The organism is Acidiphilium sp. AL, from assembly GCF_025499445.1.
Classification (GTDB): domain Bacteria; phylum Pseudomonadota; class Alphaproteobacteria; order Acetobacterales; family Acetobacteraceae; genus Acidiphilium; species Acidiphilium iwatense.
In genome coordinates this window covers 1-51,987 of record NZ_JAIMBZ010000022.1, presented here as the reverse complement: position 1 = coordinate 51,987, position 51,987 = coordinate 1, and the positions used below count along the sequence as shown (strand labels likewise).

The 51,987-nt window shown below is 65.5% G+C and carries 55 protein-coding genes, 3 tRNA genes and 1 riboswitch; of the genes, 39 read left to right on the top strand and 19 right to left on the bottom strand.

Annotation, left to right across the window (positions count from 1 at the left end; all coding sequences use genetic code 11):
- Window positions 1–777, top strand: a 777-nt coding sequence (locus AiwAL_RS13070; RefSeq protein ID WP_262312826.1) for a glycosyltransferase, incomplete at its 5' end; no start/stop codon positions are given.
- 10 nt (window positions 778–787) lie between these two features.
- Here the strand turns inward: AiwAL_RS13070 and rplT are convergent.
- A complete protein-coding gene (gene rplT / locus AiwAL_RS13065) occupies window positions 788–1,144 on the bottom strand; it encodes a 50S ribosomal protein L20 (RefSeq protein ID WP_235703378.1) in 357 nt (118 codons plus the stop codon).
- A 12-nt stretch (window positions 1,145–1,156) separates the two neighbouring features.
- Window positions 1,157–1,360, bottom strand: a complete 204-nt coding sequence (gene rpmI, locus AiwAL_RS13060) for a 50S ribosomal protein L35 (RefSeq protein ID WP_235703377.1) — start codon at window positions 1,358–1,360, stop codon at window positions 1,157–1,159.
- Between the two features lie 367 nt (window positions 1,361–1,727).
- Between rpmI and AiwAL_RS13055 the strand changes: the two genes are divergently transcribed.
- Complete coding sequence (locus AiwAL_RS13055) at window positions 1,728–4,472, top strand: glycosyltransferase family 2 protein (RefSeq protein ID WP_262312825.1); 2,745 nt, start codon at window positions 1,728–1,730, stop codon at window positions 4,470–4,472.
- Window positions 4,473–4,476: 4 nt separating this feature from the next.
- Here AiwAL_RS13055 and AiwAL_RS13050 read toward each other — a convergent pair.
- Window positions 4,477–4,560 (bottom strand) — tRNA-Leu (locus tag AiwAL_RS13050).
- 122 nt (window positions 4,561–4,682) lie between these two features.
- Between AiwAL_RS13050 and AiwAL_RS13045 the strand changes: the two genes are divergently transcribed.
- The 12 genes from AiwAL_RS13045 (at window position 4,683) to tolB (ending at window position 14,479) form a co-directional block, all read left to right on the top strand.
- Window positions 4,683–4,758: transfer RNA gene (locus AiwAL_RS13045), tRNA-Asn, on the top strand.
- A gap of 161 nt (window positions 4,759–4,919) precedes the next feature.
- Complete coding sequence (locus AiwAL_RS13040) at window positions 4,920–6,107, top strand: MFS transporter (protein ID WP_262312824.1); 1,188 nt, start codon at window positions 4,920–4,922, stop codon at window positions 6,105–6,107.
- Between the two features lie 150 nt (window positions 6,108–6,257).
- Window positions 6,258–7,412: a glycosyltransferase gene (locus tag AiwAL_RS13035; RefSeq protein WP_262312823.1), complete on the top strand. Its 1,155-nt coding sequence runs from the start codon at window positions 6,258–6,260 to the stop codon at window positions 7,410–7,412.
- Window positions 7,413–7,481: 69 nt separating this feature from the next.
- Window positions 7,482–8,231: a YebC/PmpR family DNA-binding transcriptional regulator gene (locus tag AiwAL_RS13030; protein ID WP_235703373.1), complete on the top strand. Its 750-nt coding sequence runs from the start codon at window positions 7,482–7,484 to the stop codon at window positions 8,229–8,231.
- Window positions 8,232–8,245: 14 nt separating this feature from the next.
- Window positions 8,246–8,752, top strand: coding sequence for a crossover junction endodeoxyribonuclease RuvC (gene ruvC, locus AiwAL_RS13025; RefSeq protein ID WP_235703372.1), 507 nt, complete (start codon window positions 8,246–8,248; stop codon window positions 8,750–8,752).
- The gene (gene ruvA / locus AiwAL_RS13020) at window positions 8,749–9,360 is read left to right on the top strand and encodes a Holliday junction branch migration protein RuvA (protein WP_262312822.1); all 612 of its coding nucleotides are present in this window, start codon (window positions 8,749–8,751) and stop codon (window positions 9,358–9,360) included. Before ruvC ends, ruvA begins: the two co-directional genes overlap by 4 nt.
- Window positions 9,357–10,397 (top strand): Holliday junction branch migration DNA helicase RuvB, encoded by a 1,041-nt coding sequence (gene ruvB / locus AiwAL_RS13015; protein ID WP_235703370.1) that lies wholly within the window; start codon window positions 9,357–9,359, stop codon window positions 10,395–10,397. Before ruvA ends, ruvB begins: the two co-directional genes overlap by 4 nt.
- Before the next feature lie 5 nt (window positions 10,398–10,402).
- Window positions 10,403–10,870: a tol-pal system-associated acyl-CoA thioesterase gene (gene ybgC, locus AiwAL_RS13010; protein ID WP_262312821.1), complete on the top strand. Its 468-nt coding sequence runs from the start codon at window positions 10,403–10,405 to the stop codon at window positions 10,868–10,870.
- 2 nt (window positions 10,871–10,872) lie between these two features.
- Window positions 10,873–11,589 carry a protein TolQ gene (gene tolQ, locus AiwAL_RS13005; protein WP_235703368.1) on the top strand — a complete coding sequence of 239 codons (717 nt, stop codon included), beginning with the start codon at window positions 10,873–10,875 and terminating at the stop codon, window positions 11,587–11,589.
- Window position 11,590: 1 nt separating this feature from the next.
- The gene (tolR, locus tag AiwAL_RS13000) at window positions 11,591–12,034 is read left to right on the top strand and encodes a protein TolR (protein ID WP_235703367.1); all 444 of its coding nucleotides are present in this window, start codon (window positions 11,591–11,593) and stop codon (window positions 12,032–12,034) included.
- A gap of 35 nt (window positions 12,035–12,069) precedes the next feature.
- Window positions 12,070–13,032 carry a cell envelope integrity protein TolA gene (locus AiwAL_RS12995; RefSeq protein ID WP_262312820.1) on the top strand — a complete coding sequence of 321 codons (963 nt, stop codon included), beginning with the start codon at window positions 12,070–12,072 and terminating at the stop codon, window positions 13,030–13,032.
- A 31-nt stretch (window positions 13,033–13,063) separates the two neighbouring features.
- Window positions 13,064–14,479 carry a Tol-Pal system beta propeller repeat protein TolB gene (gene tolB, locus AiwAL_RS12990; protein WP_262312819.1) on the top strand — a complete coding sequence of 472 codons (1,416 nt, stop codon included), beginning with the start codon at window positions 13,064–13,066 and terminating at the stop codon, window positions 14,477–14,479.
- A gap of 7 nt (window positions 14,480–14,486) precedes the next feature.
- Here tolB and AiwAL_RS12985 read toward each other — a convergent pair whose 3' ends face one another.
- Window positions 14,487–15,329, bottom strand: coding sequence for a lytic transglycosylase domain-containing protein (locus tag AiwAL_RS12985; protein ID WP_235703365.1), 843 nt, complete (start codon window positions 15,327–15,329; stop codon window positions 14,487–14,489).
- A gap of 354 nt (window positions 15,330–15,683) precedes the next feature.
- On the opposite strand from AiwAL_RS12985, the gene AiwAL_RS12980 reads away from it, so the two are divergent.
- Genes AiwAL_RS12980 through AiwAL_RS12965 form a run of 4 tightly spaced genes read left to right on the top strand, consistent with a single transcriptional unit; the run spans window position 15,684 to window position 18,736 of the window.
- The gene (locus AiwAL_RS12980) at window positions 15,684–17,108 is read left to right on the top strand and encodes a lactate utilization protein B (protein WP_235703364.1); all 1,425 of its coding nucleotides are present in this window, start codon (window positions 15,684–15,686) and stop codon (window positions 17,106–17,108) included.
- Window positions 17,105–17,815, top strand: coding sequence for a lactate utilization protein (locus AiwAL_RS12975; protein WP_235703363.1), 711 nt, complete (start codon window positions 17,105–17,107; stop codon window positions 17,813–17,815). Before AiwAL_RS12980 ends, AiwAL_RS12975 begins: the two co-directional genes overlap by 4 nt.
- On the top strand, window positions 17,799–18,338 hold the full coding sequence (locus AiwAL_RS12970) for a Smr/MutS family protein (protein ID WP_235703362.1): 540 nt from the start codon (window positions 17,799–17,801) through the stop codon (window positions 18,336–18,338). The genes AiwAL_RS12975 and AiwAL_RS12970 overlap by 17 nt, the downstream gene beginning before the upstream one ends.
- Window positions 18,335–18,736 (top strand): helix-turn-helix domain-containing protein, encoded by a 402-nt coding sequence (locus tag AiwAL_RS12965; protein ID WP_235703361.1) that lies wholly within the window; start codon window positions 18,335–18,337, stop codon window positions 18,734–18,736. The genes AiwAL_RS12970 and AiwAL_RS12965 overlap by 4 nt, the downstream gene beginning before the upstream one ends.
- A 114-nt stretch (window positions 18,737–18,850) precedes the next feature.
- On the opposite strand, the gene AiwAL_RS12960 is transcribed toward AiwAL_RS12965, so the two are convergent.
- From AiwAL_RS12960 to AiwAL_RS12920, 9 genes are all read right to left on the bottom strand, one after another.
- Window positions 18,851–19,921: a low specificity L-threonine aldolase gene (locus AiwAL_RS12960; RefSeq protein ID WP_235703360.1), complete on the bottom strand. Its 1,071-nt coding sequence runs from the start codon at window positions 19,919–19,921 to the stop codon at window positions 18,851–18,853.
- Window positions 19,922–19,923: 2 nt separating this feature from the next.
- Complete coding sequence (locus AiwAL_RS12955) at window positions 19,924–20,388, bottom strand: type II toxin-antitoxin system RatA family toxin (protein WP_235703359.1); 465 nt, start codon at window positions 20,386–20,388, stop codon at window positions 19,924–19,926.
- Window positions 20,389–20,390: 2 nt separating this feature from the next.
- Complete coding sequence (gene lipA, locus AiwAL_RS12950; protein ID WP_235703358.1) at window positions 20,391–21,362, bottom strand: lipoyl synthase; 972 nt, start codon at window positions 21,360–21,362, stop codon at window positions 20,391–20,393.
- A 6-nt stretch (window positions 21,363–21,368) separates the two neighbouring features.
- Complete coding sequence (gene lpdA / locus AiwAL_RS12945) at window positions 21,369–22,766, bottom strand: dihydrolipoyl dehydrogenase (RefSeq protein WP_235703357.1); 1,398 nt, start codon at window positions 22,764–22,766, stop codon at window positions 21,369–21,371.
- A gap of 3 nt (window positions 22,767–22,769) precedes the next feature.
- A complete protein-coding gene (locus tag AiwAL_RS12940) occupies window positions 22,770–23,264 on the bottom strand; it encodes a GNAT family N-acetyltransferase (protein WP_235703356.1) in 495 nt (164 codons plus the stop codon).
- Window positions 23,264–24,565, bottom strand: a complete 1,302-nt coding sequence (locus AiwAL_RS12935; RefSeq protein ID WP_235703355.1) for a pyruvate dehydrogenase complex dihydrolipoamide acetyltransferase — start codon at window positions 24,563–24,565, stop codon at window positions 23,264–23,266. The genes AiwAL_RS12940 and AiwAL_RS12935 overlap by 1 nt, the downstream gene beginning before the upstream one ends.
- 12 nt (window positions 24,566–24,577) lie before the next feature.
- On the bottom strand, window positions 24,578–25,945 hold the full coding sequence (locus AiwAL_RS12930) for a pyruvate dehydrogenase complex E1 component subunit beta (RefSeq protein WP_235703354.1): 1,368 nt from the start codon (window positions 25,943–25,945) through the stop codon (window positions 24,578–24,580).
- Window positions 25,946–25,948: 3 nt separating this feature from the next.
- The gene (gene pdhA, locus AiwAL_RS12925) at window positions 25,949–26,908 is read right to left on the bottom strand and encodes a pyruvate dehydrogenase (acetyl-transferring) E1 component subunit alpha (RefSeq protein WP_235703417.1); all 960 of its coding nucleotides are present in this window, start codon (window positions 26,906–26,908) and stop codon (window positions 25,949–25,951) included.
- Window positions 26,909–27,196: 288 nt separating this feature from the next.
- Window positions 27,197–27,517, bottom strand: a complete 321-nt coding sequence (locus AiwAL_RS12920; protein WP_235703353.1) for a septum formation initiator family protein — start codon at window positions 27,515–27,517, stop codon at window positions 27,197–27,199.
- Window positions 27,518–27,734: 217 nt separating this feature from the next.
- Here AiwAL_RS12920 and AiwAL_RS12915 point away from each other — a divergent pair, with 217 nt between their 5' ends.
- On the top strand, window positions 27,735–28,049 hold the full coding sequence (locus AiwAL_RS12915) for a hypothetical protein (protein WP_235703352.1): 315 nt from the start codon (window positions 27,735–27,737) through the stop codon (window positions 28,047–28,049).
- A 27-nt stretch (window positions 28,050–28,076) separates the two neighbouring features.
- On the opposite strand, the gene AiwAL_RS12910 is transcribed toward AiwAL_RS12915, so the two are convergent.
- Window positions 28,077–28,565, bottom strand: coding sequence for a L,D-transpeptidase (locus AiwAL_RS12910; protein ID WP_235703351.1), 489 nt, complete (start codon window positions 28,563–28,565; stop codon window positions 28,077–28,079).
- Between the two features lie 10 nt (window positions 28,566–28,575).
- Complete coding sequence (gene ribA, locus AiwAL_RS12905; RefSeq protein ID WP_262312818.1) at window positions 28,576–29,718, bottom strand: GTP cyclohydrolase II; 1,143 nt, start codon at window positions 29,716–29,718, stop codon at window positions 28,576–28,578.
- A 243-nt stretch (window positions 29,719–29,961) separates the two neighbouring features.
- Between ribA and AiwAL_RS12900 the strand changes: the two genes are divergently transcribed.
- The 15 genes from AiwAL_RS12900 (at window position 29,962) to AiwAL_RS12835 (ending at window position 43,820) form a co-directional block, all read left to right on the top strand.
- On the top strand, window positions 29,962–30,678 hold the full coding sequence (locus tag AiwAL_RS12900) for a response regulator transcription factor (protein WP_235703349.1): 717 nt from the start codon (window positions 29,962–29,964) through the stop codon (window positions 30,676–30,678).
- A 33-nt stretch (window positions 30,679–30,711) separates the two neighbouring features.
- A tRNA-Arg gene (locus AiwAL_RS12895) sits at window positions 30,712–30,788 on the top strand.
- A gap of 87 nt (window positions 30,789–30,875) precedes the next feature.
- A complete protein-coding gene (locus tag AiwAL_RS20410; RefSeq protein ID WP_407932522.1) occupies window positions 30,876–31,055 on the top strand; it encodes a DUF6538 domain-containing protein in 180 nt (59 codons plus the stop codon).
- A 558-nt stretch (window positions 31,056–31,613) separates the two neighbouring features.
- Window positions 31,614–31,676, top strand: a riboswitch (Fluoride riboswitch).
- Window positions 31,677–31,769: 93 nt separating this feature from the next.
- Complete coding sequence (locus AiwAL_RS12890; protein WP_235703348.1) at window positions 31,770–32,717, top strand: respiratory chain complex I subunit 1 family protein; 948 nt, start codon at window positions 31,770–31,772, stop codon at window positions 32,715–32,717.
- 4 nt (window positions 32,718–32,721) lie between these two features.
- Window positions 32,722–33,402 (top strand): hydrogenase, encoded by a 681-nt coding sequence (locus AiwAL_RS12885; RefSeq protein WP_235703347.1) that lies wholly within the window; start codon window positions 32,722–32,724, stop codon window positions 33,400–33,402.
- Complete coding sequence (locus tag AiwAL_RS12880) at window positions 33,403–34,920, top strand: proton-conducting transporter membrane subunit (protein ID WP_235703346.1); 1,518 nt, start codon at window positions 33,403–33,405, stop codon at window positions 34,918–34,920.
- The gene (locus AiwAL_RS12875; RefSeq protein ID WP_235703345.1) at window positions 34,917–36,353 is read left to right on the top strand and encodes an NADH-quinone oxidoreductase subunit C; all 1,437 of its coding nucleotides are present in this window, start codon (window positions 34,917–34,919) and stop codon (window positions 36,351–36,353) included. The genes AiwAL_RS12880 and AiwAL_RS12875 overlap by 4 nt, the downstream gene beginning before the upstream one ends.
- A 10-nt stretch (window positions 36,354–36,363) precedes the next feature.
- Window positions 36,364–37,152 carry an NADH-quinone oxidoreductase subunit NuoB gene (nuoB, locus tag AiwAL_RS12870; RefSeq protein WP_235703344.1) on the top strand — a complete coding sequence of 263 codons (789 nt, stop codon included), beginning with the start codon at window positions 36,364–36,366 and terminating at the stop codon, window positions 37,150–37,152.
- Complete coding sequence (locus AiwAL_RS12865) at window positions 37,142–39,121, top strand: proton-conducting transporter membrane subunit (RefSeq protein ID WP_235703343.1); 1,980 nt, start codon at window positions 37,142–37,144, stop codon at window positions 39,119–39,121. The genes nuoB and AiwAL_RS12865 overlap by 11 nt, the downstream gene beginning before the upstream one ends.
- A 6-nt stretch (window positions 39,122–39,127) precedes the next feature.
- Window positions 39,128–39,298, top strand: coding sequence for a hypothetical protein (locus AiwAL_RS12860; protein ID WP_262312817.1), 171 nt, complete (start codon window positions 39,128–39,130; stop codon window positions 39,296–39,298).
- 11 nt (window positions 39,299–39,309) lie between these two features.
- The gene (locus tag AiwAL_RS12855) at window positions 39,310–40,857 is read left to right on the top strand and encodes a MutS-related protein (RefSeq protein WP_235703341.1); all 1,548 of its coding nucleotides are present in this window, start codon (window positions 39,310–39,312) and stop codon (window positions 40,855–40,857) included.
- Entirely contained in the window at window positions 40,854–42,389 is a 1,536-nt protein-coding gene (locus tag AiwAL_RS12850) for a MutS-related protein (RefSeq protein ID WP_235703340.1), read from the top strand. The genes AiwAL_RS12855 and AiwAL_RS12850 overlap by 4 nt, the downstream gene beginning before the upstream one ends.
- Entirely contained in the window at window positions 42,386–42,943 is a 558-nt protein-coding gene (locus AiwAL_RS12845) for a hypothetical protein (RefSeq protein ID WP_235703339.1), read from the top strand. The genes AiwAL_RS12850 and AiwAL_RS12845 overlap by 4 nt, the downstream gene beginning before the upstream one ends.
- A 79-nt stretch (window positions 42,944–43,022) precedes the next feature.
- A complete protein-coding gene (locus AiwAL_RS12840; RefSeq protein WP_235703338.1) occupies window positions 43,023–43,379 on the top strand; it encodes a DUF190 domain-containing protein in 357 nt (118 codons plus the stop codon).
- A 24-nt stretch (window positions 43,380–43,403) separates the two neighbouring features.
- The gene (locus AiwAL_RS12835) at window positions 43,404–43,820 is read left to right on the top strand and encodes a DUF190 domain-containing protein (protein WP_235703337.1); all 417 of its coding nucleotides are present in this window, start codon (window positions 43,404–43,406) and stop codon (window positions 43,818–43,820) included.
- 118 nt (window positions 43,821–43,938) lie between these two features.
- Here AiwAL_RS12835 and AiwAL_RS12830 read toward each other — a convergent pair whose 3' ends face one another.
- From AiwAL_RS12830 to AiwAL_RS12820, 3 genes are all read right to left on the bottom strand, one after another.
- The gene (locus AiwAL_RS12830; RefSeq protein ID WP_235703336.1) at window positions 43,939–44,151 is read right to left on the bottom strand and encodes a hypothetical protein; all 213 of its coding nucleotides are present in this window, start codon (window positions 44,149–44,151) and stop codon (window positions 43,939–43,941) included.
- Window positions 44,148–44,474, bottom strand: a complete 327-nt coding sequence (locus AiwAL_RS12825) for an aldo/keto reductase (protein ID WP_235703335.1) — start codon at window positions 44,472–44,474, stop codon at window positions 44,148–44,150. Before AiwAL_RS12825 ends, AiwAL_RS12830 begins: the two co-directional genes overlap by 4 nt.
- 98 nt (window positions 44,475–44,572) lie before the next feature.
- Window positions 44,573–44,950 carry a TIGR02300 family protein gene (locus AiwAL_RS12820; RefSeq protein WP_407932521.1) on the bottom strand — a complete coding sequence of 126 codons (378 nt, stop codon included), beginning with the start codon at window positions 44,948–44,950 and terminating at the stop codon, window positions 44,573–44,575.
- 53 nt (window positions 44,951–45,003) lie between these two features.
- On the opposite strand from AiwAL_RS12820, the gene aroA reads away from it, so the two are divergent.
- The 5 genes from aroA to AiwAL_RS12795 all read left to right on the top strand — a co-directional run bounded on the left by aroA (window position 45,004) and on the right by AiwAL_RS12795 (window position 51,291).
- Window positions 45,004–46,353: a 3-phosphoshikimate 1-carboxyvinyltransferase gene (aroA, locus tag AiwAL_RS12815; protein ID WP_262312816.1), complete on the top strand. Its 1,350-nt coding sequence runs from the start codon at window positions 45,004–45,006 to the stop codon at window positions 46,351–46,353.
- Window positions 46,350–46,985 carry a (d)CMP kinase gene (cmk, locus tag AiwAL_RS12810; RefSeq protein ID WP_235703333.1) on the top strand — a complete coding sequence of 212 codons (636 nt, stop codon included), beginning with the start codon at window positions 46,350–46,352 and terminating at the stop codon, window positions 46,983–46,985. The genes aroA and cmk overlap by 4 nt, the downstream gene beginning before the upstream one ends.
- A 58-nt stretch (window positions 46,986–47,043) precedes the next feature.
- The gene (gene parE, locus AiwAL_RS12805; protein WP_235703332.1) at window positions 47,044–49,005 is read left to right on the top strand and encodes a DNA topoisomerase IV subunit B; all 1,962 of its coding nucleotides are present in this window, start codon (window positions 47,044–47,046) and stop codon (window positions 49,003–49,005) included.
- 139 nt (window positions 49,006–49,144) lie between these two features.
- Window positions 49,145–50,782, top strand: coding sequence for a PQQ-binding-like beta-propeller repeat protein (locus AiwAL_RS12800; RefSeq protein WP_262312815.1), 1,638 nt, complete (start codon window positions 49,145–49,147; stop codon window positions 50,780–50,782).
- A 32-nt stretch (window positions 50,783–50,814) separates the two neighbouring features.
- Entirely contained in the window at window positions 50,815–51,291 is a 477-nt protein-coding gene (locus AiwAL_RS12795) for a c-type cytochrome (protein ID WP_235703330.1), read from the top strand.
- A gap of 45 nt (window positions 51,292–51,336) precedes the next feature.
- Here the strand turns inward: AiwAL_RS12795 and AiwAL_RS12790 are convergent, their stop codons facing one another.
- A complete protein-coding gene (locus tag AiwAL_RS12790) occupies window positions 51,337–51,906 on the bottom strand; it encodes a cysteine hydrolase family protein (protein ID WP_262312814.1) in 570 nt (189 codons plus the stop codon).
- Window positions 51,907–51,987: the final 81 nt, after the last annotated feature.

Here is a 51,987-nt window from a genome sequence, read left to right as displayed (position 1 = left end):
ATTGCCGCGGCGCGGCTGGCGCGGCGGGCGGGATGGCAGTTCACCACCGCCTATCACACAAGGTTCCCCGATTATCTGGCGGCGCGGATCGCGCTGCCGCGGCGCCTCGCCTATGCCTGGCTGCGGCGGTTTCACGGCCAGGGTTCCGGCACCATGGTGGCGACGCGCTCGCTCGCCGCCGAACTGCAAGCCCACGGATTTGGCAATACGCGCCTGTGGTCGCGCGGCGTCGATGCGGCGCTGTTCCACCCCGGCCGCGCCGGGCCCCTGCCCTATGAGCGGCCGATTTTCCTCTCGGTCGGCCGGCTGGCGGTGGAGAAGAATCTGACCGCGTTTCTCGATCTCGACCTGCCGGGAACCAGGCTGGTGGTCGGCGGCGGCCCGGAGCGCGCTCGGCTGGAACGGCGCCATTCGGGGCCGCGCACCCGCTTCCTCGGCGCGCTGCACGGCGCCGAACTCGCCGCGATCTTCGCGAGCGCGGATGCGTTCGTGTTCCCGAGCCGGACCGATACGTTCGGCCTGGTTCTGCTGGAGGCGCTCGCCGCCGGAACGCCAGTCGCGGCCTTCCCGGTTGCCGGACCGCGCGATGTCATCGGCGCTGCAGCCGAGCCGGTCGGCGTGCTCGACGACGATTTGCACAAGGCCGCACTCGGTGCACTGGCGATCGACCGGCGCGCGTGCCGGAGATTCGCCGAGCAATTCTCCTGGCAGGCTTGCGCTTCGCTGTTTCTGGACCATCTGGTGCCGATACGGTCGCCCGTATTGGCACCAGCCTGATGTCACACTTTCACCCGCGCGCGGCTTTCGCGGCCTCGACGATGGCGGCGAAGCCCGCAGCGTCGTCGAACGCCATCGCGGCGAGAACCTTGCGGTCAAGCTCGATATTCGCCTGTTTCAGCGCAGCGATGAACTGGCTGTAGGTCATGCCGTGCTCGCGCACCGCCGCGTTGATCCGCTGAATCCAGAGTGCGCGGAATTCGCGCTTCTTCACCCTGCGGTCACGATAGGCGTATTGCAGCGACTTTTCCAGGCGCTCCAGCGCGATGCGGTAGCTGGAAGAGGAGCGGCCGACGAAGCCTTTGGATTGTTTCAGAACTTTTTTGTGCCGAGCGTGGGTGGTCACACCCCGTTTGACGCGTGCCATGCTGCGCTCTCCTCAATCCAGACCGTAGGGGGCCCATTGCTTGACGGTTTTGCCGTCCTGCTCGGGCAGGGCCATCATGCCCCGATTGGTGCGCTTCATTTTCTGCGAGCGATTGATCAGCCCGTGGCGCTTGTTGCCGTGACCGGCCATGACCTTGCCGGTGGCGGTGATCTTGAACCGCTTTTTTACTGACGATTTCGTCTTCATTTTCGGCATTTCATACTCCTCGATGTCCGTGCCCGAAGCGCGGGTGCGCCCAAGGTGCGCGTTGTGCGGCCGGGCATGCCAATGGGCCCGGTCTCGCGACGCGATCGCGCTGGAAGTCGCGGCCTATACGCAGAACCGCGGGGAAAGGCAACAGGGGGGTTCCGGCACGCCGATCGGCCGAGCCCGGTACTCGCATCGAGAGAATCGCAAACAAAAACAAATTTCAAAAAAAATTCAGAGAAAAAATCCCAAAAATAAACGCATTGAATTACGATGAAATTAATTGAACCCTCGGAAATTTCAATTTATTGCATCGCGACACGCCCGCGTAATGCCGTTGCGCGGATGGGACAATCACAGATGGCAGGGCAACTCTATGGCGAAACGCGCTTTTTCGCAGCAATCCGACCGCGTTGCCAAAGCGCCTTCCGGCCCGGTCCGGCCCGGCCGGATGATTCTCGGCTTCCTGGACCGGATCGAGGATGCAACGCTGGCCGGCTGGGCCCTCGACCCGACCCGGCCGGACCGGCCGCTCGCGATGCGGGTGATCATCGACGGACAGATCGTCGAGGTGCTGACCTGCGACGTCAACCGGCCGGATGTCGCGACCCTCAACCTGCCCTCCACCCGAGTCGGCTTCGAATACATGATCCCGCTCCGGTTCCAGGACGGGCTGCGCCACGTGCTCTCGTTCGCGACGCTGGACGGCGATCCGATCCATCTGCCGGGACGCGGCGGCATCGTGCTGCCGGAGCTGCATTTCTGCCTGACCAGCCGCATGCACATCGACGGCGTGCTCGACGGTCTGGTCGACGGCATGATCCAGGGCTGGGTGCTGCGGATCGACGAGCGCAGCAGAACCAAGACCGGCGGCGTGCGGGTGCTGATCTCGACCAAAGGCCAGCCGATCGCAGAGCTGACCGCCGACGAATTCCGCGCCGACGTGGCCGAAGCGCTCGGCGCCGATCCGGCCTGCGGATTTTCCTATGCGGTGCCGCCGGAGCTGCGCCACGGCAAGAGCGTGGTGCTCGATTTCCACGCTATGCCGGAGCGCCAGAAGCTGCGCGGCAGCCCGCTGGAAATCGCGATCCCGACCGATGCGGAGCGGACCCGCATCGCCAATCTGATCGACCGCGCCGACGAATTGTTCCGCTACGCCTATCATCTGCGCCGCGAGCTGAAGGCGGCGCTGCCGGCCGAACGCCTGTCGCTCGGCGATTATCCGGCCTGGGCGCGGCAGAATGCGCCACTGGTGCTGCCCCGCGCCGAGGCGCGCTACGGCGCGATCGAGGGCGAGCCCCTGGTTTCGGTGCTGTGCCCGGTCTATCGGCCCGATCACGGCGAATTTCTCGCCGCAATCGATTCGGTGCGGGCGCAGACCTGGCAGAACTGGGAACTCATTCTGGTCGACGATGCGAGCCGCGACGACGCGCTGACCGAGACGCTGGAAAAGCTCGCCGCCCTCGACCCGCGCATCCGCGTCTTCGCCCAGGCGAAGAACGGCGGCATCGCCGAGGCGACCAACCGCGCGCTGGCCGAAGCCTGCGGCGGGTTCGTCGCCTTCTTCGATCATGACGATATGCTGGAGCCGTTCGCGCTGGAGGTGATGCTGCGCGCCCAGTCGGCGACCGGCACGAGATTGCTCTATTCCGACGAGGACAAGATCGACCGCAACGGGCATGTTTCCGAGCCGAATTTCAAGCCGGATTTCAACTACCGCTTCCTGCTCGATCTCAATTACATCTGCCATCTTGTGCTGGCCGAGACCGCGCTGGTGCGCGCGGCGGGCGGGCTCGACCCGCGCTTCGACGGCGCCCAGGATCACGACCTTCTGCTCCGCCTTTCCGAGCGGCTATTGCCACACGAAATCCACCACGTGCCGGAAATCCTGTATCACTGGCGGATCACGCCGAAATCGACGGCGGGCTCCGGCGCGAGCGCCAAGCCGCGCGCGGCGCTGGCCGGCGAGGTCGCGGTGGCCGAGCACCTCAGGCGCCGCAACCTGCCCGCGAAGGTGGAGCGGCGCGGCGCGCTGACCTGCTATCGGACCAGTTTCCGGCTGAACGACGATCCGGGCGTGTCGATCCTGATTCCGTTCCGAAACCACATCGACCTGACGCGCCAATGCGTCGAGGCGATCCGTAAGCATAGCGGGGGGATGAAAATAGAGATCATTCTGCTCGACAACTGGTCGCAGGGCGCGGATGCGGAGGCATTCTGCGCCGAACAGGGCAATCTGCCGGGCACCAAGGTCATTCGGATCGCCGAGCCGTTCAACTACTCGATGATCAACAATCGCGGCGTGGCGGCGGTGAAGCATCCGTTCCTCCTGTTCATGAACAACGACGTGATCGTGAGTGATCCGAACTGGCTGCGCACCATGCTGAACGAGGCGCTGGCCGATCCGCGGATCGGCGCGGTCGGCGCGAAGCTGCTCTACCCCAACGGCACAGTGCAGCACGCGGGCGTGGTGCTGGGTGTCGGCGGGGTTGCCGACCATGCGTTCCGCGGCCTGCCCGGCACGGCGCCCGGCTATATCGCCCATGCGATCGCGGCGCGCGAGGTCGCCGCCGTCACCGCTGCCTGCATGCTGGTGCGGCGCGCGGCGTTCGACGCGGCGGGCGGGTTCGACGCGGCGGAACTCGGTATCGCGTTCAACGATGTCGATCTTTGCGTCAAGATCAGGGAGGCGGGATACCGGATCGTCTTCACGCCTGACGTGGTCTGCGAACATCGCGAGAGCATGAGCCGGGGCGACGATCTCGACGAGGACAAATTGTCGCGTTTCATGCGCGAGAACGAGGCGATGCGCGACCGCTGGGACCATGTTCTGCCGCACGACCCGTTCTACAACCGGCATTTCGCGCGCGAGGGCGGGCTGTATCGCGATCTGCGCCGGCTCGATCCGCAGGACGAAATGCGGCTCGCGCGCCCGACGCCGACCCCCTATCCGATCGCGCCGGTCCGGCCGGGAGCGGCGGCGAAACCTTCACCGAAGGACCGGGCTGCGCGGAAGGCGAACGGCAAGAAGCCCGTGGGCATGAGCAAGAAGATCGCCGCGTCCAAGCTGCCGCCGATGCGCGAGAAGGCGCGCCCGCGCCGGATGACGATACAAGATTAGGACATGGTGCGAGAGGGGGGACTCGAACCCCCATGTCTTGCGACGCGCGATTTTGAGTCGCGTGCGTCTACCATTCCGCCACTCTCGCTTCCGATCGCGCCTTAGCATAGGCCGCGCGCCGCCCCAAGAGCGCATGGGTCGCGGATGGCCGATATCGGTTTCCCGCCTGTTGCCATCGCCGGTCCGCTTGGCTAAGACGCGGTTCACGGTTCCCGGATAGCTCAGCTGGTAGAGCAAGCGGCTGTTAACCGCTGGGTCGTAGGTTCGAGTCCTACTCCGGGAGCCAGTTTTCCGCCCGCGCCTATCGCTTCAGGCCGCCATCCGCTTCAAATAAACAATTTAGTGTGGTTTTTGGTTCTGAAGTTCCTACGTATTCGCGGTGGTGATTTTAGGAACTTCGGAACCACCACACTAGAATCATACGTTTGCTAGTGTCCCCCTGAAATCATGGGCTTCATTTTCGCGGTCCTGGTGATCGACTCGCTCGGCTTCGGTCTGATCGCGCCGATCCTGCCTGCCCTGGTCCAGAAACTCGCCGATGTGCCGCCCTCGCACGCGGCCTTGTGGGTGGGCGTGCTCAGCATGACCTTCGCGGCGGCCCAGTTTTTCGCGGCCCCGGTGCTCGGCCAGTTGAGCGACCGATTCGGCCGGCGCAAGCTGATCCTGATTTCCTTATCCGGCAGCGCGGCGAATTACCTGCTTCTTGCCGCGGCACCCACCATCGGCTGGCTGTTCATCGGCAGGATGATCGCGGGCGCCACCGCCGGGAATGTCTCGACGGCGAGCGCCTATATCGCCGACATCACCCCGCCGGAGCAGCGGGCGCAGCGGTTCGGCATGATCGGTGCGGCCTTCGGCCTCGGTTTCATGGCGGGCCCGATGCTGGGCGGATTTCTGGGCGCGATCGATCTGCGCCTGCCGTTTGTGATCGCGGCTTGTCTCGTCGCGCTGAACGTATTGTATGGCGTATTCGTCTTGCCGGAATCATTGCCGCCCGAGCGGCGACGGGAATTGCGGCTGCGCGATGCGACCCCGCTGGGCGCGATGCGCGTTCTGGCGGCGGCACCGCGGCTCTGGCGCCTCGCCGCCGCATGGAGCGTGCGCTGGTTCGGACTTGGCGCGCTGCAGGCGGTTTTCGTGCTGTACGCCGAACTCCGGTTCGGCTGGGGACCGCGCCAGAACGGCGTATTTTTCACCGCCGTGGGAATTGCCTCCTCGATCGTGCAATTCGGCCTGGTCAAGCACGCCGTGGGATGGTTCGGCGAACGCGGTACCGCGCTGATCGGCTTTTGCTGCAACGCGGCCGGCTATCTGATCTTCGGCCTGGCCGCTGCCCCAGCCTGGATGTTCGCCGGAGTGATCTTCATCGCGCTCGGCTCGATCGCGAATCCGGCGATTCGCAGCATGCTGTCGCGTGCGATTCCGGCGGATCAGCAGGGGCGGATGAATGGCGCGCTGTCCTCGATCGAGGGACTGACCGCGATCGTGGCGCCGCTGGCCGGTGCGGCAGTGTTCGACGCGTTCAGCCGCGATGTTCCCTGGCGGCTGCCCGGCGCGCCGTTCGTGATGGTCGCGGCGATGCTGGTCGCCGCCGCATGGCTGGTCGCAACATCGCAACCGGCCAAGGCGACATAGGAACGCTCAAAACGTCTCAAAACGAGGCGAAATCAATATATTTGACACATACTCGAAATATTTTCGAGCGCCTCTTGAAATCATTCGATATTCGGCTTTTGATCGGCCGCCGGGGCGGAAATTTTCGCGCCATTACCCACATGATGGATCATGTCGATAAGCGTTCATCTCGACCGGGCTGACCGAGCCGGCCCGACCCAAGTGACCGAAACGGGACGGTCACAGGTGGAGCGTGCTCCGTCCGCACCGTTGCGCGTGCTGATGGCCACGCGCTACGGGCGGCTGGGGGCGAGCAGCCGTCTGCGACTTCTGCAATATGCGCCGAGGCTGGCGGAATTCGGCATCGCCTGCACCGCGCGACCGTTCCTGTCGGATGGCTATATCCGCGCGCTGTATGAAGGCGGGTCGCGCGTGAAGCCGGTTCTCGCCGCCTATGGCCGGGCGGCGGGGCTGCGTGCCGCGATCCGAAACCATGATCTCGTCTGGATCGAGAAGGAATTGCTGCCGTTCCTGCCGGCAGTGCTGGAACGCGCCTTGCTCGGCGAGAAAAATTTCATTCTCGATTTCGACGATGCCTGGTTCCTGCGCTACGGCGGCGGGGGCAACCGGCTGGTGCGCACTTTGCTCGGCGGCAAATTCCCCGCTTTGCTGCGGCGCGCCTCGCTCACCATCGTCGCCAACGAGACGCTGCGCGACTGGGCGATCGGCGCCGGGGCACGCAACGTATTGCTGCTGCCCACCGTGGTCGATCTGGACCATTATCCGATCGCCGGGGAGCCGGGCGGGCCGTTCACCGTCGGCTGGATCGGCACGCCGGTCACCGCACCCTATCTCGCCAGCATCGCCGGGCCGCTGCGCACGCTCGCCGCCGAGGCGCCGCTGGAACTGCTGGTGATCGGGGCACCCGGTTTCGCGATCGACGGCGTGACCTGCCGGCATATGCCCTGGAGCGAGGCGACCGAAGCGCACCTGATCGGCCAGTGCCATGTCGGCATCATGCCGCTGCCCGACGATGCCTGGGCGCGCGGCAAATCCGGCTATAAGCTCGTGCAATACATGGCCGCCTGCCGCGCACCGATCGGCAGCCCGATCGGCGCCAACCGGGCCATCGTGCAGGACGGCGTCACCGGATTTCTGGCGGGGGATGCAGCCGCGTGGTGCGACCGGCTGCGCCGGCTGCGCGACGATGTTCCGCTCCGCCGCGCCATGGGCGTCGCCGCGCGCGAGCGCGCCGCCGAACATTACGCGCTCCAGGCGACCGCGCCGCGGCTTGCCGCGGCGATCCGCGCCATCGTCACCTCCTGACATCGGGCACGAGCGCTGCTATGGCTCCGGTCTTTCTGATGACCGACAACTGAAAACCGACGACTGAACATGGCCGGACATTCGCAATTCAAGAACATCATGCACCGCAAGGGCGCGCAGGATGCGCGCCGGGCGCGGCAATTCGCCAAGCTGATCCGCGAGATCACGGTTTCGGCACGGCAGGGACTGCCCGACCCCGCCGCCAATCCGCGCCTGCGCGCCGCCTGCGCCGCCGCGCGCCAGGCCAACATGCCGCGCGACACGATCGAACGGGCGATCAAGAAAGCCAGCGGCGGCGGCAGCGGCGACGATTTCGCCGAGGTGCGCTACGAGGGCTACGGGCCTTCGGGGATCGCCATCATCGTCGAGGCGCTGACCGATAACCGCAACCGCACCGCCTCCGACATCCGCGCCGCGTTCTCCAAGCATGGCGGCGCGCTGGGCGAGAGCAATTCGGTCGCCTTCCTGTTCGGTCGCCTCGGCGTGGTGCGCTATCCCGCCGATGCCGCGAGTGCCGACGATATGCTCGAAGCCGCGATCGAGGCCGGCGCCGACGATGTCGAAAGCGGCGCCGACGGCCATGAAATCACCTGCGCGGTGGATGCGTTTTTCGCGGTGCGCGACGCGCTGGAGCAGAAATTCGGCGAGCCCGAGACCGCGAAACTCGATTGGCGGCCTTCGACCAGCATCGCGCTGGGCGAGGATGCCGCGCGCGCGGTGCTCAAGCTGATCGACGCGCTCGACGACAGCGACGACGTGCAGAACGTCTACGCGAATTTCGAAATTCCCGAGCCGGTGATGCAGGCGCTCTCCGCCTGATCTATAGTGCGGAAATGCCGATTCGCCCGCTGCGCATATTGGGGCTCGATCCGGGCCTGCGGTTCACCGGCTTCGGCATCATCGAAGCCGATGGCAACCGGCTGCGCCACATCGCCGACGGAGTGATCGGCACCGACGGCGATGCCTCGGTGCCCGAGCGGCTGCGCGCGCTGGACGCGGCATTGAACCGCCTGCTTACCGACTTCATGCCCGATCACGCCGCCGTCGAGGAGACCTATGTAAACCGCAACGCGACCGCGACGCTCAAGCTCGGCTACGCGCGCGGCGTGGTGCTGCTGGCGCCGGCGCGGGCGGGCGTGCCGGTTGCCGAATATGGCGCGAAAACCGTCAAGCGTTCGGTGGTCGGCACCGGAGCTGCCGAGAAATCCCAGGTCGCGCTAATGGTGCGGCGGCTGCTGCCGGGGGCGGCGATCACCCGCGCCGATGCCGCCGATGCGCTGGCGGTGGCGATCTGTCATGCCCATCACCTCGCAACCGCGACAAGGATTCCCGCCGCATGATCGGCCGGCTCACCGGCGTCGCGGACTCGATCGAGGATGGCCGCTGTTTGATCGAGGTGAACGGCGTCGGCTATGTGGTGTTTCTCTCCGCGCGCAGCCTCGCCGCCCTGCCCGCACCGCCGGCGCGGGCGAGCGTTCTGGTCGAAACCCAGGTGCGCGAGGATGCGATCACCCTTTACGGGTTCATCGATCAGGCGGAGCGCGACTGGTTCCGGCTGCTCACCACCATCCAGGGCGTGGGATCGAAAGTGGCGCTCGCTTTGCTCTCGGCGCTGCCGCCGGACCGGCTCGCCGCGGCCATCGCCTCGGGCGACCGCGCTTCGGTCACGCGCGCGCCGGGGGTGGGACCGAAACTCGCGGCACGGCTGATCGCCGAATTGCGCGAGCGCGTGCTGGCGATGCCGGTCGGGGCGGTGGGCGGCCTCAACGCGATTCCGGTGGCGGCCGCACCGTCCGGTGCGACTGGCGATGCATTATCGGCGCTGATCAATCTCGGCTACCGGCGCGGCGAGGCCGAGCAGGCGCTCGCCGCCTCCATCGCGGCACTCGGTGCCGAGGCGGCGCTCGACGCGCTGATCCGTGACGGACTGCGCAGGCTGGCGCGATGAGCGAAATCGACGATCAGCGCCTAGTCTCCGGCGGCCGCGACGCGGAGGACGGCCCGGAAGCCTCGCTCCGGCCGCAAACTCTCGGAGAATTCACCGGCCAGCAAGCCAGCCGAGACAATCTTGCGATATTCATCGAAGCGGCACGCGGGCGCGGCGATCCGCTCGACCACGTGCTGCTGCACGGGCCACCCGGCCTCGGCAAGACGACACTGGCGCAGATCATCGCGCGCGAAATGGGTGTCGGGTTCCGCGCGACTTCGGGCCCGATCATCCAGCGCGCCGGCGACCTCGCGGCGATCCTGACCAATCTGCAACCGAGGGACGTTCTGTTCATCGACGAGATTCACCGCCTGCAACCCGCCATCGAGGAAGTGCTCTATCCCGCGATGGAGGATTTCGTGCTCGACCTGATCATCGGCGAAGGGCCGGGGGCGCGCTCGGTGCGGATCGATCTGCCGCGCTTCACCCTGATCGGGGCGACGACCCGGTCCGGCCTGCTCGCCAACCCGCTGCGCGACCGGTTCGGCATTCCGCTGCGGCTGATTTTCTATACCCCGGAAGAATTGACTCGAATTGTAACGCGGGCGGCGGCGCTGCTGGATATGGATCTCACGTCCGATGGGGCCGCCGAAATCGCCCGGCGCTCACGCGGCACGCCGCGCATCGCCGGCCGGCTGACCCGCCGGGTGCGAGACTTCGCCGCCGTCGCCGGCACGGTGACGGTGGATCGCAAGGCGGCGGATGCGGCGCTGAACCGGCTCGATGTCGATCAGCGCGGGCTCGATGCGATGGACCGGCGCTATCTGCGCCGCATCGCCGAGCATCACAATGGCGGGCCGGTCGGAGTGGAAACCCTGGCCGCGGCCCTGTCGGAGCCGCGCGACACGCTGGAGGATGTGGTCGAACCCTATCTGATCCAGGAAGGATTTCTCACCCGCACCTCGCGCGGGCGGATGCTCGGGCGCGAGGTCTGGGCACATCTCGGTCTCGCACCGCCGCCCGCGCCGGGCGGCCAGCAGGATCTGGCGTTCGAGTGACCGGCATGGACACTGGCATCGTCGCGGGCGGGGTTCATCGCTTTGGGCTGCGCATCTATTTCGAGGATACCGACGCGGGCGGCATCGTCTATCACGCCAATTATCTGCGCTATGCCGAGCGCGGCCGGTCCGAGGCGCTGCGCGCGCTAGGCGTGCCACACGCGGAAATGATCCGCACGCATGGCAGGATGTTCGTGGTGCACCGCGCCGAAATCGACTATGAGCGGCCCGCGCGACTCGACGACCGGCTGATCGTGGCGACTCACGTCAAGGGGATCGCTGCGGCGCGGGTGACGCTGGAGCAGGTGATCTGGCGCGAGGCGGCGGCGCTGGCGCGGGTCCATCTCGTGCTGGCCTGCATCGACGCCGCGACGGGACGGCCCGCGCGCCTGCCGGGGCCGGTGCGCGACGCGCTCGTGCGGATGCGGGCGGATGAAATCGCAGGCGGCGCTATCGCCGTGGAAGGGGTTTGAACGTGGATCAGGCTGTCAACGCCGCGGGGCTCGCAGCGCCCGGAGCCAATCTGTCACTGCTGGGCCTGTTTCTGCAGGCGAGTTTCGTCGTGCAACTGGTCATGGTGCTGCTGATCGCCGCCAGCGTGTGGGTCTGGGCGATCATCATCGAGAAATCCATCACCATCCGCCGGGTCAATCGCGACGCCGATGCCTTCGAGGACAAATTCTGGTCCGGCCGCAGCCTCGACGAGCTCTACGAGCAGGAAGGCTCCGAGCCCGGCCACCCGATGGCCGCCGTATTCGGCGCCGCGATGGGCGAATGGCGGCGATCCGCGCGGATCGCGGGCGCCGATGTCAGCCGGAGCAGCGTGAACGAGCGGGTCGATCGCGCCATGGGCGTGACCACCATGCGCGAGATGGAACGGCTCGAACGCTACATGGTGTTCCTCGCCTCGATCGGCGCGGTCGCCCCGTTCATCGGCCTGTTCGGCACGGTCTGGGGCATCATGCACTCGTTCTCGGCGATCGCGGCGATGCACAACACCAATCTCGCCGTGGTGGCTCCCGGCATCGCCGAGGCTCTGTTCGCCACCGCGATCGGCCTGGTCGCCGCGATTCCCGCCGTGCTCGCCTACAACAAGCTTTCGACCGACCTTTCGCGCGTCGCCGCCCGGCTCGAAGCCTTCGGCGCGGAGTTCAGCGCGATCCTGTCGCGCCAGTCCGAAGAGCGCGCCTGACATGGCCGGCGGTCTGCTCGACAACAAGCGCGGCAACCGGCGCAGCCGCTACCGTCCGATGGCGGAAATCAACGTGACCCCGCTGGTCGACGTGATGCTGGTGCTGCTGATCATTTTCATGATCACCGCGCCGCTGATCACCTCCGGCGTCAACGTCAACCTGCCGCACGCCAACGCCAAGCCGGTCAATACCGACGCGACGCCGATCACCATCACGGTGAATGCGGCGGGCGACGTCTATCTGCAGAATTCGAAAGTGGCCCTGGATAATCTGGTGGCGACCCTGCGGCAGATCGCCAAGAACAACACCGACCGGCGCGTGTTCGTGCGCGGCGATACCAGCGTCTCCTACGGCACCATGCTGAGAGTGATGGCGACCATCACCGATGGCGGGTTCGACAAGGTCGCCCTGCTCGCCCAGCAGCCCACCCCGTCGCGGCGCTGACCATGATCTCGGCGGAGCGCTGAAAGACCGTGGCCATGGAACCGCGATTGCGGCGAAGCGCAATCGTTTCGGCGGCAATGCATCTCGCGATCATTCTGCTCGCGATCCTCGCCCTGCCGACGGAAAAGCTGAACGCGCCGCCATCGGCCGCGGTCGATGTCACGATCATCGGGCCCCATGTGCCGCAGCAGGCGCTGCACAAAGGGAAAGTGCCGGCGCCGGCCAATACGCGCACGGTCCATAAGGCGCATCTGGCCAAGACCAAGCCGAAACCGCAGCCGAAGATCGCGCCACCCCCGCCGCCACCGCCGCCGCCGCCAGCGCCGCACGAGGAACCGAAACTGCCGCGCCCGCCGGCACCCGCGCCACCGCCGCCGCCGCCCACACATGCGCCGACGCCGCTGCCCACGCCGCCGCCGCCACCGCCGCATCCGCCCCAGAAGAAAACCGAGGTGAAGCCGGCGAAGAAACTGCCGCTGCCGCCCAAGAAACAGCCGCCGACGCCGGCGCAGAAAAGCCCGACCAGCCAGAAGCACGTGGTCAAGACGCCGGCGCCGATGAGCCAGTCGGTGCTGAACACCATCGCCAAGCTGCGTTCGCTGGAAAAGCAGAAAAAGGCGCCGACCGCGCGCTACAACCCGAAACAGGGCGGCGCGCCGCAAGGCGGCGGCACGCGGATGAGCACGGCGAATTCCGGCCTGTCGGCGGCGGACCGCAACGCGATCGGCAGCGAGGTGCAGCCATGCTGGGGGATCGACGCGGGCGCGCCCGGCGTTTCGCATTTCAGCGTGCTGCTGCAGGTGGTGACTGACGCTTCCGGCGTGGTACGCGAAGCGCGCGTGGCCTCGCAGGATCAGGGCAAGCTGGGCGACCCGATTTTCGCCGCCTACGCGCAGCGCGCGGTCGATGCGGTGAAGAACTATCAATGTGCCAAGCTGCCGCTGCCGCCCTATATGCTGGGCTCGGTTCACACCTTCATTTTCCGATTCACGCCATGAAATTGCCGATATCCTTGAACAGAGGTGCTCGATGACGACAAATCGCCCAACGCCTTTCCCACACCCGCGCCTGCCGGACACGCTGGTCGAGCGGCTGCCCGCCATCTCGCGCCGATTCATGATCGGCGCCGGTGCGGCCGGGCTGATCCTGCCGCGATTCGCGCGTGCGCAAACCGCGCCTTCCGGCAACGGTCCGAGCAACGCGATCAATGTCTCGGGCGCGCATAATGCGCCGATCCCGATCGCTCTGCCGGCTTTCACCAATGCGAGTGCCGGCACGTCCGAGGTCGGCGACCAGATCGCCCAGGTCATTACGTCGGATCTCGATCATTGCGGGCTGTTCCGCTCGATCGACCAGACCAGCTTCGTGCCGAATTCGCTCGCGAACGGCGTGCCGGTCTGGAACAACTGGAGCATTCTCGGCGCGCAGGCGCTGGTGACCGGCAATGTGACCGACCAGGGCGGCGGGCAAGTGCGCGTCGAATATCGGCTCTGGGGCATCGCCCAGCAGAAGCAGTTGCAGGGCACCGCCTATACCACGACGGCAAATAACTGGCGGCGCATCGCCCATATCATCGCCGACGACATCTATCAGCAACTGATCGGCGAAAAAGGCTATTTCGACACCCGTGTCGCCTATATTTCGGTATCCGGCCCGCCGACCAGCCCGACGCGGCGCATGGCGATCATGGATTACGACGGCGCGAACACAAGGTTCCTGACCTCCGGGCGCTGGATGGCCTTGTCGCCGCAGTTCAACCCGACGCGCCAGCAGCTCGCCTTCGTCAGCTTCGAGAGCAACCGGCCGCGCGTCTTCCTGTTCGACCTGCAAAGCGGCGCGCGCAGCATGGTCGGTGATTTCGGCGAAATGAGCATCGGCCCGCGCTTCAGCCCGGACGGAGCATCCCTGCTACTGTCGGTCACACGCGGCGGAGGGGCGATGATCGTGCGCTACGATCTGGGCAGCCGGCGGATAACCCAGTTGACCGACGCGAATTCGATCAACGTGACCCCGTCCTACAGCCCGGACGGTTCGAAAATCGTGTTCAATTCGGACCGCGACGGATCGGGCGATCAGCAATTGTTCGTCATGGGCGCGGATGGCTCGAACGTGCAGCGGATTTCCTACGGCAGCGGCCGCTACGCGGAACCGGACTGGTCGCCGACCGGCGATATGATCGCTTTCACAAAGCTTGGTTCGGGCGGATTCGGCATCGGCGTGATGAAGCCGGACGGGTCGGGCGAACGCATCCTGTCGCAAGGCTATCTCGAAGAAGGTGCGAGCTTCTGTCCGAACGGACGGGTGATCATGTTCTATCGCCAGACGCCGCTGCGGGTAGGCAACGTGTCCCATCTGGTGACGATCGGCACCGACGGGTTCAACGAGCGCATCACCCCCACACCGACCAACGCCACCGATCCGTCCTGGGGACCGCTGCTGTCTTGAGGGTGCTTCATTTGGCACCCGTGATCGGGATCGGCGCGGCGCGATAGGCGGCGAGACCGCGCGCCCCGATTCCGCCGATCGGGGCGGCGCGTGAGCTTGGCATCGCGATCGGGATGATCTGGCCGTGACCGTGCAATGCGGAAAACTGGAACCCGCCGGCGCCATAATGGCGCAACGCGATCGCACCGGGCGGTGGCGATTTCCCGACGGTATCGGGCACGACCACAGGCTTCGGAATGGCCGATACGGCGGGGATGAGCGAGGGCGCGGACGCGCTACCCTGCCACGCGGCGAGCACCTTCTGCTCGTAGGGCTGGCCGAGCGCGGGAGTTTCGGAGTGATAGGCGGCGATAGCCGGAGGCCAGCCGCCGAGACGGGATTTCAGCCGTCGCAGGAATTGCGCGCCGTAAAGGGCGTTCGCCGCCGGGTCGAGCGCTTGCGCCAGTGTCGCGAAGGCGCCGGGATGATGCTGCAGATTGATCTGCATGCAGCCGAGATCGATCGACGCAACGCCCTGGCGCTGGAATGCCGAGGCCGCCGCGATCGCCGCCGCCTCGGTCGGGTAGAAATGCCCGTTACCGTCGGCGTCGATGGTCCAGGGCCAGGGTTCCAGCCGGTCGGTTTCCGGGTCGCGCCGCCCGCTTTCGACCGTCGCGATGGCATTGAGCAATCCGGCCGGGGTATTCGCGATCCGCTGGGCCATGCCGATCGCGGCGGCGCAGAGCGCGGACGGATCGGTCACCGGCGCGAGAGCCGGCACGATCCCGGACGGCAGGGCCATGGCGGCGCCCCCGGACATCAGCCAGAGCACCGTGAGCAGCGCGAGGCCGCGAAAGCCCTTCCGTGACATGCGCCGAATTATCCGCTCGACAGGTTAATACTGGGTAATTTTTCGCCGAAAATCCTGCCGATGAGCGGCAAAATACGGAAATTGCAGGGAGATATGCGCGCATGGAACGCGATGCTGCACTGCAAAAAAGTTCTTGCGCCGGGCAGGGCGCGCAGCTATATAGGTCAGGCAACAGCGACTTGTTCGCTTGTTTGCTTTCTTGGACGTTTCCTCCCTAAACTTGGCGGCGCGCGAGCGTCGCCATTTTTTTTGATGGCGGAAATAATCCGCCAGCTCATCGGCCGATCCGGCCGCCGCGCATTCCCTTCGCCACCGGCCCGCATTACAGTCGGGAGATATCATCCGGAGGCGCCAATGCTCAACACCAGTCCCGCATTCAAGGAAAACGCCCGGCGCGCGATGGACGATGCGGGGCTGCAAAAGGCGCTCGACCGGGCAAAGAAACCCTTTGCCGCCGTGCGCGCCGCCGCCGTCGCGCGCCTGCCCGAGTTCGAGGCGCTGCGCGAGACCGCGAAGGGCATCAAGAACCACACTCTCGCCCATCTCGATTTCTATCTCGAACATTATGCCGCACGGGTCGAGGCGCAGGGCGGCGCGGTACATTGGTGCCGCACCCCGGAGGACGCGCGCACGGCAGTGCTCGATATCTGCCGCAAGGCGGGGGCGAAAACCGTCACCAAGGGCAAGTCGATGATCTCCGAGGAGATCGGCCTGAACGAATTCCTGGAGAAACAGGGAATCGAGCCGGTCGAGACCGATCTCGGCGAATATATCCTGCAGCTTCGCCACGAGGCTCCGAGCCATATCATCGGGCCGGCGTTTCACCTCAACCGCGAGGATTGGGAGGAAAGCTTCCGCGTCGCCCATACCCATCTGCCCGCCGACCGGGTGTTCCACGAGAAGCGCGACATTCAGGCCGAGGCGCGCGCCGTGCTGCGGGAAAAATTCACCGCCGCCGATGTCGGCATCACCGGGGCGAATTTCCTGATCGCCGAAACCGGAACCTCGGTGATCGTGACCAACGAGGGCAATGGCGACCTCACGCAAACCCTGCCGCGCGTGCATATCGTGCTAGCGAGCCTGGAAAAACTGGTCCCCACCGTCGAGGATACGCTGTCCTTGCTGCGGGTGCTCGCGCGCTCGGCCACCGGCCAGGAATTTTCGGTCTACACCACGTTTTCGACCGGGCCGAAGCGGGCCGATGACCTGGACGGACCGGGCGAATATCACGTCATCCTGCTCGACAACGGCCGCGCGAACATGGTGGGCACCGAATTCCAGGACATGCTGCGCTGCATTCGCTGCTCGGCCTGCATGAATCATTGCCCAGTCTATCTCACGGTCGGCGGCCATGCCTATGGCTCGATGTATTCCGGGCCGATGGGCAGTGTGCTCACCCCGGCGCTGTTCGGCGCCGAGCAGGCTCATCTGCTGCCCAACGCCTCGACCTTCTGCGGCAAATGCGAGAGCGTCTGCCCGATGAAAATCCCGCTTACCGGCATGATGCGCCACTGGCGGGAACGCGAGTTCGAGCGGCATCTCGCCCCGGCGACCGCGCGCACCGGGCTCGGGGTCTGGGGATTTTTCGTCCGCCGGCCGGCCCTGTATCGCGCGGCGACGCGCGCCGCCGCCTGGGGTCTCGGCCTCGCCGGGCGCCGGCGGCGCGGGCATTTCGCCAGACTTCCGCTCGCCGGCGCCTGGACCCGCGAGCGGGACATGCCGGCGCCGGAGGGCGAAACCTTCTTCGCCCGCTACGGGCGGGAGCAGCGCGGACGATGAGTGCCAGCAACAGGGAAAGGCGGGACGCGATCCTCGCCACGATCCGGTGCGGCCTTAAGCGCGGCGCCCTGCCCGAGGATCAGGCGATGATGCTCAGGGCGCGGCTCGCCGCCCATCCGCGCCAGGCCATCCCCGCGCGGGTCGATCTGGATCATGACGGCCTGATCGAGCTGTTCGTCGCCAATGCGACGCGGGAATACGCGACGATCGACCGGATCGCGGACCGGAGCGAATTGCCCGAAGCGATCGCTTCCTATCTGCGGACCCAGAACCTGCCGATGGAGCTGATCATCGCGCCCGATCCGGCATTGCAAGCGGTCGATTGGGCCGGAACCGCACTGCTGACCGCAAGGTTCGGCCGTGCCGCGCCCGCCGACATGGTGTCGGTGCAGGAGGGTTTCGCCGGCATCGCCGAAACCGGCACGCTGATGCTGCCGTCTGGCGCGCGGACGCCGACCACGCTCAACTTGCTGCCGGACACCGAGATCGTCGTGCTCGATGCGGCGCAAATCGTCGGCCCCTACGAGGACGCGTTCGACCGGCTACGCGTGGCTGGGGACATGCCGCGCAACGTGATGTTGGTCACCGGCCCGTCGCGTTCGGCGGATATCGAGCGCACGCTGGAACTGGGCGCCCATGGCCCGCGCCGGCTGCACATCGTGCTGGTCGGGCCCCACGGGAGCGGCTTGGATGGCGCGATCGCGTAAACCGATCCCGGAAGCCGAGCAGGAGCTTTGGGCGCGCTATCTGCGCGGCGTGCAGCCATTGCAGGGAATGCCCGTTCCGCCGGAGATCGAGGCGGCGGCGCCATCCGAACCGAAACCGGCCGCGCCTTCGCAGCGCACCGCGCGCCCCATTCCCAAGACGCCGCGTGCGGCGCCGATCGCCATCGGTACGGCACCGTCCGGGCTCGACCGCGCGACCTGGACGCGGTTCCGCACCGGCAGGATCGCGCCGGACCGCACGCTCGACCTGCACGGCATGACGGCGGCGAACGCCCATCTGGCGGTCACCGCGCTGATCGCTGGGGCTGCGGGGCAAGGACTGCGCTGTGTCGAGATCGTCACCGGCCATGGCCGCCGGAGCGGCGGCGAAGGCGGCGTACTGCGGCGCGAGGTGCCGCTTTGGCTGAATGCGCCGGGACTGCGGGCGATGATCCTCGCGATCTGCCACCCGCACGTCGCCAACGAAGGCGCGCTGCTGGTGCTACTGCGGCGGCAGCGGCCATGACGCCGTTCGGGGCGCGGCTGCGGGCGCTGCGCGCGGAACGCGGAATCACGCTGCGGGCGATGGCGGCGGCGATCGAGGTGTCGCCCGCCTATCTCTCGGCGCTGGAACATGGTCGGCGCGGCGCGCCCTCGGCCGGGCTGGTGCAGCAGATCTGTGGCACGTTCGGCCTGATCTGGGACGAAGCGCACGATCTTGCCGATCTCGCGCGCATTTCAAAGCCGCGCATCGGCCTGAACGCGGCGGGCCTGACCCCGGAGCAGACCGCCTTGGCCAATCGTTTCGCACGGCAATTGCGCCATCTGCCGCCCGAGGCGGTGGCCGCGATCCATGCCCTGCTGGATGCGACCGAGCCGCCGCCGAAGCCGCGCCTGCGCCGCAAGGCGGGCGCGGCGGGTTGATGCCCCGCCGCGGAGCGGCAAATCAAGTAGAGCGTGATGACTTTCAGTCATCACGCTCTACTCTTTGTTTGGGCGAGCAATTTCATGGCTTTGTGGATCGCTGCGCGATTCCAATTAAAGCCATATTGCTCTAATCGCGGCGAAAGCCATGATCGTCTCGTCGATATCGGCGCGCGTGATGTCGAGATGGGTGCAGAGGCGCAGCCGGGTGCGGCCCATCACCGAGACCATGATTCCCTGGGCACGCAGCGCATCCGCCCAGCCGGCGGGGTCGCGGCCACTCGCGGCGACATCGGCATAGACGAGGTTGGTTTCCGGCGTCTCGACCGTGAGACCGGGGATGCGCGACAGGCCCTCGGCAAGGCGCTTCGCATTGGCATGATCCTCCGCCAGCCGGTCGACATGATGATCGAGCGCGTAGAGGCAGCCGGCGGCGCAGATGCCGGCCTGACGCAGCGACCCACCCAGGCGCTGCTTCCAGCGCCAGGCGCGGCCGATCATGTCCGCCGAGCCGGCGAGGACGGCGCCGAGCGGCGCGCCGAGACCCTTGGTGAAGTCGATCCATACCGTGTCGAACCCGGCAGTGAAATCGCTTGCCTTAATGCCGGACGCGACCACCGCGTTCATCAGCCGCGCGCCGTCCATATGGGTCGCCATGCCGTGGTCGCGGGCGACCGCCGCAAGACTGTGCAGCGTATCGAGAGCCCACACCGCGCCGCCGCCCAGATTGGAGGTTTGCTCGATGGCAAGCAGGGTTTGCGGGGCGGAATAGCGGGACGGGCTACGCAGCACCGAGCGCAAATCGTCCACCGTGAACATCCCGCGCGGACCGGAGAGGCCAAGCACGCGTGCACCGGCCAGGGCCCAGGGCGCACCGCCCTCGGCTTCGATGATATGGGCGGTTTCGTGCGCGATGATCTCGTCACCCGGCCGGCAATGGGTGAGAATCGCGACCGAATTGCACATCGCCCCGGACGGCAGGAACATCGCCGCTTCCTTGCCGAGCAGCACGGCCACGCGGGCGCAGAGCGCGTTGACCGTGGGATCGAGGCTCAGTTGCTCGTCGCCCACCTCGGCATCGAGCATCGCCGCGCGCATCGCCCGCGTCGGCCGCGTCTGGGTGTCGGAATAGAGGTTGACCCGCACCGATGGGGCAGCCGGATCGGGCGGGATCGGAGCGTACATGGTTATCCTTTGACGGGAGCGGGAGCCGAAGCCGATGTTGCGCCGTAGATGTCGCGCGCGCGCTTGAGGAAGGCGTTGACCATGCGATGCACCGCTTCGGTGAACACAACACCGATCGCCTTTTGCAGGATGAAGCTGCTGAATTCGAAATCGACGTAGAAATCGATCACCGTGCCACCTTCGTCGGGGATAAAACGCCATTCGTTGCGCAGATACTTGAACGGACCGTTCTCGTAATGGACAAGGATGCGTTCCGGCGCGTCCAGGGTCACCCGCGACGTGAAGCTTTCCCGGAACGGGCCGAAACCGATGGTCAGATCGGCGACGAGGTTGTTTTCCTTTTGCGAGCGGATGCGCGCGCCAATGCACCAGGGCAGGAATTGCGGATATTTCGCCACGTCGGCGACCAGCGCGAACATCTGGTCGGGTCGATAGGGAACCAGCTTGCGTTCGGAATATTTCGGCACGATCAGGCGGCGAGCCGCGCGGCCCGAGCAGTCCGCAAGGCGGCGAAATCGGCATCCGCGTGGTAGGACGAGCGGGTCAGTGGCGTCGCCGACACCATCAGGAATCCCTTGGCGCGCGCCATCGCGGCCAGTTCGGCGAATTCATCGGGCGGGACGAAACGCTCGACCGCCGCGTGTTTCACGGAAGGTTGCAGATATTGCCCGATGGTCAGGAAATCGACATCGGCGATGCGCAGATCGTCCATCACCTGGCCGATTTCGGCGCGGGTTTCGCCAAGCCCGACCATCATCCCGGATTTGGTGAAGATCGTCGGGTCGATCTGCTTGACCCGATCGAGCAGGCGCAGCGACTGGAAATACCGCGCGCCGGGCCGGATCGTGGGGTAGAGGCGCGGGACGGTTTCGAGGTTGTGGTTGAACACGTCGGGACGCGCTTCGGTCACGGTCTCGGCAGCACCCGGCTTGCGCAGGAAATCCGGCGTCAGAATCTCGATGGTGGTGCCGGGCGAGGCGGCGCGGATCGCGCCGATCACCCCGGCAAAATGCGCCGCCCCGCCATCATCCAGGTCGTCGCGATCGACCGAAGTGATCACCACATGGCGCAGGCCAAGCTTGGCCACCGCATCGGCGACGCGCGCGGGCTCGTCGACGGCGAGCGGGTTGGGCATGCCGGTCGCGACATTGCAGAACGCGCAGGCGCGGGTGCAGATCTCGCCCATGATCATCATGGTCGCGTGGCGCTGCGACCAGCATTCGCCGATATTCGGGCAAGCGGCTTCCTCGCACACGGTGGCGAGATTGCCGGCGCGCATCAGCGCGCGGGTTTCGTGATAGACTGGATGGGTCGGCGCCTTCACCCTGATCCAGGCGGGTTTGCGCTGGATCGGGTTATCCGCCCGATGCTGCTTTTCCGGGTGCCTGACCCGTTCGCCGGTTGACGGACCACTGGCCCGATGGTCGATCTCGACTCGCATGATGGGTCAGAAGTGTATCGCGCGGCCGTAGGCGTCAAGCACCGATTCGTGCATCGCCTCGCTCACCGTCGGGTGCGGGAACACCGTGTGCATCAGCTCCGCCTCGGTGGTTTCCAGGGTGCGCGCGATCGCGTAGCCCTGGATCAGCTCGGTCACTTCGGCGCCGGCCATGTGGGCGCCGAGCAATTCGCCGGTTTCGGCGTCGAACACGGTTTTGACCATGCCTTCCGGTTCGCCCATCGCGATCGCTTTGCCATTGCCGATGAACGGAAAGCGCCCAACCCTGATCTTGCGGCCAGTCTCCTTGGCTTTCGCCTCGGTCATGCCCACCGAGGCGACCTGCGGCCGGCAATAGGTGCAGCCGGGGATATTGCCGGTATCGAACGGATGCGGATCGAGCCCGGCGATTTTCTCGATGCAGACGATCCCTTCGTGGCTGGCCTTGTGCGCGAGCCAGGGCGGCCCGGTGAGATCGCCGATCGCATAGACGCCCGGCTCGCCGGTGCGGCCGAAGCCATCGACCACGACATGGGTGCGTTCGACCTTCACTTTCGTGCCATCGAGGCCGAGATTTTCGACATTGCCGACGATGCCGACCGCCGAAATCACCCGCCCGGCGGTGATTTTCTGTTCCTTGCCGCCGATTTCGACGCTGACGGTGACCGAATCCTTGCTCTTTTCGGCGGATTTCACCACCACGCCGGTCAGCAGCTTGATGCCCTGCTTTTCGAACTGCTTGTGCATGAAGGCGGAGATTTCCTCGTCCTCCACCGGCAGAATTCGCGGCAGGGCTTCGATGACCGTCACCTCCGCGCCCATGTTGCGATAGAAGCTCGCGAATTCGATGCCGATCGCCCCGGAACCGATCACCACCAGGGATTTCGGCATGAGATCCGGCACCATCGCTTCCTTGTATGTCCAGATCAGCTTGCCGTCCGGCTCCACGCCGGGCAGCACGCGGGCACGCGCGCCGGTCGCCAGGATGATGTGGGGCGCCTTCAGCGTCGCGACCGGCTTGCCGTCCTTCTCGACCGCGAGCGTGTTCTTGCCCGCGAGCCTGGCCGCACCGTCGAACACCGTGACCTTGTTCTTCTTGAGCAGATGGGCGACGCCGGAGGATAGTTGCTTGGCCACTGCGCGCGAACGTTTCACCACCTTGGCGAGATCGAAGCCGATATTGTCCGCCTTGAACCCGAACTCGTCGAGATGATGCAGCAGATGGTTGATTTCGGACGATCGCAGCAGCGCCTTGGTGGGAATGCAGCCCCAGTTGAGGCAGATGCCACCGAGATGCTCGCGCTCGACCACCGCAACCTTCATCTTCAGTTGCGCCGCGCGGATCGCGATGACGTAGCCGCCGGGGCCGCCGCCCACCACCGCCACGTCGAAATTCTGCTCTGCCATGGGTCAGTTCTCCTGAGCGAGACGGCCAAGCGCCTCGCCATGCAGCCGGTAGCGGGTCCACTCGTCGAGCGGTTCGGCGCCAAGGCTTTGGTAAAAGGTGATTGCCGGCGCATTCCAGTCGAGCACCGACCATTCGAGCCGGGCACAGCCGAGACGGATCGCCTCGCGCGCGAGATGGCGCAGCAAAGCCCGGCCGACTCCCCTGCCCCGCGCATGTGGGGCGACGAACAGGTCTTCCAGATACAGCCCGGCCCGCCCGGTCCAGGTGGAGAAACTGGTGAACCAGATCGCAAAACCCAGCGACTTGCCTTGAGCTTCGGCCAGAACGGCGCGGGCGAGCGGGGTTTCGCCGAACAAAGCCGCAGACAACAGGGCTTCGGTCATCTCGACCGCGTTCGGCGCCTTTTCATAGACCGCGAGATCGCGCACCAACCCGAGCAGCGCCGGCACATCGTCCGGTGTTGCTTCCCGCAGCGCGACATCGGGTTTTTGCTCCATTACAGCATCAAACTCAGCGGCGCTTCGACGATCGCCTTGAACCTGGCGAGGAATTCCGCGCCGGTCGCGCCGTCCATCACCCGGTGGTCACAGGACATCGTCACCGTCATCATGGTGGCGACGGCGAGTTCGCCGCCACGCACCACGGCACGCTTTTCGCCTGCGCCGACCGCGAGGATCGCCGATTGCGGCGGGTTGATGATCGCGGTGAAGTGGCTCATCCCATACATGCCGAGATTGGAGATCGAGAACGAGCCCCCCTGGAACTCCTCGGGTTTCAGTCTGCCCGATTTGGCGCGCGCGGCGAGGTCTTTCATCTCGTTGCTGATCGCGGCGAGGCCTTTCTGATCGGCTTTGCGGATGATCGGCGTGATCAGGCCGTCCGGGATCGCGACCGCGACCGAAATGTCGACATCATGATAACGGATCATCGCGTCTTCGGTGAAGCTCGCATTGACCGCGGGGAACCGGCGCAATGTTATGGCGGCGGCCTTGACGATCAGATCGTTGACCGAAAGCTTGAAGGCGCCATCGCCATCTTTCGGCGATTGCGCGTTGAGGTCGGCGCGCAGCTTGAGCAGCGAGTCGATCTCGATCTCGATCGAGAGATAGAAGACCGGAATCGCCTGCGTCGATTCGACCATGCGCTTGGCGATGACCTTGCGCATGGTGGAATGCGGAATCGCCTCGTGCGGCGCGGTGATATCGGCGCGTTTCGGCGCTGCCGGAGCCGGCGCCTGTACGGCGGCTTCTTCCGGCTTGGCTTCGGGTTTCCGGCCGCGCGCGGCCTCGATATCGGCTTTGACGATTCGGCCGTTCGGGCCGCTGCCCTTCAGGGATGCGAGATCGAGTCCGGCCTGTTCGGCCATGCGCCGCGCCAGCGGCGAGGCAACGACTCGGTCGCCATGGTCGGTTTTTTGCGCCTCTGGCGCGGATTTCGGCGCTTCCGGCTTCGGCTCGGATCGGGGTGTCGGCACCGGCGTCGCCTTGGCGGTTTCCGCCTCCGGCTTTTCCGAAGACTGACGACTGGCGACCGGCGCCTGGTCCGGCACTTTCTCGCCCTTTTCGACCAGGATCGCGATCGGCGCGTTGACCGCCACCCCTTCGGTGCCTTCGGTCACCAGAATTTTGCCGAGGATGCCTTCGTCGACCGCCTCGACCTCCATGGTCGCCTTGTCGGTCTCAATCTCGGCGATCACGTCGCCGGATTTGATCGCATCGCCTTCCTTCTTGAGCCATTTCGCGAGGGTGCCCTCGGTCATGGTCGGGCTCAGCGCCGGCATCAGGATGTTGGTCGCCATGCTTTTGCTCCCTCAGAACAGTTTTTTTACCGCGTCCACCACCCAGTTCGGCTGAGGGAGGGCGAGTTTTTCCAGATTGGCCGCATAGGGCATCGGCACGTCGAGCCCAGCCACGCGGGTCGGCGGCGCGTCCAGCCAGTCGAAGGCGTGCTCGGTGATCTGCATGGCGATTTCCGCGCCGATGCCGGCGAACGGCCAGCCTTCCTCGACGCTGACGATCCGGTTGGTCTTTTTCACGCTGGCGACGATGGTGTCGATATCGAGGGGACGAATCGTGCGCAGATTGATCACCTCGGCGGAAATGCCTTGCCGGTCCAGCGCCTCGGCGGCGTTCAGCGCGACATCGACCATGATCGAGAAGGCGACGATGGTGACATCCTCGCCTGGGCGCTCGATCCTGGCCTTGCCGATCGGCAGGATGAAATCCTCATCGACCGGGCACGGATGCTTGTGGCCGTATAGAATTTCGTTTTCGAGGAAGATCACCGGGTTGGGATCGCGGATCGCGGCGCGCAGCAAGCCCTTCGCATCGGCGGCGGACCAGGGGGCGATGACCTTCAGGCCGGGGCAATGCGCATACCACGAGGCATAGCATTGGCTGTGCTGCGCGGCGACCCGCGCCGCCGCCCCGTTCGGGCCACGAAACACGATCGGGCAGCCCATCTGGCCCCCGGACATATAGAGGGTTTTCGCCGCGGAATTAACGATCTGGTCGATTGCCTGCATCGCGAAATTGAAGGTCATGAACTCGACGATCGGCTTCAGGCCGGACATCGCCGCCCCCACCGCCATGCCGGTGAAGCCGTGCTCGGTGATCGGCATGTCGATCACCCGCCGGTCGCCGAATTCTTCAAGCAGACCCTGGCTGATCTTGTAGGCGCCCTGGTATTGCGCGACCTCCTCGCCCATCAGGAACACCTTGTCGTCGTGGCGCATCTCGGCGAGCATCGCGTCGCGCAACGCCTCGCGGACGGTGATCTCCTCGGTCTTGCCCCAATCCTGCTCCGGCTCCGGCGCGGGTGCGGATCTGGGCTCCGGCTCGGGCTTCGGCGGGGCTTTGGCGGCTGCCGGTTCCTCCGCGGCCTGACCGCCGGCGGCTTTGTCCGACGCCTGGCGATTGGCGCCCGGCGACTCTTCGCCATGCTCGCCGAGCACCGCGATCGGCGTATTCACCGCGACCCCTTCGGTGCCTTCCTCGACCAGGATTTTCAGAATCTCGCCCTCATCGACCGCCTCGACCTCCATGGTCGCCTTGTCGGTCTCGATTTCGGCGAGAACGTCGCCCGATTTCACCGAATCGCCGACTTTTTTCAGCCATTTGGCGAGCGTGCCCTCGGTCATGGTGGGGGACAGGGCCGGCATCAGAACTTCGGTTGCCATGAATCAGCCCTCCACCAGAATATCGGTCCAAAGTTCGGCCTCGTCCGGCTCGGGGCTTTCCTGTGCGAAATCCGCCGCCTCCTGAATGCGCCGTTTGACGTCGTCGTCGATCGCCTTCAGCCGGTCCTCCGGCACGCCCTGGGCTTCGAGTTCCTTGCGGGCGAGGTCGATGCAGTCGTGCTCGGCGCGCATTTTCTGCACCTCCTCGCGGGTACGGTATTTCGCCGGATCGGACATCGAGTGGCCGCGATAGCGATAGGTCTTCATTTCCAGCAGGAACGGCCCCTTGCCGGCGCGGCAATGCGCCACCGCCTCCACCCCCGCCGCTTTCACCGCCATCACGTCCATTCCGTCCACCTGCATCCCCGGAATCCCCCAAGGCGCGCCGTTTCTGCTGAGATCGTGCGAGGCGGAGGCGCGCTCGACGCTGGTGCCCATGCCGTAGCGGTTGTTCTCGATGATGTAGATCACCGGCAGTTTCATCAGCGCGGCAAGGTTGAAGCTCTCGAACACCTGGCCCTGGTTCGACGCGCCCTCGCCGAAATAAGTCAGGCAGGCCCGGTCGTTGCCGCGATAGCGATTGGCGAAGGCGAGCCCGGTGCCGAGGCTCACCTGCGCGCCGACGATGCCGTGGCCGCCATAGAAGCCTTTTTCCTTGCTGAACATATGCATCGAGCCGCCCTTGCCGTGCGAATAACCGCCAGAACGCCCGGTCAGTTCCGCCATCACGCCCTTCGGGTCCATCTCGCAGGCGATCATGTGGCCATGGTCGCGATAGGAGGTGATGACCTGATCGCCCGGCTCAAGGGCGTGCTGCATCCCGGTCACCACCGCTTCCTGGCCGATATAGAGATGGCAGAACCCGCCGATCAGCCCCATGCCGTAAAGCTGGCCGGCCTTTTCCTCGAAACGGCGGATCAGCAGCATTTTCTCGTAGGCGGCGAGCAATTCGTCGCGGTCCATCGAAGGGGCCTGCTTGCTCGCCCGCTTGCGCGGCGCGGCAGAAGCCTTCGCCTTGGTCGTCGATTTCGTCTGGCGTGCCGCCATATCCCCCTCCATCGCTGTCGGCTTCAGGGCTAGATCGCCGGAACCGGCTTGAATGGCAAGCGTGTCATGGAAAAAACATTGATTGTGCAACGCAATATCGATGTTAACCGATTTATGGTTAACACCCTGTTCATGAATTCGGGATTGCCGAAACCGCCTGCTGCGAATGCCGAAAACGCAATCAAGCCGTGCGCGGGATGACGCTTATTGCGCGGCCTTGCCGGCGGGCGGCGACTTGAGCGGCACGGCGAGATCGCCGGGATCGGCGAGATCGAGCACCGAGCGCGCCTGCTGATCCAGCATATCCCCCGCGATGGCGTGATGACGCAGCGCATCGACCCGCGCCTCCCAGCGGTCGCGCCTGGCCGCGACCGATATCAGCGTGGCCTGGTCCTGGACGAGTACGTCCCGGTTACGGCGCTGCGCTTCGATGCCGCGCGAGCCGTTGATCGCGTTGAACACGAAATACAAGGTCACGGCGAGCAGCAGGAGCGGCAGGACGGCCGCCCGGATGCGCCGCTTCATGGGACAGGCCGCTTCATGGCACCGGAACCGATCACGATCATTGATGACGGCAGAATGCCCACCAGCGCTGGGGTTCCGCAAGCCCCGATCACAAACCCATCCAATCGGTCAGCGCATGAATGAAAACTTGGTAAGCCATATTTTGCCCGAATTGCCGCCCCTCCCGCGCCACGATGCCGTGTCCATATCACGAAAGCTTTAGTAGGAGTTATCGACCATGAATCGCAAACGCAATCGGGCACCGAAATTCGTTCTGGCGGCGGCGCTCGCGGCGATCGGTCTTGCGGCGACCAGCAGCGCCGCCTTCGCGGACCCGCCTTGGGCTCATGACGGCTGGCACGGCCGCGGCGGCTGGCACCATCGCTGGCACCGGGACGATGACAACGGCTGGGGCTGGCGCGGCGGCTATTACGCACCGCCCCCGGTCTATTACGCGCCGCCCCCGCCGCCAGTGTACTACGCACCGCCGCCGGCCTATTACGGGCCGCCCAGCCTGGCGTTCGGGATCAACATCCCGCTCGATGGCCGGTAACGTCGGCCCTCGATCTCGTCCTCGGCCTCACCCGGTCTCGATCGCGGTAAGGCCGGCGGCAAGCGCTTCCAGCAGATCCGGCAGAGCGAGCGCGACGCAGCCCGCGGTCGGCGCGTAATCCGCGCGCGCGACATGCAGGAAAATCGCTGAGCCGGCGCCCCGAATCGGCGGCGCATCGTTCCAGCCGAGCACGCCGATCACGTCATACAGCCCGTCCGCGCGCCATAATTCCTCGTGGTGCGCCGGATGCGGCAGGCGGATCATCCGATTATAGTCGGGGTGGGCGGGATCGTCGCACCAGCCATCGTCACGCGCGATCGGCTCGATCGGAACCGCGCAGCGCGGCGCGGCAAGCCGGTCGGCGCGGAACAAAACCCGGCGCAGCGGCAAAACCCCGCACGGCGTGCCGCAATCGCCTTCCTCCTTGCGAGCCACGATGCCCCGCTCGCCGATCGAAACGCGCCATTGCCGGCCGCCCAGGCGCAGAAACCCGTCGCCCGCGACGCGAGCGGTCATGGCGCGCCGGTCAGTCAAGCAGATGCCCGAAGCGGCGCGCCTTGGTGTCCAGATAAGCGTCGTTCACGCCGTTCGGCGCGAAGACATGCGGCACCCGCTCGGCGACATCGACCCCGCAGGCGGCGAGCCCCGCCATTTTCTCGGGGTTGTTGGTCAGCAGGCGAATGCGCTTGAGGCCGATCGCATCGAGCATCGCCGCCGCAATGTGGAAATTGCGTTCGTCGGCCTGCCAGCCGAGCGCGCGATTGGCGTCCACCGTGTCGAGCCCGCGATCCTGCAACGTATAGGCGCGCAGCTTGTTGATCAGGCCGATGCCACGCCCCTCCTGCGCCAGATAGAGCACGACGCCGGCTCCTTCCTCGGCCATGCGGCGGATCGCGCCCTTCAATTGCGGTCCGCAATCGCAGCGCAGCGAGCCAAGCAGATCGCCAGTGAAGCATTCCGAATGGATGCGCACCAGCGGCGCCGCCTTGGCGGCGGGAGCGCCCACCAATATGGCCATGTGCTCGATTCCCTGGTCGAGCGCGCGGAAGGCGATCAGCCGCGCATCCGGCGCATCCTCCAGCGGAATTTCCACCTCGGCCACCCGGTTGAGCGTTGCCGCTAGATTGGTGGGGTAGGCGAGCAGATCGGCCGCCGGCACGGCGAGCAACCCGGCACCCAGCGGCAGCGACGCCCAGCCCGGCCGCACCGGGGCCACGACCATTGCCGGCAGCAGCCGCGCCAGCTTGCCCAGCGCGAGCGCCGCCTCGGCCTGGTCGGGAACCGATGTCAGGGCAAAACTGGGCATGATCTGCTCGAGTGTCGGGTCGGCGACGCGCCGCAGGGTCGCGGCGTCGATCAGCGGGCGGGCGAGCGCGAGGGCGACCGCCGGAGCGGTTTCCGCCAAGGGTCGGCGCAGCACGGCGGCGGCGCGCGCGGGCGCCAGCAGCAGCGACGCGGGCCCGGCCGCGAGACGGTCGATCAGATGCAGCCCTTCGGCCCCCACAGTTTCGGCGGGTGCGACGATCAGCGGGTGCTGTCCGGCCAGCACCACGGGAACCCCGCGCCGCGCGTCGGCCACCGCGCGATGCACCGCGCGCGTCCGCGGCGCGCCGATCGGCGCCGATGCGTCGGGACCGCGGCCGGACACGGCGGGCGTTGCGGAAATCATGGCAATCCAGTCATCTCAATCTTATATCCAGAACGCTAATATGGATCGGGCCGACTGGTTCGGCCAGAGCGGAGTCCGGTTCGCCCGCAGCGCAACGACGCATAACGCTCATGTGAGCGATCCGGGAGCGAAAATATCGGCCGTGGCGAGAGAATCGCCATAATTGGCCTATAATGGCCCATGCAGGCGTCGCGGCCTTGATGCCGCGCTGCCGGAGATCGAGCGTTCGAGGGGAATAGCACCATGACGGCCCACCATCCGATCCTGATTGTCGACGACGACCCCGCTCTGCGCGGCACCCTGACCGAGCAGTTGCTGGCCGACGCGGAATTCACCCCCGCCGAAGCCGGCTCGATCGCCGAGGCCGAAGCGATGCTCGCGAAACCCGACCAGCGTTTCGATGCGATCATTCTCGATGTCGGCCTGCCGGACGGCGACGGACGGAATTTCTGCGCCCGGCTGCGCCAGCAGGGAGTAAAGATCCCGGTCATCATGCTCACCGGCTCGGCCGAGGAGCAGGATGTGGTGCGCGGGCTCGATTCCGGGGCCACCGACTATATCGCCAAGCCGTTCCGGCTCGCCGAATTGATGGCGCGGCTGCGCGCGCATCTGCGCAATTTCGAGAATAGCGAGGATGCGGTGTTCCAGATCGGCCCGTACACCTTCCGCCCGGCGGTGAAGCTGCTGCACGAACCGGTCAAGAACAAGCGCATCCGCCTGACCGACAAGGAGGCGGCGATTCTGAAATACCTCTATCGCGCCGGCGGCAAATCGGTCGGCCGGCAGGTGCTGCTGAACGAGGTATGGGGCTACAACGCGGCGGTGACGACGCATACGCTGGAAACCCATGTCTATCGGCTGCGCCAGAAAATCGAACCCGAACCGGCCCAGGCGCGGCTGCTGATCACCGAGGGCGGCGGATACCGGCTGAACCAGGAGGCCGGCCCGCAGGCGGCGTGACGGGCGAACCGCGACCGGCTATACAACGGGCACGTCTCCGTAGCTCAGCAGGATAGAGCACAGGATTCCTAATCCTGGGGCCGTGGGTTCGAATCCCGCCGGGGACGCCATCGCCTTTAACCTGTTGAAAAACAACGATTTATTTTGTGCCGTCCCGCTGATGCGACACACGCTTGTGCCACACATGGGAATCCAGGATGGCGTTGTGTTCGTTCGTCGAGAAGCGGCGAAACCGGTATTATTTTCGGGCGCGGCTGCCGGTTGATATCGCGCGGGCGATAGGCCGGAGCCACGTGGTTGCGTCCCTCGGATACGCCGCAGTTCACACCCCGCCAATGCCATATGCCTTGCTCAAACTCGCGGAGAAAAATGCGTAATCAGGTAGAGCTTTATCCGTGAGCCAAAGCGAACGGAAAATGCTCTAATCATCCGATCTTATCTTGAAGCGTGCCATTGCTACCCTCACTCCGCCGCCTCCGCGTAGTCCGAGAGTGGCGCGCAGGTGCAGATGAGGTTGCGGTGCGCAGCGCTACCCTGGCACCGGCCACTCCGACAGAAACGCTTACCGACCGAAACAACGCCGCGCGCGCCGTCAGCTTTGCGCGCGAGACCAAACCGGGATCTCACCCGTCACACGGCATCGGGCCGCCGACGCGGACACCTCCGTCTCTCCCGCCGGCCGGTACAGGCCCAGGGAATAGCCGAGCCACGCAAGCCCCGATTTGCGGGTCGCGACGCAAGCATCACCATGCTCACCAGCGCCAAGAGGCGCAGGATCGCGGGGGCGGCGAACTGGTCCGCCGATATCAGGGCAGTGCGGTCAAAGGCAGTGTAACCCCAGTGTCCGCGCCCCGATGTTGGCGGGGCCCGGTACGCGGAGGCAAAGGTGTGCTCTGACTGAAAGTGATTGACACGCGCCGATCTCGATACCACGATACCGCTTAGGCGATGGGGTTCGCCGTAAAACCGCCCTTGGGGCTGATGACTCCTGTTCAGGTCCGTATTTGCGGAGGCGAACAGGTGTCTGAACGACGATTGTTCACGAGGGTGGCTGTGTGTGCGACCCGCGCCCGATGTGGAACACACTGCCGATGACCGTGCGCGATGTCGTTCTCCAGATCGCTCAGGTCGGGTTCACCATCGGCGCGGCTCCCCTCATCCAGGGCTGCATCGTCCAGTTCGAGGAGCGCGTGCAGCGCGGCCGGGGGCCGGGCATTTTTCAGCCCTATCGCGATCTGTGGAAACTGTTCCATAAGCAGATCGTCGTGCCCGAAACGGCATCCTGGCTGTTCTGGATCGCGCCCGTCGTCGCGTTCGTCTGCATGATGACGGTGCCGATGCTGATTCCGGTGCTGACCAATTTCCCGCTGCCGCTGTCGAACATGGGCGATATTCTCGGCGGCGGCCTGATCCTGACGCTCGGTTCGTTCATGATAACGCTCGCCGGCCTCGATTCCGGCAGCGCCTATGGCGGCATCGGGTCGAGCCGTTCCGCGATCATTTCGATCCTCGCCGAGCCGACCCTGATCCTCGTGTTTGTCGGGATAACGCTGTTCGCCCGCTCGATGCTGCCCTTCGTGGTCAATCATCTGCTGGTCGCGAAGCCCGCGGTCTATCTCGGTCCCGCCCATCTGTTCCTGGTCGCCGCTTTCTTCATTCTGCTTACGGTGGAAACCGACAAGCTGCCGATCCATTCGAGCACCCATATCGAAGTCTACATGATCGAGGAAGCGCGGATTCTGGAATATTCCGGCCCGCTTTACGGACTTCTGAAATGGGCGTCGATGATGAAGCAGTTCGTCCTCTATACCATTTTCTGCAACGTTCTGGCCCTGCCGTGGTTCATGTCCTCCAGGGGGCTCGCGGTCGGGGTGATCGGCGCCGGCATTGCGGTGATCGTAAAATTCGTTCTGGTCGCCGGCGCGATCGTGGTGGTGGATACGATCCAGTCGCGCCTGCGATTCTACCGCTATCAGGAACCGCTGGCGGCGTCGTTCCTGCTCGCGGTGCTGGCGATCATCAGCACGCAGATCGGCTGATCCGATGACCGCATTTCACGCGAGCCCGGTCGTCGCCTCGATCTTCAGCCTGATCGCGATCGCCAGCCTGCTGCTTGCCTTCGTCATGCTCGGTTCGCGCTGGATGCGACATTACCTGATGGCGTTCGCCGCGCAATCCTGGCTGATCGCGATTCTGTCCGCCTCCGTCGGCTATATCGATCGCTATCCCGAACTTTACGTCATCGCGATCCTGACCGCCTTGTTCCGCGGCCTGCTGCTGCCCTACCTGCTGCTGCGCATCGTGCGGCGGATGAATGTGGAGCGCGAAATCGTCCCGGTCCTGCAACCGAGTTCGAGTCTCGTCATCGGAGCGATTTCGGTCGTCTTCGCGCTTGCAGTCGCCGAACACATCGGTACATCGCTCGACCTGTCCAGCAAGGTCGTCATTCTCGCACTGACCGTGATGCTGTCGATGAAGCTGATCGGCTACCTGATGTTAGCGGCGCGCCACGAGGCGGTCAGCCAGGTGCTTGGGCTGCTGGTGCTCGAGAACGGGATTTTTCTCGGCACCCAGATCCTGGTTCCCGGAATGCCCATGCTGCTCGAACTCGTCATCCTGTTCGACCTGCTGATCGTAGTGGTCTGTTTCGGCGTTCTGGTGCGCTATCTGATGGGGCAGGTCGGCAGCACGAGCACGCTGCACCTCCGCCGGCTGGTGGGCTGAATGACCGGCCTGTTCGCCATCGTTCTCGTTGCGGCGCCGACCCTCGCGGTGCTGGCGATGCTGGTCGCGCCGCGGCGGGAATTCGCCGAAATCGTCAATCTTCTGGCAAGCATTGTTTCGTTCGCGGCGTCGATCGCGTTGGCGCTGACGGCGCCGCCCCACGGTGTGACGTTCCTGTCGCACTATGTCATCGTCGATCCGCTCGGCGCCTGGATCATCCTGTGCGCGGCCATCGTCTATCTGCTCGCCTCGATCTACGCGCTGGGCTACATGCGCACGCTGGACGAGGATGAGCGCCTGCCGCGCTTCTACCAGTTGTTCGCGACCTTCGCCCTGACGATCTTCATAGCACCCCTGATGAACAATCCAGGCGTCTACTGGATCGCGATCGAAATGACCACGGTGGTCAGCACCTTTCTGGTCGCCTTCGAGCAGGCGCCGGAAGCGATCGAGGCCGGCTGGAAATACATCATCGTCGTCTCGGCGGGCATCACCCTCGCTCTGCTCGGCACCGTGCTGTTCTACTGGAACGGAACCTTCGTGCTCGGCCCGACCTACGACATGACCTGGGCGATTTTGCGCCATGCCGCGCCACGGATGAATCACCCACTGCTTCTGCTGAGTTTTCTGCTCGTGCTGGTCGGCTACGGCACCAAGGTCGGTCTCGCCCCGATGCACACCTGGCTGCCGGATGCGCACAGCGAAGGTCCGACGCCGGTTTCGGCGATGCTCTCGGGCGCCTTGCTGAACACGGCGATGGTTGGAATCGTGCGGTATCTCGCGGTTCTGCACGGCGCCGCGATGGTCGCCCTGCCGGGGCAGATCCTGGTCGCCTTCGGGGTGGTCTCGCTCGTGGTGGCGGCCTTGTTCATCGTCCGCCAGCGCGGCGTGAAGCGGCTGATGGCCTATTCCAGCGTCGAACACATGGGAATCGTCGCCCTCGGCTTCGGCTTCGGCGGCCCGCTCGGCGTCGCCGGGGCGATGTATCACATGCTCAACCATTCGCTGAACAAATCGCTGATGTTCTTCGGCGCCGGCAACGCGATGCGCAGCTACGGCGCCAAGGCGATGGCGCGGATCACATCGTTCGCGCGGCATTTTCCGGTCTCCGGCGCGCTGTGGCTGGCCGGCGCGGTCGCGATCACCGGCGCGCCGCCATTCGGTCTGTTCGCCAGCGAACTCACCATACTGCGCGCCGGTTTCGCCGGCATCGGGCTCTGGGCAGCGATCGTCATGGCGGTCCTGCTGATCGTGATCTTCATCGGATTCCTCAATCATTTCCGCCTGATGTATCATGACGGAGCCGAGCCGGATTCGGCCCCCGCGCCGGTCAGCCGCTGGTGCGTGGCGCCGATGTGGTTGGCGCTCGTGCCGCTGCTGATCTTCGGGCTGTGGTGGCCTTCCGGCTTCTGGCGCGACTTTCAGACCGTCGCGCACGACATCGCGGGCGTTCCGGCTGTCGCGGCCCGCCAGCAGGCGCAAACCACGTCGCCTGTCGTCCCGAGGCGTCCGGCATGAACGCGCCGAGCGTTCGCTCGATCGAGGCCGCCATGCTGCGGGATGCCGCAAAAACCCTGCGCACCGAAGGCGGCCGGATGATCATGGCCTACGCGCTGACCGGCGACGACGATGCGCCCGAATTGCGCTACGTATCGGCGCCTTCCGGCGCGCAGGTGTTCGATCAATGGCAAATCCAGGGTGGCAATGAGGTTCCGAGCCTCGCCGAAATCTGGCCGTTGCTCGGTTGGTACGAGCGCGAAATCGCCGATCGGCACGCAATCCGTTTTACCGGCCATCCCGAACCGTTTCCGCTGATCCAGCCGCTCGGCCGCGCGGAATCGGACGATTGGCGGCAATTACCGGATGTCGAGGGCGAAGCGGTGCAGTTCCTGCCGTTCGGACCAGTGCGCGCGGGGGTCGTCGAGTCCGCCGAATTCACCTTCTTCTACATCGGCGAGGCGATCCTGCATTACGTCCCGCATCTGTTTCTCAAGCATCGCGGCATGGAGGAGCGGTTCGTCGGTTGCGACATCGAAACCGGCGCGGTGCTCGCCGAGCGCGTTTCGGCGGTCGGCAGCGCGGCCCACGCGCTCGCCTATTCGCAGGCGATCGAGGCGGCCTGCCGCGTCACCGTGCCGGATCGCGCGCTCTACCAGCGCGTTATCATCGTCGAACTCGAACGGCTCTACAATCATCTGCACTATCTCGGCCATCTCGCCGACACCACGACTTTGAAAGTTGGCCACGCGGAAGGCGTTCTGCTCGCCGAACGGGTCAAACAGATCAACGCGCGCGTCACCGGCAGCCGGTTTCTGCGCGGCGCGATCGCGCCCGGCGGACTCCGCCGCATCCTCGACACCGACCGGCTCTCCGAGACGCTGGATGCGCTGCGCGAGCCGATCCGCCGCTATATCGCCCGGCTCGATCGTTCGGAGAGTTATTTCGACCGACTCGCCACCACCGGTCCGCTGCCCCGCGCGGTGGCGTTCGATCAGGGCGCCACCGGCCCGATCGCCCGCGCCTCCGGCCTCGATCGCGATCTGCGGCGCGACCACCCTTACGCCGCCTATGCCGACGACAATCTGAACCTTACTGTTGCCGGGCATCAGGACGGCGACGCCAATGCGCGCGCGCGGGTGCGCATCGCCGAAATCGACGCCAGCATCACGATGATCCGGCGCGCCCTCGCGGTGCTGCCGGATGGGCCGATCCGTGTTCCCTGCCCGCCGGTAGCTCAGTCCGAGGCGCTCGGCTGGGCGGAATCGCCGCGCGGCACGCTGATCTACGCCGTGCATTTCGACGCCGCCGGCCGCCTGGCGCGGGTCAAGATCAAGTCGCCCTCGTTCTCGAACTGGCGGGTGTTTCCCTACACGGTTCACGAAACCAACATGATGGACTACGCGATCAACGAGGCGAGTTTCGGCCTCACGATTTCCGGCTGCGCACGATGAGGAGAGTGGCATGGCGCTCTGGACCCTGATCGGACTCGCCGAAGGCCAGGCGACCACGCGCTGGCCACTGGGCGAGGGACCTGATGGTCAGGCCGGCGGACTCGGAATGCCGCGCCTTGATGCGGCACAATGCGCCGATGGCTGCGCCGATTGCGCCGCCGCCTGCCCGACCGGCGCGATTGCCCTGGCATCGGCGCAAAACCCCGTGCTGGATTACGGCAAATGCGTGGTCTGTCAGCGCTGCGTCGAGGTCTGCCCGACCGGCGCGCTTTCCGAAAGCCATGACTGGGCCTTCGGAGTGCGCAACCGCGCCGATCTGATCACAGCGCCGGCCGAACCCGCCGCCCATCCCGCCGCGCCATCGCGCCGAGGCTTCCGGCGCAGCCTGCATGTTCGCCATGTCGATGCCGGGTCCTGCAACGGTTGCGAATCCGAACTTCAGGCGCTGAACAACCCGTTCTACAATCTGCACCGGCTCGGCATCTTCTTCACGCCCTCGCCGCGCTTTGCTGACTTGTTGTTAGTAACCGGCCCGGTGACCAAAGCCATGCTGGAGCCGCTGCTCCGCACCTATAAGGCGATGCCCGAGCCGCGCTGGGTGATGGCCTCGGGAAGCTGTGCTGTCTCCGGCGGCATCGCGCCGGATGGGCCGTGCCTGAACGGCCTTGATGCGGTGCTGCCGGTCGATCTCTATTTGCCGGGCTGCCCACCTAATCCCGCCGCGCTGATCGAGGCGCTGCTGCTGTTCCTCGACCGGATGCCCCAACGCGTCCACCAGGGGCGGATCGATGGCGAATGACCTGATCGCCGCCGCCGCCACGCTCTGGTGCCTCGCGGCGCTGCTCGCGCTCACCGGCGTGGCGCCAACCGCCGGCCGCCTGATTGCAGCCCTCGGCTGCCTCGCCGGCATCGCTGCGGCGATCCTCGCTTTGCCGGACGGAACCTCCGCCGTAGCATTGCCGTTCCTGCGCATCGCCGACAGCGGATCAAAATTCCGCCTGACCCCCGATGCGCTCTGGCTGATGGGATTCGGGCTGGCGCCCGCCACGCTGGTCGCTTTGCTCGGCTCACCCGCCCGACACGGTGGGCGAAGCTGGCTGTTCGGCCTCGCGATGAGCCTGCTCGGCGCGCTCGGAGTGTTCGGTCTGCGCAACGGCGCGCAGTTCCTGATCGCCTGGGAAATGATGAGCCTGGGCGGTGCGATGATGATCCTTGCCGAAAGTCTGGCGACCAAATCCGGTCAGCGCGCGCTGTTCATGCTCGGGCTGCTGGAGGTCGGCGCGATCGCCTTGCTGGCCGCGATCCTGGCACTCGGCACGGCAGGCGGCGGCCTTGGTTTCGCGGGATTCCACGCGGTGTCGGCACATCTGCCCGGCGCGGTCGCCGCGATCGTCGGCGTGCTTCTGATCCTCGGTTTCGGCGCCAAGCTCGGGTTGCTGCCGTTCTACGAATGGTTTCCCGGCGCCTATGGCGCCGGATCGGGCGCCACCGGGGCGATCATGTCCGGCGTCATCCTGAACGCCGCGTTCTTCGGTCTCGCACGCGGCATGTTGAGCTGGGCGCCGCAATCGTTCGACCAGGGTTTCGGCATTCTGCTCTGCGCGCTCGGCGTGGTCAGCGCCATTCTGACCACGCTCTACGCATTCCAGCAGGAGGATTGGCGCGCCTTGCTGGCCTTTTCCTCGGCCGAAAACGCCTCGATCGCGGTGATCGCGCTCGGCACCTGCCTGCTGTTCCGCGCCGGCCACGAACCGATGCTCGCCGGCCTCGCCTTCACCGTGGCGCTGCTGCACCTCGCGGGCCACGCCCTCGCCAAGGGCTGCCTGTTCCTGAGCGCCGACGGGATTTTCCTGGCCACCGGCGACTACGCCATCGTCCAGCGCGGCGCGTTGCGGGCGAACCGGCTGATCTTCGGCGCCGGCGCATTGTTCGCGGCGATGAGCCTTGCCGCGATGCCGCCGCAGGCCGGGTTCGTCTCCGAATGGTTCATGTTCGAGACCGTGTTCCAGGGTTTCCATCTGCCCGATCTCGCCGGCCGGCTGACCCTCGTGCTGTCCGGCGCGGGATTGGCGCTCACCGCCGCGATCGCCTTCGCCACCTTCGTCAAGCTGTTCGGCATCGGCCTGCTGGGCCGGTCGGACGGTACGCCGGTCCGGGTGAGGATCGGCCATGCCGCCGCTGTCGGCGCTCTCGGCCTTGGCGTTCTCGCGCTCGCGGTCGGGATGCCGATCTGGCTCGGCGCGCTCAACCAGACCGATCTCGCGCGGTTCGGCGCCGATGCCGCCGCGCACATGACCGCCGGCTGGATATTGGTGCCGCTGACCGACAAATTCGCCTTCATCTCGCCCTCCAAGCTGATCATCGCGATGCCTCTGCTCGCCCTGTTGCCGATCGGGCTGCTCCTGGCCTCGAAACGTCTGAGGGTGCGGCGCAGTCCGGTCTGGTATGGCGGCAGCCCGCAGGACCCGGTCCGCGCCGCGACCACCGCACTGACATTCTCGAATTCGCTCCGCACCTTCTACAGTTTCGTCTATCGCCCGAGCGCCGAAGCAGGGCGGGAGACCAGCGTCTCAGATTATTTCGTCAGGCGGCTCAGCTTCGAGCACGACGTTGCGCCGATCTTCGGTCCTCTGCTGTTCGCACCCCTGGTGCGGTTCATCACCAACCTCGCCCGGCGCATCCGCGTTCTACAATCGGGCCATCTGAATCTCTATCTCGCAATCCTCGGCCTGTTGCTCGTCGTCATTCTTGTGATCTCCCTGTTCTGAAACATCATGGGGTTTCTCATGATCCGAAGGCTGTTCGTCATTTTCGCCCTCGAACCCGAAACCCTCACCATCGTCGAGAACGGTGAGCTGCTGAAAGCATTACTCTATGTAGGGCTTTCGGTCGTGTTTGGCTTTATCGGCGTGTTCTTCGGCACCTATATCGCATGCAACTTGTAGGGCCGAACTTGATGGCGGAACGAGACGGTATGCATCCGGTCAGCATCCTGTTCCCCGCGATTATGGACGCCATGCCGCCGCCGCAGGATGTTTCGACCCTTTTTGCCGATCTTGCGATCGACCGGATCCTGGCCGCCGTCACGGCAGGATTCGAGGCTTATGATCTCAAGCCGCTGTTCTCCTGCGTACCTCACGACCGGGCAGTGATCGACTACCGGCAGGCCGTGCTGCGCGACACATCCGACCAGACGACCGGTGCCGTGCTCCGCCGTTTCGCCACCGAGATGCGCCGGGTGCGCGAACAAGCTGATTTTGCAGAGAAATCCCACTACCCGCACCAGCAGGCGGCGCGGTTCGTGACCGCCATCGGCCATTACTGTGACGGTCTCGTTGCGCTGGCGGACGGACTTGATGCCTGCTCCCTGTACTCCAAAGGACTCACGACGTTCCGCACGGCGCTGCGCGAGCATGTCGCATCGCCCGGATTCGGCACGCTGCGCGATGGAGTAGCGGAGAACCGCTCAGCACTCGGCGCCATCCGCTATACGGTGCTGATCCGCGACAGCATGGTTACGGTGCGGGATTTCGAAGTGGAGCCCGACTACAACGCGGTGATCGCCGGCCTCTTCGCAAAATTTCAGCAAGGCAGGGTCAAATCCCACGAATTCGAGAGCAACCGGTCGACGGTGACGATGAATCATGTCGAGGCCGAAATCCTCAATGGAGTCGCGCTTCTGAATCCGCCGATCTTCGCGAAGCTTCATGCATTCGTCGCCAGCCACCGAGATTTCATCGATCCGGTGATCCGGCGCTTCGACCGCGAGAGCCATTTCTACATCGTCTGGCTCGACTTCACTGGCCGGCTCGCCGCGAATGGTCTGGATTTCTGCTATCCCGAGCTTGTGGCCGACCATGTGATCCGCGTCACGTCCGGTTTCGACCTCGCGCTGGCGGAGAAGCTGCGCGTGGAAAAGCGGCATGTCGTCACCAACGATTTCCATCTCGAAGACAAGGAGCGCATCTTCGTCGTCACCGGTCCGAATCAGGGTGGCAAGACGACCTTCGCCCGCATGGTCGGCCAGATGCACTATTTCGCCAATCTCGGCTGCACGGTGCCAGGACGATCCGCGCGGCTGCATCTGCTCGACCGGATCTTCGCCCATTTCGAGCGCGAGGAGGTGCTGACCACGCTGCGCGGCAAGCTGCATGACGATCTGGTGCGCATTCGCGCCATCCTCGACGCCGCGACTTCGGACAGCCTCATCGTCCTCAACGAGATCTTCAATTCGACCGCACTGAAGGATGCGAGTTTCCTCGCCGAGGCGGTGCTGCGCCGGATCATTGCACGTGGCGCGCTTGCCGTCTGCGTCACCTTCATGGACGAGCTTTCCGTCCTTGGGCCCGAAACCGTCAGCGTCACCAGCATGGTCCAACCCGACGATCCGGCAGAGCGCAGTTTCAAGGTCGTTCGCCGTCCGGCCGACGGCCTCGCCTACGCGCTCTCCATCGCGGAGAAATACGGCGTCACCTATCGGCGTCTGAAAGAGCGGCGTTCATGAAGGCGCGGCTGATGTTCCCCGCCCGCGACTTCGACCCCGAGGCCCAGCCTCCGGCCGGCATCGCCGATCTCGTGCAGGATCTCGAGATGGAGTCCCTGTTCGCCGCGATGGCGGACGGCGACAAGTTTCTCGGCGAGATCGCGCACAAGGTCGTGCTCACCGGCTTCCGCAACGATCGCGACACGATTCGCCATCGGCAGGACGTTCTGGACGATTGCATTGCGCATGAGAACCTGATTCGCACGCTCTATGAACTGGCAATGGCGCCATTGGAAGTGCTGCGCAAGAACCTGTTTTTCGGCCTGACCAGCCGGCACCCCGAAATCACCCTGAGCGGCGCGGTTCGGCTTCTGCAAGGGCTGCGCGGGGTGATCGGCCAACTCGCCGACTTCGCGACACACCATGCCGAGACGTTTCGTGCTAGTGGGTTGCGCCGGCTTTGCGCCGTGCTGATGCGCGAGCTTGATTCCGATTATCTCGCCATGGTTGATCAACACTTGGCTCAGTTGCATTTTCGCTCCGGCGTGCTGTTCAGCGCTTCGCTGGGCCCCGGCAATAAAGGCCAGGACTATGTGCTGCGCCATTTCGTGCCGCGGCGCTGGGGCTGGCTCAAGGATTTGTTACAGAGCGGACCGCCAAGCTATCATTTCGCCATTGATCCGCGTGACGAAGCTGGGGGGCGCGCGCTCTCCGAACTGCGCGATGAAGCGCTGGCGGAGACCGCGCAGACGATGGCGCAGGTATGCGATCATATCCTCGACTTTTTTGCAATGCTTCGAGCTGAGCTCGGATTTTATATCGGCTGCCTCAATCTCCGCGCCCATCTGGCCACGAAGCGGGCACCGATGTGCCAGCCCGAGATTGCTCCACCCGGCGAGCAGTGGCTCGAATTCACCGATCTGCGCGATCCCTGCCTGTCGCTGGCGATCGAAGGGGAAGTCGTTGGCAATGATTGCGCGGCGGATCATGCGGCATTCGTGATGATTACCGGCGCCAATCAGGGTGGCAAATCGACCTTCCTGCGCAGTATCGGGCTTGCGCAAATGATGATGCAGGCGGGAATGTTCGTCACCGCTCGGCGCTTTTCCGCCGATTTGCGCGATGGCGTGTTCACCCATTACCATCGACGCGAGGATCCGGGTCTGAATAGCGGCAAGTTCGACGAGGAGCTGCGCCGGATGAACCGCATCGTCGATCGGGCGGGCCGGGCGCCACTGTTCCTGTTCAACGAATCCTTCGCCGCGACCAACGAGCGCGAGGGCTCGGAGATCGCTCGCCAGATCGTCACCGCGCTGATCGAGACCGGGGCGCGCGTCATTTTCGTGACCCACATGTACGCCTTCGCCGAAGCGTACATGAAGACAAACAAGGTCACGGTTCGCTTCCTCCGCGCCGAGCGCGAGGCGGACGGGCGACGCAGTTTCCGTATTCTGCCAGGAGAGCCGCTTTCGACCAGCTTCGGTCGTGATCTCTATCGGCAGATCTTCGGCGAAGACGGCAACGACCCACAGAGCATGGGAATAGCCCCATGACCGAACCAGCCATGGCGCCTGCGGCCTATGAGCAGCTGAAGCTCGAACTCGCCGCGCTGCTGCGCGTTCATCGCGCAGCCCCAGGGCCGCCCGCCACGCTCAGGGGCGAACTGCTTGCACGGCTTGCTGCGCTACGGGTTTCGCTTCATCGACACGCCGGGCCTCGGCTCCTCCATCGAGGTCAATGCGCGCACGACTCGGGATTTCTTGGCGCGGCGGATGCGTTCCTGATCGAGGGTCGCACGCAATCCTTCCTGGTCGCGATGGTGCGGCGCGTGCGTGACCTGCTCGCTTCCGCCGGCGATCAGGCTGGGCTCGGTCAGTTCGATGTCATCGCCGCGCGGGTCGAAGCGGCGGCGATCGACGATCAAACGACGTGCGAACCCGGCTCGGCTGCGCTGGTCTGCCTGCCGCATCTGCCGCACCTACTCGCCATGTTGCCGCCGGAGCGGCGGGAAGCCGCGCATGACGCGATCCGCGTGCTTGCTGGCGATCCACACGCCTGGCCGACGCTGGGAAAACGCGAAAATACTTTTCTTGACGATTTTAGCTGACAGAGCCGGCGTGACGGCATTAGCTGATTACAATGTCGTCGCTCGGGCCAGTTCGACCCGAACTGAAGGGAGAGCCACGATGCGCATCATGGAGGACGCCGTCCTGCTCAGGATCTTCCTGGGCGACGACGACATGAAAGATGGCCAGCCGCTCTATCGCGTGCTGCTCGAAACCGCGATGAGGGAGGGGCTGGCCGGCGGCACGGTGCTACCCGCGCCGATGGGCTTCGGCCTTTCGCGCAACTTGCGTTCGGGACTGAACCCCGATGCCGGGGCGCGCATGCCCATCGTGGTCGAGATCATCGACCTGCCTGAGAAGATCGACGCCTTCCTGCCTGTGATCGAGCGGATGATCGAGTCCGGCATGGTCACTATGGAGGCGCTAAAGGCGCGGAAGCTGGTCCCCGTCGCGCCACGCGGCACAACGTCCGTCTGAACCAGAAAAACCACGAGGAAACCCATGGATGTTCCACATGAAGCCCTGCTGCTCCGCATCTACACGAGTTCGGCCGACCGCTACGGGCTGAGTTCGCTGTTCGTCGCCATCGTCAACACCGCTCGCGAGCACGGGCTTGCCGGTGCGACGGTGCTGCGCGGCCCGATGGGCTTCGGCCACACGAAGCGCCTGCACGAAGGCCATCTCCTGCCGTTTTCCGACGACTACCCTGTGATCATCGAGATTGTTGATTCCACGCACAAGATCGAGGCATTCCTGCCGGTGCTCGACCAGATGATGCAGAGCGGCCTCGTCACCATCGAGCGGGCCCGCGTGCTGCACTACGGACGGATGAAGGCTGGCTGGCTCGAACGGGTCCGTCAGCAATTTTCGCATGGCACGCATCCTGTTTCTCCTAAAAACCGCTCGGCATCGAACTGACGTCCACGCTGAAGCCCAACGGCCATTCTGTTGCTTGGCCGGCAGAGTGCAAGTCAGGAAACCCACGAATACGGGATGAGGGGCCCGATAACAGCCAATTCGGCTCAACGATGACTATCTATTCTTTCCCGACAAGTTTGAAGGGACCGAAATCAGCAGCTCCCAGTTCCCGGATTGTTCGCAGTCGGGACGCCAGCCTGGAAAAATCGCGTGGGGCCGCGCTCGCCCGGTTCAGGGTTTCGATCGCGGTGTCGGACAATGCAAGACTCGCCGCCTTCACCAGATCGTCCAGTTGCGCGAGGCTGGTGGCACTGGCGATCGGCGCGGTCACGCTCGGCCGCGCGGGCTGGCCTTGGACAGTTTCCTGCCATCCGGCCCCTTCGCCATGCCGACCTTGGTGGCAATGACGACGGAGTTTCGCCCGCCGTTGCACTTCAGCCAGTTGCCGATCGCGGTTTCCGATTCGCCGCCTTGATGCCCCGGCACCCAGGCACAATAGACATCCGCCGTGTCGATGGCGTTGAGCCCGGCCTCGCGCAGCTCGTCGAACAGCTTGAACGAGGCCGGCTCGTCGGCGGTCCAGCCGAACACGTTGCCGCCGAACATGACGGGCGGGACGGCGATGCCGGACCGGCCGAGCGCGCGCTGTTTCATCTTGTCGTCTCCATGATTGCCGGACACGGCATGGTTCGGCAACGCAGGGGCTACAAGCGCCTTATCACGGATACACGCGAAATGCCGGAATCAGGCGGTTAGTGCTCGGTCTCGTCGGGGTCGCGCTCGACCTCGATATCGCCCTCGATCGCGTCGGCATCGTCGTCGAGATCCTCGGTATCCTCCAGGATGTCCTCGTCCGCCGCGTCGTCCGCCGCGTCGACCTCGACATCGTCGCCCGGTACGACCGCGGCCTTTACCGGCTTCTTGACGTCTTCCGGCATCGAAGCGGCCCGCTTCAGCTTGGGCTGTTCGATCGGCTGCTCGGTCCCGCATTTCGGGCAGATCGCGGGCTGCCTGCCGAGGTCGAAGAACCGCGCGCCGCAGGACACACAGGTATGTTTGTCGCCAAGTTCCGGCTTCGCCATCACAGCCTCTTGCAGGTTCGGAAACGATCCATTCAGGGCGGGCGCCATGCCATCCATCTTCACCTATGTCAAACCGCGCGCCCCGTGCTAAGCGCCCAGCGATGAACGCAGAAACCCCGATCCCCCATCGCGCCCGCCGGCCGGCCGCACCGCTGGCCGGAACCATCGCCGTGCCGGGCGACAAGTCGATCTCCCACCGCGCGCTGATGTTCGCCGGCCTTGCCATCGGCGAGACCCGCATTACCGGCCTGCTCGAAGGCGAGGACGTGCTGCGCACGGCGGCGGCGATGCGCGCTTTGGGCGCCGAGGTCGCGCGGCTGGACGACGGCGCATGGCTTGTCGCCGGTCCGGGGTTAGGCGCGCTGCGCAGCCCGGACGACGTGCTCGACATGGGCAATTCCGGCACGGCGGCGCGGCTGCTCTGCGGCATCCTGGCGAGTCACGATATTTTCGCGGTGATGACCGGCGACGCCTCGCTGCGCCGCCGGCCGATGCGCCGGGTGATCGAGCCGCTCGCCGCGACCGGCGCCGGCTTCGCCGCCCGCCCCGGCGGCCGCCTGCCGCTCGCGGTCACCGGCGCCGCCGAGCCGTTGCCGCTATCCTATCGCCTGCCGGTCGCCTCGGCACAGGTAAAATCGGCCCTGCTGCTCGCCGGACTCAACGCGCGCGGCGTCACCGAAATCGAGGAACCGGAACCCACGCGCGACCATTCGGAAAACATGCTCCGGCATTTTGGTGCCTCGATCGACATCCACGCCCAGGGCACCGGGCGGCTGATCCGCCTGCGCGGTCAGCCCGAGTTGCGCGCGGCGGATATCGTGGTGCCCGGCGATCCCTCCTCAGCTGCGTTCCCGATCGTCGCCGCCCTGCTGATCCCCGGCTCGCGCATCACCATCGAGGGGGTCGGGCTCAATAAGCTGCGCACCGGCCTGTTCGCCACGCTGCGCGAAATGGGCGCCGACATCACCGTCATCAATGCGCGCGAGGCGGCCGGCGAGAAGGTCGGCGACCTGATCGTCGCCGCCTCGGCGCTGCGCGGCGTCGACGTGCCGGCGGACCGAGCACCGTCGATGATCGACGAATACCCGATCCTCGCGATCGCCTGCGCCTTCGCGCGCGGTCCGTCCCGCTTGCGCGGCCTCGCCGAGTTGCGGGTCAAGGAGAGCGACCGCCTCGCCGCCACGACGGACATGCTGCGCGCGAACGGCGCTTCGGTCGCGATCGAGGGCGACGATCTCGTCATCGTCGGCGGTGCCAATCGCCTCGGCGGCGGCCTGGTGACCACGCAGATGGACCACCGGCTGGCAATGAGCGCGCTGGTGCTCGGCCTCGCCGCCGACGCGCCTGTGACGATCGACGATGCGCGCTTCATCGACACCAGTTTCCCCGGCTTCATCCCGCTGATGCGTAGCCTCGGCGCCGATATCGCGGCGGAGGGCGCGCCAGCATGAAATCGATCGTCATCGCGATCGACGGCCCCGCCGCGTCCGGCAAGGGCACGCTGGCCCGCCGGCTCGCGGGCGCGTTCAATCTGCCCTATCTCGACACCGGCCTGCTCTACCGCGCGGTCGCGCGCCGGGTGCTCGACCACGGCGCCGACCCTGCCGACGCCGAGGCCGCGACCGAGCAGGCGCGCACTCTCAACCGGGTCGATCTCGAACGCGACGATCTGCGCACCAAGGAGGTCGATCTCGCGGCCAGCGCGGTCGCCTCGATCGCCCCGGTGCGCGCCGCCCTGCTCGATTTCCAGCGCGATTTCGCCCAGGTTTCCGGCGCCGTGCTCGACGGGCGGGATATCGGCACCATCGTGTTCCCGAAAGCGGACGTGAAGCTGTTCATCACCGCCTCGCTCGACGTCCGCGCCGAACGGCGCTTCGCCGAACGCAAGGCCCAGGGTGTGGCGACCACCCTAGAGGCCGTGCGTGCCGATCTCGCCGCACGCGACGAAGCCGACCGCACCCGCGCAGCCGCACCGCTGCGCCCCGCGAGGGACGCGCACCGGCTCGACACCAGCACCCTCGATGCCGATCACGCCTTCGCCGCCGCCGCTGCTTTGGTGAACCAGGCTCTGTCCAAGGGGTAACATCGACATCGCTGCCCGCCTAGCTTAATCGAGCAAGGCATCAACAACAGGAGCGACGGTGAACGATCTGTTCGAGCAATCGGCGCAGACCAGCGCCTATTCCGCCAAAGACATCGAGGTTCTGGAGGGGCTGGAGCCGGTGCGGCGCCGGCCCGGCATGTATATCGGCGGCACCGACGAAGCCGCGCTGCACCACCTCGCGGCCGAGTTGCTCGACAACGCGATGGACGAGGCCGTCGCCGGCCATGCCACCATGATCGAAATGAGCCTCGCCCAGGGCAATCTACTGGCGGTGCGCGACAACGGGCGTGGCATTCCGGTCGATCCGCACCCCAAGTTCAAGGACAAATCGGCGCTCGAAGTGATCCTGACCACCCTGCATTCGGGCGGCAAATTCTCCGGCAAGATCTACAATACCTCGGGCGGCCTGCACGGCGTCGGCAGTTCGGTGGTCAACGCGCTGTCCGAACGGCTGGAGGTCGAGGTCGCGCGCGACCGCGTGCTGTGGAAGCAGGATTATGCGCGCGGCAAGCCGCTCACCAAGCTGATCAATGCCGGCCCGGCGCCGAACCGGCGCGGCACGCTGTTCCGCTGCGTTCCCGACCGCGAGATTTTCGGCGACCATGCCTTCAGCGCGAAGCTGCTGTACCGGATGTGCCGTTCGAAAGCCTATCTGTTTCGCGGCGTGCGCATCCGCTGGTCGTGCGACCCGGCGCTGATTCCGGCGGGGTCCGATATTCCAGCCCAGGCGGAACTGCATTTCCCCGGCGGACTCGCCGATTCGCTGGCCGAGGAACTGGGCGCGGCGCCCAGTCTGGTGGCGCCGGTCTGGGCCGGCGAGGCCGATCTGCCCGAGGCCGCGGGGCGCATCGAATGGGCCTGCGCCTGGCTCGATAACGGCGACGCCTCGCTCGCGACCTATTGCAACACCATCCCCACCCCGCTGGGCGGCACTCACGAAGCCGGGTTTCGCGCGGCTCTGCTGAAAGGCTTGCGCGGCTTCGCCGAGGCGCGCGGCAACAAGCGGGCTAGCGTGGTGACCGGCGATGACATCACCGGCACCCTGGCCGCGAAGCTCTCGCTGTTCATCCGCGACCCGCATTTCCAGGGCCAGACCAAGGAAAAACTCACCTCGCCCCTGGCGCAAAAAGTGACCGAGGCGGCGCTGCGCGACCGGTTCGAGCACTGGCTGGCCGGCGACCCGGCGAGTGCGGACAATCTGCTCGCCTATGTCGTCGAGCGCGCCGAGGAGCGTATCCGCCGCCGCGAAGCGAAGGACACGCCGCGCAAATCGGCCACGCGGCGGCTACGCCTGCCCGGAAAACTCACCGATTGTTCGCGCGAATCGCGCGAGGACACCGAGATTTTCCTGGTCGAGGGCGATTCCGCCGGCGGCTCGGCCAAGCAGGCGCGCAACCGCGAAACCCAGGCGGTGCTGCCGCTCCGTGGCAAGATCCTGAACGTCGCCTCGGCCTCCACTGAGAAATTGCGCCAGAACCAGGAATTGAAGGACCTGATCGAGGCGCTCGGCTGCGGCGTGGGCGAGCGATTCCGGCTCGATCAGCTTCGCTACGGCCGCATCATCATCATGACCGACGCCGATGTCGATGGCGCGCATATCGCCTCGCTGCTGATGACGTTCTTCTACCGCGAGCTGCCCGAGCTGATCCGGGCCGGTCATGTATTTCTGGCCCAGCCGCCGCTGTTCCGGCTGACCCAGGGCGGCAAATCGGTCTATGCGATGGACGATGCCGAGCGCGACCGGCTGGTCAAATCGGCGTTCAAGACCGGCGCGAAAGTGGAGATCAGCCGGTTCAAGGGGCTGGGCGAAATGCCGCCCGCGATCCTCAAGGACACCACGATGGACCCGGCGAAGCGCACCCTGCTGCGGGTGATGGCGCTGCCGGAAAACCGCGCCGAAACCGCCGAGATGGTGGAAAGCCTGATGGGCCGCAAGCCGGAATTGCGGTTCCGCTTCATTCAGGACCGCGCGGCGAGCGCTGGCGAGCTGGATGTTTAGCAAGGTCGGGGTGCGCCCGGCCGGGACGGATATATCCCGCTTGGCGAGACGAAATTCCTCGCCTAGCGAAAAAGTTCTTCCATGATTCCCCCATTTGAGTCAGAGTGAATCCACTGCTCAGCTAAACGGGGGAATTCCGATGCACCTCAAATCGCCTGAGTACGTCCGAAAAATCGCGACGCTGGTTTCCCTTCTGCTCGCCGCCCCGGCAGCCTTCGCGGCAAGCCCTAGCGGATGGACCACCTACGGATACGATTATGCCAATACCAGGCATGTATCCTTCTCCCAGATCAATCCGCAAAACGTCAAATCGCTCGCGCCCGCCTGGACATTTCAGACCGGAATCCCGGGGTCGTTCGAGGCATCGCCGATCGTCGTCGGCAAGACCATGTACCTGACCAGCGCGAATGACGGCGTTTTCGCGCTCGACGCGGCGACCGGGACCCTCAAGTGGAAATACCTGCCGAAACTCGGCTTCACCTCGTTCTGCTGCGGTCCGGTCAACCGGGGCGTTGCCGTGGCATCGGGCAAGGTGTTTGTCGCGACCCTCGACGGACGGCTGATCGCCCTCGATGCCCGCTCCGGCAAGCCGGTGTGGAGCGCCGTTGTGGGCGACCCCAAGCACGGGTTCAGCGAGACGCTGGCTCCCCTTGCCTGGAGTGGGATGGTCTATGTCGGCAGTGCGGGCGGCGAATACGGCATCAGGGGATCGGTGACGGCCTATGCGGCGGCGACCGGGAAGGAATTGTGGCGCTGGTGGACGACCTCGAAAAACTGGGAAGGCAAATACCGCACCGCGGTTCATGGCATTTCGTTGCATCGCGACATCGCCAAGGAAAAAGCCGATGCCGCGAAATATGCCGATGCCTGGAAGCACGGCGGCGGCCCGGTCTGGACGACGCCGTCGCTCAGCGCCAGGCAGGGAATCCTGTATTTCGGGACCGGCAATCCCGCGCCCCAGCTCATCGGGTCGCACCGGCCTGGTGACAATCTCTATACCGATTCGATCGTGGCGCTGAACGCCCATACCGGGAAAATGCAATGGTATTACCAGGAAACGCCGCATGACGTCTGGGATTATGACGCGACCAGCCCGACCGTGCTGTTCAAGGCCCGCGACGCCAAGGGACAGATGGTTCCGGCGATCGGCCAGGCCGGAAAGACGGGGTGGTTCTATGTCGTCAACCGCAAGACCGGCAAGCTGATCCGGGTCTCCCAGCCTTTCGCGCCCAATAGCACGATTTACCAGAAACCCGGACCGAACGGCAGCCTGATCGAACCCGGAGCGCTGGGCGGCGCGAACTGGTCGCCGGTGTCCTACGACCCCGCCACGCATCTCGTGTTCGTCGCCAGCATCGTGCAGCCCCGATTCGACAAGCCGCTGCCTTACGCCGAATGGAAAAGCGGCAGCGCGCGATGGGCGGGCAGCCGCGAGCAGGTTCTGCCGACCGAGCCCGGGTCGGGCACGTTCACCGCGATCGATGTCGATACCGGGCGGATCGCCTGGCAGTATAAAAGCCCGCAGCCGATGATCGGCGGTTCGCTGTCCGCCGGCGGACTCGTGTTCGTCGGCGAAAACAACGGCATGCTCGATGCCTTCGCGGCCAAGACAGGCAAGCTGCTGTGGCAGCATCAATGCGGGGCCGGGGTCAATGCGCCGCCCATCGCCTATCAAATCGCCGGGAAGGAATATATTACCGTCGCGGCGGGGGGAAACCTGCTTCTGAATACCAAGCCCGGTGATTCCGTCATCACCTTTGCGCTGCCGAAACATTGACACGAATCTCGTCTCGAAGATTGGAGGCCGCGATGAATGATCGCCATCCCTCAACGCCTTACTACGCAGTCTCCCGGCGCGGGAACTTCCGGCCCGCAACATTCGCCGGTGCGCTGATCCTGTCGCTCGGCTTGACCGGGCTCGCCGCTGCCGCCTGCGCGCCGAGCAGCGGCGATTACACGGCGCAGCAAGCGGCGGCGGGCAAGAGTGTCTATGACGCCCATTGCGCCGCCTGCCACGCCAGCAACCTGAGCGGCGCGTCCGGCCCCGCGCTCGCCGGCGGAAGCTTCGCGTCCTATCTGCAATTCACCAAGATGACCGCCGGGCAGTTGTTCGACTACATGTCCGCACATATGCCGGCGAACGCTCCCGGCAGCCTGAGCAAACCGGACTATCTGAACGTGCTTGCCTATATTCTTCAGGTCAACCACTACCCCGCGGGCAAGACGCCACTTTCGGCCAAATCCGCCGCCTGCACGCCGATGGTGCCCTATCCCGGCTCGCACTGACCGAAGGCACGATTCGTAAACGTCGTTGCGATTCCCGACCCTGAGTCAATCGCCGAACCGGACCGCCTCGGCTTGGCGCACCGCGACGAAACCGCCATTCAGCGTCGCGTTGTGATGTCGGATGATCGCGGCGGCCGGCATGGCGTCGCTGTCGAAGGTGGTGTGCGCATCGCCGATCAGCGTGACCTCAAGCCCCCGTTCGAAGGCGGAGCGGCAGGTCGTGTCGATGCAATATTCGGTCTGCATGCCGCAGACCGCGACCCGCCCGATCCCCCAGGCCGCCAGCAGATCGGCGAGATCCGTCTCCTGGAACGCGCTGCAGAAGCGCTTGACTACGACCGGCTCGCCGTCTCGCGGCGCGAGTTCCGGGCGGAACGCGAAGCCCGGCTCGCCGCGCGCCAGCACGTCGCCCGCCCCGCCGTCATGCTGCACGAAGATCACCGGCACCTTGGCGGTCCTGGCGGCGTCGATCAGCCGCGCGATCCGCCCGACTACGGCCTCGCCCTCATGCGGCTGCACCGCCGGATCGGCGAACATGCCGCATTGCACGTCGATGACTAGTCTTACTGTGTCATAAATCGAGCATTCTCGATTTGTCGTTGGCAACACGGGCATCTAGGCAGGGTTCTGGCGAGGGTGCGGGCGATTGTTGTTCTGAGCGTGGTCATTGATGTTGCGAGGTGGCGTTCAGGCCGG

Excerpts from the sequence above, each read along its gene's own strand:
- rplT (WP_235703378.1), bottom strand. The coding sequence starts at position 1,144 with ATGGCACGCGTCAAACGGGGTGTGACCACCCACGCTCGGCACAAAAAA.
- rpmI (WP_235703377.1), bottom strand. The coding sequence starts at position 1,360 with ATGCCGAAAATGAAGACGAAATCGTCAGTAAAAAAGCGGTTCAAGATC.
- AiwAL_RS13055 (WP_262312825.1), top strand. The coding sequence starts at position 1,728 with ATGGCGAAACGCGCTTTTTCGCAGCAATCCGACCGCGTTGCCAAAGCG.
- AiwAL_RS13040 (WP_262312824.1), top strand. The coding sequence starts at position 4,920 with ATGGGCTTCATTTTCGCGGTCCTGGTGATCGACTCGCTCGGCTTCGGT.
- AiwAL_RS13035 (WP_262312823.1), top strand. The coding sequence starts at position 6,258 with ATGTCGATAAGCGTTCATCTCGACCGGGCTGACCGAGCCGGCCCGACC.
- AiwAL_RS13030 (WP_235703373.1), top strand. The coding sequence starts at position 7,482 with ATGGCCGGACATTCGCAATTCAAGAACATCATGCACCGCAAGGGCGCG.
- ruvC (WP_235703372.1), top strand. The coding sequence starts at position 8,246 with ATGCCGATTCGCCCGCTGCGCATATTGGGGCTCGATCCGGGCCTGCGG.
- ruvA (WP_262312822.1), top strand. The coding sequence starts at position 8,749 with ATGATCGGCCGGCTCACCGGCGTCGCGGACTCGATCGAGGATGGCCGC.
- ruvB (WP_235703370.1), top strand. The coding sequence starts at position 9,357 with ATGAGCGAAATCGACGATCAGCGCCTAGTCTCCGGCGGCCGCGACGCG.
- ybgC (WP_262312821.1), top strand. The coding sequence starts at position 10,403 with ATGGACACTGGCATCGTCGCGGGCGGGGTTCATCGCTTTGGGCTGCGC.
- tolR (WP_235703367.1), top strand. The coding sequence starts at position 11,591 with ATGGCCGGCGGTCTGCTCGACAACAAGCGCGGCAACCGGCGCAGCCGC.
- AiwAL_RS12995 (WP_262312820.1), top strand. The coding sequence starts at position 12,070 with ATGGAACCGCGATTGCGGCGAAGCGCAATCGTTTCGGCGGCAATGCAT.
- tolB (WP_262312819.1), top strand. The coding sequence starts at position 13,064 with ATGACGACAAATCGCCCAACGCCTTTCCCACACCCGCGCCTGCCGGAC.
- AiwAL_RS12985 (WP_235703365.1), bottom strand. The coding sequence starts at position 15,329 with ATGTCACGGAAGGGCTTTCGCGGCCTCGCGCTGCTCACGGTGCTCTGG.
- AiwAL_RS12980 (WP_235703364.1), top strand. The coding sequence starts at position 15,684 with ATGCTCAACACCAGTCCCGCATTCAAGGAAAACGCCCGGCGCGCGATG.
- AiwAL_RS12975 (WP_235703363.1), top strand. The coding sequence starts at position 17,105 with ATGAGTGCCAGCAACAGGGAAAGGCGGGACGCGATCCTCGCCACGATC.
- AiwAL_RS12970 (WP_235703362.1), top strand. The coding sequence starts at position 17,799 with ATGGCGCGATCGCGTAAACCGATCCCGGAAGCCGAGCAGGAGCTTTGG.
- AiwAL_RS12965 (WP_235703361.1), top strand. The coding sequence starts at position 18,335 with ATGACGCCGTTCGGGGCGCGGCTGCGGGCGCTGCGCGCGGAACGCGGA.
- AiwAL_RS12960 (WP_235703360.1), bottom strand. The coding sequence starts at position 19,921 with ATGTACGCTCCGATCCCGCCCGATCCGGCTGCCCCATCGGTGCGGGTC.
- lipA (WP_235703358.1), bottom strand. The coding sequence starts at position 21,362 with ATGCGAGTCGAGATCGACCATCGGGCCAGTGGTCCGTCAACCGGCGAA.
- lpdA (WP_235703357.1), bottom strand. The coding sequence starts at position 22,766 with ATGGCAGAGCAGAATTTCGACGTGGCGGTGGTGGGCGGCGGCCCCGGC.
- AiwAL_RS12940 (WP_235703356.1), bottom strand. The coding sequence starts at position 23,264 with ATGGAGCAAAAACCCGATGTCGCGCTGCGGGAAGCAACACCGGACGAT.
- AiwAL_RS12935 (WP_235703355.1), bottom strand. The coding sequence starts at position 24,565 with ATGGCGACCAACATCCTGATGCCGGCGCTGAGCCCGACCATGACCGAG.
- AiwAL_RS12930 (WP_235703354.1), bottom strand. The coding sequence starts at position 25,945 with ATGGCAACCGAAGTTCTGATGCCGGCCCTGTCCCCCACCATGACCGAG.
- pdhA (WP_235703417.1), bottom strand. The coding sequence starts at position 26,908 with ATGGACCGCGACGAATTGCTCGCCGCCTACGAGAAAATGCTGCTGATC.
- AiwAL_RS12920 (WP_235703353.1), bottom strand. The coding sequence starts at position 27,517 with ATGAAGCGGCGCATCCGGGCGGCCGTCCTGCCGCTCCTGCTGCTCGCC.
- AiwAL_RS12915 (WP_235703352.1), top strand. The coding sequence starts at position 27,735 with ATGAATCGCAAACGCAATCGGGCACCGAAATTCGTTCTGGCGGCGGCG.
- AiwAL_RS12910 (WP_235703351.1), bottom strand. The coding sequence starts at position 28,565 with ATGACCGCTCGCGTCGCGGGCGACGGGTTTCTGCGCCTGGGCGGCCGG.
- ribA (WP_262312818.1), bottom strand. The coding sequence starts at position 29,718 with ATGATTTCCGCAACGCCCGCCGTGTCCGGCCGCGGTCCCGACGCATCG.
- AiwAL_RS12900 (WP_235703349.1), top strand. The coding sequence starts at position 29,962 with ATGACGGCCCACCATCCGATCCTGATTGTCGACGACGACCCCGCTCTG.
- AiwAL_RS20410 (WP_407932522.1), top strand. The coding sequence starts at position 30,876 with ATGGCGTTGTGTTCGTTCGTCGAGAAGCGGCGAAACCGGTATTATTTT.
- AiwAL_RS12890 (WP_235703348.1), top strand. The coding sequence starts at position 31,770 with ATGACCGTGCGCGATGTCGTTCTCCAGATCGCTCAGGTCGGGTTCACC.
- AiwAL_RS12885 (WP_235703347.1), top strand. The coding sequence starts at position 32,722 with ATGACCGCATTTCACGCGAGCCCGGTCGTCGCCTCGATCTTCAGCCTG.
- AiwAL_RS12880 (WP_235703346.1), top strand. The coding sequence starts at position 33,403 with ATGACCGGCCTGTTCGCCATCGTTCTCGTTGCGGCGCCGACCCTCGCG.
- AiwAL_RS12875 (WP_235703345.1), top strand. The coding sequence starts at position 34,917 with ATGAACGCGCCGAGCGTTCGCTCGATCGAGGCCGCCATGCTGCGGGAT.
- nuoB (WP_235703344.1), top strand. The coding sequence starts at position 36,364 with ATGGCGCTCTGGACCCTGATCGGACTCGCCGAAGGCCAGGCGACCACG.
- AiwAL_RS12865 (WP_235703343.1), top strand. The coding sequence starts at position 37,142 with ATGGCGAATGACCTGATCGCCGCCGCCGCCACGCTCTGGTGCCTCGCG.
- AiwAL_RS12860 (WP_262312817.1), top strand. The coding sequence starts at position 39,128 with ATGGGGTTTCTCATGATCCGAAGGCTGTTCGTCATTTTCGCCCTCGAA.
- AiwAL_RS12855 (WP_235703341.1), top strand. The coding sequence starts at position 39,310 with ATGGCGGAACGAGACGGTATGCATCCGGTCAGCATCCTGTTCCCCGCG.
- AiwAL_RS12850 (WP_235703340.1), top strand. The coding sequence starts at position 40,854 with ATGAAGGCGCGGCTGATGTTCCCCGCCCGCGACTTCGACCCCGAGGCC.
- AiwAL_RS12845 (WP_235703339.1), top strand. The coding sequence starts at position 42,386 with ATGACCGAACCAGCCATGGCGCCTGCGGCCTATGAGCAGCTGAAGCTC.
- AiwAL_RS12840 (WP_235703338.1), top strand. The coding sequence starts at position 43,023 with ATGCGCATCATGGAGGACGCCGTCCTGCTCAGGATCTTCCTGGGCGAC.
- AiwAL_RS12835 (WP_235703337.1), top strand. The coding sequence starts at position 43,404 with ATGGATGTTCCACATGAAGCCCTGCTGCTCCGCATCTACACGAGTTCG.
- AiwAL_RS12825 (WP_235703335.1), bottom strand. The coding sequence starts at position 44,474 with ATGAAACAGCGCGCGCTCGGCCGGTCCGGCATCGCCGTCCCGCCCGTC.
- AiwAL_RS12820 (WP_407932521.1), bottom strand. The coding sequence starts at position 44,950 with ATGGCGCCCGCCCTGAATGGATCGTTTCCGAACCTGCAAGAGGCTGTG.
- aroA (WP_262312816.1), top strand. The coding sequence starts at position 45,004 with ATGAACGCAGAAACCCCGATCCCCCATCGCGCCCGCCGGCCGGCCGCA.
- cmk (WP_235703333.1), top strand. The coding sequence starts at position 46,350 with ATGAAATCGATCGTCATCGCGATCGACGGCCCCGCCGCGTCCGGCAAG.
- AiwAL_RS12800 (WP_262312815.1), top strand. The coding sequence starts at position 49,145 with ATGCACCTCAAATCGCCTGAGTACGTCCGAAAAATCGCGACGCTGGTT.
- AiwAL_RS12795 (WP_235703330.1), top strand. The coding sequence starts at position 50,815 with ATGAATGATCGCCATCCCTCAACGCCTTACTACGCAGTCTCCCGGCGC.
- AiwAL_RS12790 (WP_262312814.1), bottom strand. The coding sequence starts at position 51,906 with ATGCCCGTGTTGCCAACGACAAATCGAGAATGCTCGATTTATGACACA.